At 67.0% G+C, this 57,528-nt stretch carries 50 protein-coding genes, 1 tRNA gene, 1 other RNA gene, 2 pseudogenes and 1 riboswitch (1 of these 55 only partly in view); of the genes and pseudogenes, 26 read left to right on the plus strand and 28 right to left on the minus strand.

The annotated features are described in order from the left end of the window. Positions 1-72: 72 nt before the first annotated feature. From cysM to gyrA, 16 genes are all read right to left on the minus strand, one after another. Positions 73-975: a cysteine synthase CysM gene (gene cysM / locus VK92_RS34235; protein WP_042973431.1), complete on the minus strand. Its 903-nt coding sequence runs from the start codon at positions 973-975 to the stop codon at positions 73-75. 214 nt (positions 976-1,189) lie between these two features. Continuing rightward, a complete protein-coding gene (locus tag VK92_RS34240; protein ID WP_021157453.1) occupies positions 1,190-1,537 on the minus strand; it encodes a ComEA family DNA-binding protein in 348 nt (115 codons plus the stop codon). 73 nt (positions 1,538-1,610) lie between these two features. Then, the gene (rfaD, locus tag VK92_RS34245) at positions 1,611-2,603 is read right to left on the minus strand and encodes an ADP-glyceromanno-heptose 6-epimerase (RefSeq protein WP_048024367.1); all 993 of its coding nucleotides are present in this window, start codon (positions 2,601-2,603) and stop codon (positions 1,611-1,613) included. Between the two features lie 63 nt (positions 2,604-2,666). Next, positions 2,667-3,617, minus strand: coding sequence for a D-glycero-beta-D-manno-heptose-7-phosphate kinase (gene rfaE1, locus VK92_RS34250; RefSeq protein WP_053076283.1), 951 nt, complete (start codon positions 3,615-3,617; stop codon positions 2,667-2,669). 7 nt (positions 3,618-3,624) lie between these two features. Then, on the minus strand, positions 3,625-5,025 hold the full coding sequence (locus VK92_RS34255; RefSeq protein ID WP_021157456.1) for a UDP-glucose dehydrogenase family protein: 1,401 nt from the start codon (positions 5,023-5,025) through the stop codon (positions 3,625-3,627). Between the two features lie 90 nt (positions 5,026-5,115). Next, the gene (gene lapB / locus VK92_RS34260) at positions 5,116-6,288 is read right to left on the minus strand and encodes a lipopolysaccharide assembly protein LapB (RefSeq protein WP_048024365.1); all 1,173 of its coding nucleotides are present in this window, start codon (positions 6,286-6,288) and stop codon (positions 5,116-5,118) included. 53 nt (positions 6,289-6,341) lie between these two features. Beyond that, positions 6,342-6,635: a lipopolysaccharide assembly protein LapA domain-containing protein gene (locus VK92_RS34265; RefSeq protein ID WP_021157458.1), complete on the minus strand. Its 294-nt coding sequence runs from the start codon at positions 6,633-6,635 to the stop codon at positions 6,342-6,344. Positions 6,636-6,845: 210 nt separating this feature from the next. Next, a complete protein-coding gene (locus VK92_RS34270) occupies positions 6,846-7,169 on the minus strand; it encodes an integration host factor subunit beta (RefSeq protein WP_006486894.1) in 324 nt (107 codons plus the stop codon). 22 nt (positions 7,170-7,191) lie between these two features. Then, the gene (rpsA, locus tag VK92_RS34275; protein ID WP_027788061.1) at positions 7,192-8,904 is read right to left on the minus strand and encodes a 30S ribosomal protein S1; all 1,713 of its coding nucleotides are present in this window, start codon (positions 8,902-8,904) and stop codon (positions 7,192-7,194) included. Between the two features lie 142 nt (positions 8,905-9,046). After that, a complete protein-coding gene (gene cmk, locus VK92_RS34280; protein WP_006476573.1) occupies positions 9,047-9,733 on the minus strand; it encodes a (d)CMP kinase in 687 nt (228 codons plus the stop codon). 14 nt (positions 9,734-9,747) lie between these two features. After that, entirely contained in the window at positions 9,748-11,052 is a 1,305-nt protein-coding gene (gene aroA, locus VK92_RS34285; RefSeq protein WP_048024362.1) for a 3-phosphoshikimate 1-carboxyvinyltransferase, read from the minus strand. A gap of 13 nt (positions 11,053-11,065) precedes the next feature. Beyond that, entirely contained in the window at positions 11,066-11,992 is a 927-nt protein-coding gene (locus tag VK92_RS34290) for a prephenate dehydrogenase/arogenate dehydrogenase family protein (protein WP_048024360.1), read from the minus strand. Between the two features lie 186 nt (positions 11,993-12,178). Beyond that, positions 12,179-13,261 carry a prephenate dehydratase gene (gene pheA, locus VK92_RS34295; RefSeq protein ID WP_048024358.1) on the minus strand — a complete coding sequence of 361 codons (1,083 nt, stop codon included), beginning with the start codon at positions 13,259-13,261 and terminating at the stop codon, positions 12,179-12,181. Between the two features lie 33 nt (positions 13,262-13,294). Further along, complete coding sequence (gene serC, locus VK92_RS34300) at positions 13,295-14,377, minus strand: 3-phosphoserine/phosphohydroxythreonine transaminase (protein WP_021157462.1); 1,083 nt, start codon at positions 14,375-14,377, stop codon at positions 13,295-13,297. A 155-nt stretch (positions 14,378-14,532) separates the two neighbouring features. After that, positions 14,533-15,132 (minus strand): DUF2059 domain-containing protein, encoded by a 600-nt coding sequence (locus tag VK92_RS34305; protein WP_021157463.1) that lies wholly within the window; start codon positions 15,130-15,132, stop codon positions 14,533-14,535. 83 nt (positions 15,133-15,215) lie between these two features. Next, positions 15,216-17,819, minus strand: coding sequence for a DNA gyrase subunit A (gyrA, locus tag VK92_RS34310; protein ID WP_042973437.1), 2,604 nt, complete (start codon positions 17,817-17,819; stop codon positions 15,216-15,218). Positions 17,820-18,346: 527 nt separating this feature from the next. Between gyrA and ompA the strand changes: the two genes are divergently transcribed. The 4 genes from ompA to ssrA all read left to right on the plus strand — a co-directional run bounded on the left by ompA (position 18,347) and on the right by ssrA (position 20,985). Continuing rightward, positions 18,347-19,015, plus strand: coding sequence for an outer membrane protein OmpA (gene ompA, locus VK92_RS34315; RefSeq protein WP_021157465.1), 669 nt, complete (start codon positions 18,347-18,349; stop codon positions 19,013-19,015). A 154-nt stretch (positions 19,016-19,169) separates the two neighbouring features. After that, on the plus strand, positions 19,170-19,868 hold the full coding sequence (gene ubiG, locus VK92_RS34320; protein WP_048024355.1) for a bifunctional 2-polyprenyl-6-hydroxyphenol methylase/3-demethylubiquinol 3-O-methyltransferase UbiG: 699 nt from the start codon (positions 19,170-19,172) through the stop codon (positions 19,866-19,868). A gap of 13 nt (positions 19,869-19,881) precedes the next feature. Then, on the plus strand, positions 19,882-20,598 hold the full coding sequence (gph, locus tag VK92_RS34325) for a phosphoglycolate phosphatase (RefSeq protein WP_048024353.1): 717 nt from the start codon (positions 19,882-19,884) through the stop codon (positions 20,596-20,598). 17 nt (positions 20,599-20,615) lie between these two features. After that, positions 20,616-20,985: a transfer-messenger RNA gene (gene ssrA, locus VK92_RS39250) on the plus strand. A 269-nt stretch (positions 20,986-21,254) separates the two neighbouring features. On the opposite strand, the gene VK92_RS34330 is transcribed toward ssrA, so the two are convergent. The 3 genes from VK92_RS34330 to VK92_RS34340 form a co-directional block, all read right to left on the minus strand. Beyond that, complete coding sequence (locus VK92_RS34330) at positions 21,255-21,608, minus strand: DUF4148 domain-containing protein (protein WP_011351324.1); 354 nt, start codon at positions 21,606-21,608, stop codon at positions 21,255-21,257. 378 nt (positions 21,609-21,986) lie between these two features. Next, positions 21,987-22,256 (minus strand): hypothetical protein, encoded by a 270-nt coding sequence (locus VK92_RS34335; protein ID WP_042973441.1) that lies wholly within the window; start codon positions 22,254-22,256, stop codon positions 21,987-21,989. A gap of 101 nt (positions 22,257-22,357) precedes the next feature. Further along, the gene (locus VK92_RS34340; RefSeq protein WP_021157471.1) at positions 22,358-23,464 is read right to left on the minus strand and encodes a substrate-binding domain-containing protein; all 1,107 of its coding nucleotides are present in this window, start codon (positions 23,462-23,464) and stop codon (positions 22,358-22,360) included. A gap of 131 nt (positions 23,465-23,595) precedes the next feature. On the opposite strand from VK92_RS34340, the gene VK92_RS34345 reads away from it, so the two are divergent. The 4 genes from VK92_RS34345 to VK92_RS34360 are packed head-to-tail and all read left to right on the plus strand — an operon-like array spanning position 23,596 to position 28,898. Next, positions 23,596-24,096 carry an NAD(P)H-dependent oxidoreductase subunit E gene (locus tag VK92_RS34345; RefSeq protein WP_048024349.1) on the plus strand — a complete coding sequence of 167 codons (501 nt, stop codon included), beginning with the start codon at positions 23,596-23,598 and terminating at the stop codon, positions 24,094-24,096. Further along, a complete protein-coding gene (locus tag VK92_RS34350) occupies positions 24,093-25,670 on the plus strand; it encodes a formate dehydrogenase beta subunit (RefSeq protein WP_048024347.1) in 1,578 nt (525 codons plus the stop codon). The genes VK92_RS34345 and VK92_RS34350 overlap by 4 nt, the downstream gene beginning before the upstream one ends. A 17-nt stretch (positions 25,671-25,687) precedes the next feature. Beyond that, entirely contained in the window at positions 25,688-28,639 is a 2,952-nt protein-coding gene (gene fdhF / locus VK92_RS34355) for a formate dehydrogenase subunit alpha (RefSeq protein WP_048024345.1), read from the plus strand. A 7-nt stretch (positions 28,640-28,646) separates the two neighbouring features. Further along, complete coding sequence (locus VK92_RS34360) at positions 28,647-28,898, plus strand: formate dehydrogenase subunit delta (protein ID WP_021157475.1); 252 nt, start codon at positions 28,647-28,649, stop codon at positions 28,896-28,898. An 8-nt stretch (positions 28,899-28,906) separates the two neighbouring features. Here the strand turns inward: VK92_RS34360 and VK92_RS34365 are convergent, their stop codons facing one another. Further along, positions 28,907-30,550, minus strand: coding sequence for an FAD-dependent monooxygenase (locus VK92_RS34365; RefSeq protein WP_048024343.1), 1,644 nt, complete (start codon positions 30,548-30,550; stop codon positions 28,907-28,909). Positions 30,551-30,680: 130 nt separating this feature from the next. On the opposite strand from VK92_RS34365, the gene VK92_RS34370 reads away from it, so the two are divergent. After that, the gene (locus VK92_RS34370) at positions 30,681-32,519 is read left to right on the plus strand and encodes a tetratricopeptide repeat protein (RefSeq protein WP_419761815.1); all 1,839 of its coding nucleotides are present in this window, start codon (positions 30,681-30,683) and stop codon (positions 32,517-32,519) included. Between the two features lie 90 nt (positions 32,520-32,609). Here the strand turns inward: VK92_RS34370 and VK92_RS34375 are convergent, their stop codons facing one another. Further along, on the minus strand, positions 32,610-33,905 hold the full coding sequence (locus tag VK92_RS34375; RefSeq protein WP_042973445.1) for an MFS transporter: 1,296 nt from the start codon (positions 33,903-33,905) through the stop codon (positions 32,610-32,612). Between VK92_RS34375 and VK92_RS42205 the strand changes: the two genes are divergently transcribed. After that, complete coding sequence (locus tag VK92_RS42205; RefSeq protein WP_059619188.1) at positions 33,904-34,158, plus strand: hypothetical protein; 255 nt, start codon at positions 33,904-33,906, stop codon at positions 34,156-34,158. The two genes, VK92_RS34375 and VK92_RS42205, sit on opposite strands and share 2 nt — an antisense overlap. A 105-nt stretch (positions 34,159-34,263) precedes the next feature. Beyond that, positions 34,264-35,202, plus strand: a complete 939-nt coding sequence (locus tag VK92_RS34380; protein ID WP_048024340.1) for a hypothetical protein — start codon at positions 34,264-34,266, stop codon at positions 35,200-35,202. Between the two features lie 78 nt (positions 35,203-35,280). On the opposite strand, the gene VK92_RS34385 is transcribed toward VK92_RS34380, so the two are convergent. Together VK92_RS34385 and VK92_RS34390 are read right to left on the minus strand one after the other, a co-directional pair. Then, positions 35,281-35,973, minus strand: coding sequence for a DUF2968 domain-containing protein (locus VK92_RS34385; protein ID WP_021157481.1), 693 nt, complete (start codon positions 35,971-35,973; stop codon positions 35,281-35,283). A 115-nt stretch (positions 35,974-36,088) separates the two neighbouring features. After that, on the minus strand, positions 36,089-37,276 hold the full coding sequence (locus tag VK92_RS34390; RefSeq protein ID WP_048024338.1) for a type 1 glutamine amidotransferase: 1,188 nt from the start codon (positions 37,274-37,276) through the stop codon (positions 36,089-36,091). A 280-nt stretch (positions 37,277-37,556) separates the two neighbouring features. On the opposite strand from VK92_RS34390, the gene VK92_RS34395 reads away from it, so the two are divergent. From VK92_RS34395 to VK92_RS34425, 8 genes are all read left to right on the plus strand, one after another. Further along, the gene (locus VK92_RS34395) at positions 37,557-38,237 is read left to right on the plus strand and encodes a GntR family transcriptional regulator (protein WP_048024337.1); all 681 of its coding nucleotides are present in this window, start codon (positions 37,557-37,559) and stop codon (positions 38,235-38,237) included. Between the two features lie 6 nt (positions 38,238-38,243). Next, complete coding sequence (locus tag VK92_RS34400; RefSeq protein ID WP_048024335.1) at positions 38,244-39,620, plus strand: amidase; 1,377 nt, start codon at positions 38,244-38,246, stop codon at positions 39,618-39,620. Between the two features lie 140 nt (positions 39,621-39,760). Then, positions 39,761-40,273, plus strand: coding sequence for a disulfide bond formation protein B (locus tag VK92_RS34405; RefSeq protein WP_048024333.1), 513 nt, complete (start codon positions 39,761-39,763; stop codon positions 40,271-40,273). A gap of 627 nt (positions 40,274-40,900) precedes the next feature. Continuing rightward, on the plus strand, positions 40,901-41,905 hold the full coding sequence (xdhC, locus tag VK92_RS34410; RefSeq protein ID WP_048024332.1) for a xanthine dehydrogenase accessory protein XdhC: 1,005 nt from the start codon (positions 40,901-40,903) through the stop codon (positions 41,903-41,905). A gap of 18 nt (positions 41,906-41,923) precedes the next feature. Further along, entirely contained in the window at positions 41,924-42,949 is a 1,026-nt protein-coding gene (locus tag VK92_RS34415; RefSeq protein WP_021163946.1) for an adenosine deaminase, read from the plus strand. A 27-nt stretch (positions 42,950-42,976) separates the two neighbouring features. Further along, on the plus strand, positions 42,977-43,324 hold the full coding sequence (locus VK92_RS41110; protein WP_082160867.1) for a hypothetical protein: 348 nt from the start codon (positions 42,977-42,979) through the stop codon (positions 43,322-43,324). Further along, positions 43,321-44,637: a guanine deaminase gene (gene guaD / locus VK92_RS34420; protein ID WP_048024330.1), complete on the plus strand. Its 1,317-nt coding sequence runs from the start codon at positions 43,321-43,323 to the stop codon at positions 44,635-44,637. The genes VK92_RS41110 and guaD overlap by 4 nt, the downstream gene beginning before the upstream one ends. 142 nt (positions 44,638-44,779) lie before the next feature. Further along, positions 44,780-44,917, plus strand: a riboswitch (yybP-ykoY riboswitch). A gap of 78 nt (positions 44,918-44,995) precedes the next feature. Next, positions 44,996-45,568 (plus strand): TMEM165/GDT1 family protein, encoded by a 573-nt coding sequence (locus tag VK92_RS34425; RefSeq protein WP_048024328.1) that lies wholly within the window; start codon positions 44,996-44,998, stop codon positions 45,566-45,568. Positions 45,569-45,622: 54 nt separating this feature from the next. Here VK92_RS34425 and VK92_RS34430 read toward each other — a convergent pair whose 3' ends face one another. After that, entirely contained in the window at positions 45,623-46,324 is a 702-nt protein-coding gene (locus VK92_RS34430; protein WP_048024326.1) for a DUF4136 domain-containing protein, read from the minus strand. A 187-nt stretch (positions 46,325-46,511) separates the two neighbouring features. Between VK92_RS34430 and pepN the strand changes: the two genes are divergently transcribed. The 7 genes from pepN (at position 46,512) to VK92_RS34465 (ending at position 54,363) form a co-directional block, all read left to right on the plus strand. Further along, positions 46,512-49,205: an aminopeptidase N gene (gene pepN / locus VK92_RS34435; RefSeq protein WP_048024325.1), complete on the plus strand. Its 2,694-nt coding sequence runs from the start codon at positions 46,512-46,514 to the stop codon at positions 49,203-49,205. Between the two features lie 279 nt (positions 49,206-49,484). After that, positions 49,485-50,498, plus strand: coding sequence for a class 1 fructose-bisphosphatase (locus VK92_RS34440; RefSeq protein WP_006485729.1), 1,014 nt, complete (start codon positions 49,485-49,487; stop codon positions 50,496-50,498). A gap of 205 nt (positions 50,499-50,703) precedes the next feature. Further along, positions 50,704-50,779: transfer RNA gene (locus VK92_RS34445), tRNA-Thr, on the plus strand. 170 nt (positions 50,780-50,949) lie between these two features. Further along, positions 50,950-51,759, plus strand: coding sequence for a helix-turn-helix transcriptional regulator (locus VK92_RS34450; protein ID WP_048024319.1), 810 nt, complete (start codon positions 50,950-50,952; stop codon positions 51,757-51,759). A gap of 144 nt (positions 51,760-51,903) precedes the next feature. Then, complete coding sequence (locus VK92_RS34455; RefSeq protein ID WP_048024317.1) at positions 51,904-53,637, plus strand: FAD-dependent oxidoreductase; 1,734 nt, start codon at positions 51,904-51,906, stop codon at positions 53,635-53,637. Further along, positions 53,634-53,846, plus strand: a complete 213-nt coding sequence (locus tag VK92_RS34460; protein WP_048024316.1) for a hypothetical protein — start codon at positions 53,634-53,636, stop codon at positions 53,844-53,846. The genes VK92_RS34455 and VK92_RS34460 overlap by 4 nt, the downstream gene beginning before the upstream one ends. Before the next feature lie 262 nt (positions 53,847-54,108). Next, positions 54,109-54,363, plus strand: a complete 255-nt coding sequence (locus tag VK92_RS34465) for a GlsB/YeaQ/YmgE family stress response membrane protein (protein WP_027788093.1) — start codon at positions 54,109-54,111, stop codon at positions 54,361-54,363. Here the strand turns inward: VK92_RS34465 and VK92_RS42210 are convergent. The 4 genes and pseudogenes from VK92_RS42210 to VK92_RS34480 all read right to left on the minus strand — a co-directional run. Next, a pseudogene (locus VK92_RS42210) lies at positions 54,347-54,661 on the minus strand (hypothetical protein); the annotation flags it as partial. The gene VK92_RS34465 and the pseudogene VK92_RS42210 sit on opposite strands and share 17 nt — an antisense overlap. Next, positions 54,659-55,003 (minus strand): annotated as a pseudogene (locus tag VK92_RS42215) (exo-alpha-sialidase); the annotation flags it as partial. The pseudogenes VK92_RS42210 and VK92_RS42215, both read right to left, overlap by 3 nt. Next, entirely contained in the window at positions 54,991-57,354 is a 2,364-nt protein-coding gene (locus VK92_RS34475; protein ID WP_048024312.1) for a TonB-dependent receptor, read from the minus strand. The pseudogene VK92_RS42215 and the gene VK92_RS34475, both read right to left, overlap by 13 nt. Positions 57,355-57,480: 126 nt before the next feature. Next, positions 57,481-57,528, minus strand: the 3' end of a protein-coding gene (locus VK92_RS34480; protein ID WP_048024310.1) for a DUF2946 domain-containing protein. Its footprint extends 342 nt past the window's final position; the window shows 48 of its 390 coding nt (coding positions 343-390); its start codon lies off the right edge, out of view; it ends in the stop codon at positions 57,481-57,483.

The raw sequence follows: 57,528 nt of genomic DNA on the forward strand, positions 1-57,528 counted from the left end.
CCAACTTTTGGGGTGCAGTTCACACAAGCGGCGCTTTCGTTTCGTACACGCGCGACGCGCATCTGCCCGCGTTCAGGCAGGAAACACGCCCGTGGACAGGTAGCGGTCGCCGCGATCGCAGACGATGAACACGATCGTCGCATTCTCGACCTGACGCGCGATGCGCATCGCGACTTCGCATGCGCCGCCCGACGAAATGCCCGCGAAGATGCCTTCGACGGCCGCGAGGCGGCGCGCCATCGTTTCCGACGCAGCCTGGCTCACGCTCTCGACGCGGTCGACACGGCTGCGATCGAAGATCGTCGGCATATAGGCTTCCGGCCACTTGCGGATGCCCGGAATGCGCGAACCGTCTTCCGGCTGCGCACCGACGATCTCGATCGCCGGATTCTGCTCCTTCAGGTAGCGCGACGTGCCCATGATCGTGCCCGTCGTGCCCATTGCCGACACGAAGTGCGTGACGCGCCCTTCGGTATCGCGCCAGATTTCCGGGCCCGTCGCTTCGTAGTGCGCAACCGGATTGTCGGGGTTCGCGAACTGGTCGAGGATCACGCCCTTGCCTTCGCGCTGCATCTCGTCCGCGAGATCACGTGCCAGTTCCATCCCGCCCTTCACCGGCGTCAGGATGATTTCGGCACCGTAGGCGGCCATGCTCTGTCGGCGCTCGACCGACAGGTCCTCCGGCATGATCAGCACCATCTTGTAGCCGCGGATCGCCGCTGCCATCGCGAGTGCGATACCGGTGTTGCCGCTCGTCGCCTCGATCAGCGTGTCGCCCGGCTTGATGCGCCCGCGCGCCTCGGCCTTGCTGATCATCGACAGCGCCGGACGATCCTTCACGGAACCGGCCGGATTGTTGCCTTCGAGCTTCGCGAGCACCACGTTGTTGCGCGCGCGAATCTCGTCGTCCGGCAAGCGGACCAGTTGGACGAGCGGCGTATTGCCGATCGTGTCTTCGATAGTTTTGTAAGCCATGGATATACCGTGAGTACGAGGCCGATCAATCGATCGATTGTAAACCAGCACCGCTGCTCGCGCCGGCAACCCCATTGCGGCGATGGAATACGCATGCCGTGCAACGCGTGGACGCCGCATGCGCCGTGCCCACGCAAAAAACCCGCGGCATGCCGCGGGAAGCCGTCGCGACGACGGCGACTGAAGGAGCTTGTTGTCGGCTGCGCGCGACGCGTTACTTCTGCGTGGTGGTGCGGGCAGGTGCGGCGGCAGGCTTGCCGGCGGCCGGCTTGCCCGGGGCCGGCTGCGCGGCACCCGTACCGGCCGCACCGATCGTCAGGCCTTCCTGCTGAAGCCGCTCGACGGTATGGCCGCCCATGCCTTTCACGCGTGCGGCGAGATCCTCCGCATTCCTGAACGGGCCGCGTGCGCCGCGTTCGTCGAGAATCGCCTTTGCCCGCGCCGGGCCGATACCCTTGATGCCGACGAGCGCATCCTCGTTGGCGGTGTTGACGTCGACGGCCGCCCAGGCCGAGGCGATCGTGCCGAGCATTGCCGCTGCGGCCAACCATTTCCTGATCATGTGCTGGATCTCCGATGAATACGGCCGGCGGCTGCCGACCGTGAGACCCAGTCTATCGATGCAACGCTTCCGTTTAAACCTGGCCGGATAGCCAACGCACGTAGCGGTCGACGCCTTCCTGCACGGTCAGGAACGGTGCGTCGTAACCGGCCGCACGCAGTTTCGTCTGGTCGGCCTGCGTGAAGCACTGGTACTTGCCGCGCAGCGCATCGGGGAACGGCACGTATTCGATCAGCCCTTGCTCGACCTGCTGCGCGAGCGTCAGCGGCGGCAGGTTGTCGAGCGCGCGCAACGTATTCACGACCGTCGACGCGATATCGTTGAACGGCTGCGCACGGCCCGTGCCGAGGTTGAAGATGCCCGACTTCTCCGGATGATCGAAGAAGAACAGATTGACCTTCGTCACGTCCTCGATCGACACGAAGTCACGCGTCTGCTCGCCCGGTGCGTAGCCGTTGTACTCGCCGAACAGCTTCACCTTGCCTTCCGCGCGGAACTGGTTGAAGTTGTGGAACGCGACCGATGCCATGCGGCCCTTGTGCGTCTCGCGCGGGCCGTACACGTTGAAGTAGCGGAAGCCCGCGATCTGGCTCTGCGCGGTCGGCAGCACACGACGGATCACCTGGTCGAACAGGAACTTCGAATAGCCGTAGACATTCAGCGGCGCCTCGACGTCGCGCTCCTCGACGAATCGCGTCGAGCCGCCGTAGGTCGCCGCCGACGACGCGTACAGGAACTGCGTGCCCTGTGCGAGGCAGGTGTCGAGCAACGCGCGGCTGTAGCGGAAGTTGTTGTCCATCATGTAGCGGCCGTCGGTTTCCATCGTGTCCGAGCACGCACCTTCGTGGAACACCGCGCGTACCTTGCCGAAATCGCCGCGCGCGAAACGTTCGACGAATTCCGACTTGTCCAGATAGTCGTCGATCTCGCAATCGACGAGATTCCGGAACTTGTCCGCGCGCGTCAGGTTGTCGACCGCGATGATGCGCGTCTCGCCGCGCTCGTTGAGCGCCTTGACGATGTTCGCGCCGATAAAACCGGCTGCGCCGGTGACGATGAGGGTCATGATCGTCCTGCCTGAAAAGTGCGAGCCATGCGTGCGGCGCGCTCATCGCGCCGCCGCATGCGCTCAATGAAACAGTTCGTCGTAGTCCACCGTGGCCGTGCCGAGCTTGCCGACCACGATGCCTGCCGCGCGATTCGCGAGCACGACGGCGTCGACGAGCGGCACGCCTGCGCCGAGCATCGTCGCGACCGTCGCGATCACGGTATCGCCCGCGCCCGACACGTCGAACACCTCGCGCGCGAGCGCCGGCGCGTGCAGTTCGCCGGTGGCGGAAAACAGCGTCATGCCTTCTTCCGAACGCGTGAGCAGCAGCGCGTCGATGTCGAGTTCCGCGCGCAGCTTCGCGACACGTGCGCGCAGATCGTCTTCCGATTTCCACTGCCCGACCACTTCGCGCAATTCCGCGCGATTCGGCGTAATCAGCGACGCACTGCGATAACGCGCCCAGTCGTCGCCCTTCGGGTCGACGAGGACGGACTTGCCGGCCGCACGCGCCTTCTCGATCATCGTCGTGACGTGCGTCAGGCCGCCTTTCGCGTAATCCGACATCAGCACGACGTCGTGCTGCGGCAGCAGCGCATCGAAGCGCGCGAGCCCCGCGAGCAGCACCTCGTGCGTCGGCATGGCCTCGAAGTCGACGCGCAGCAGTTGCTGCTGGCGCGCGAGCACACGCAGCTTGATCGTGGTCGGCAGCGCCGGGTCGCGTTCGAGATGCGGCGTCACGCCGCTGCTGCCGAGCAGTTCGACGATGCGCTCGCCGGGTTCGTCGCATCCGACGACGCACAGCAACCCAGCCTGGCCGCCGAGCGTCACGGCGTTGCGCGCGACGTTGGCCGCACCGCCGAGCCGCTCTTCCTGACGCTGCACGTGCACGACCGGCACGGGCGCCTCGGGCGAAATGCGATCGACGTTGCCGAACCAGTAACGGTCGAGCATCACGTCGCCGACGACAAGCACGCGCGAGCGCGCGAGTTGCGCACGCGGCACCGGAACGACCTCGCGGAGAGTATTCATCGTGTGATCAGCCACGGGAGGACGACTGGGGATCGACATACGGCCGGCCGATCGCGTAGTAGTCGATGCCCAGTTCGGCCATCGCATCCGGCTCGTACAGGTTGCGCCCGTCGAAGATCACCGGCGCCTTCAGTTCAGCCTTCAGGCGTGTGAAATCGGGGCTCCGGAATTCCTTCCACTCGGTCACGATCACGAGCGCGTCCGCGCCCGTCACGGCGATGTCCTGCGTGTCGACGAGATGGAGCCGCGCCAGCGCGCCAGGATCGGTATCGAAGTCGAGCGCAAACACGCGCCGCGCCTCGTCGATCGCGACCGGATCGTACGCACGAACGGTCGCGCCGCGTTCGAGCAGCGCGGCAATCAGGCGGCGGCTCGGCGCCTCGCGCATGTCATCGGTGTTCGGCTTGAACGCCAGGCCCCAGACCGCGAACTCGCGGCCGGTCAGGTCGGCACCGAAGCGCTGCTCGATCTTGCCGATCAGCACGTCCTTCTGCGCATGGTTGGCCGCCTCGACGGCTTCCAGGATGCGCAACGGCTGGCCGTTCTCGCCGGCCGTGCGAATCAGCGCCTGGACGTCCTTCGGAAAGCACGAGCCGCCGTAGCCGACGCCGGCGTACAGGAAGTGATAGCCGATGCGCGGATCGGAGCCGATCCCGCGGCGCACGGCCTCGATGTCGGCGCCGACCTTGTCGGCGAGATTCGACATCTCGTTCATGAACGAGATACGCGTTGCAAGCATCGCATTCGCCGCATATTTCGCGAATTCCGCCGAACGCACGTCCATGTAGATCGTGCGCTCATGGTTGCGGTTGAACGGCGCGTAAAGCTTCTTCATCTTCTCGCGCGCGATCGTGCCCGTCTCGTCGTCGTCGACGCCGATGATGATCCGGTCCGGACGCATGAAGTCCTCGACCGCGGCACCTTCCTTCAGGAACTCCGGGTTCGACACGACCGAGAAGCGATGCGCGACGCTGCCCGCCAGCCCGCGGGCGGCAAGCGCTTCGTCGACCACGCCGCGCACGCGCTGTGCGGTACCGACCGGCACGGTCGACTTGTCGACGATCACCTTGAAGCCCGTCATGTGGCGGCCGATGTTGCGCGCGGCTTCGAGCACGTACTGCAGATCGGCCGAACCGTCCTCGTCGGGCGGCGTGCCGACGGCGATGAACTGGATCTCGCCGTGCGCGACGCTTGCCTCGATGTCGGTCGAAAAGCGCAGGCGCCCCGCCGCGCGGTTGCGCGCGATGATGTCCAGCAGCCCAGGTTCGTGAATCGGCATCCCGCCGTTGTTCAGGATGTCGATCTTGCGCGGATCGACGTCGAGGCAGAAGACGTCGTGGCCGATCTCCGCCAGGCAGGCGCCCGTGACGAGACCGACATAGCCGGTGCCGATGATGGTGATTTTCATAGATGTTCCGGTACTTCCCGGTAATTGACTAACTTGGCCGCCGGGACGAACCCGGCGGCAACCGCAGTGCGTTGGCTCCGCGTGCCGGGATCAGCCCGGCATCGCAGGATCGACGCGACGCGGCGCATAGGTTTCCCAGCCGCTGCAGCCCGGACACTGCCAGTAGAAATTGCGCGCCCGGAAACCGCAATTCTGGCACGTATACCGTGGCAAATTCTTGGTGCGCTGCTTGATCAGCGCACGCATCATTTCAAGTTCCTTACGGCGCGGTTCGTCGGCCGCCGCGATCTGCGCATCGAGCAGGTGCAGCATCCCCGACAGGTTCGGCGACTTCTCCATCTGCGTGCGCGCGAGCGTGTGCGCCGCGTCCTGGCCGCGCAAGCCCGCGATGTGCTGGTATGCGGTGTCGAGCAGGTCGTTCGACGGATAGCGGTCGACATAGCCCATCAGCAGCTCGGCGCCTTCGGCGTTCTTGCCGAGCGCGACGTACGCCTTCATCAGCTTGTCGGCGACGAGCGGCAGATACGCCGGATTCTGCGCTTCGACACGCTTCCAGTGCTCGATCGCGGCCGCATGGTTGCCCTCGGCCGCCGCGGCGTCGCCGGAGAGGATCGTCGCGCGAACGTTCTGCGGGTTCACGGTCAACGCGAGGCGCAACTGTTCGGCAGCCGCTGCCGCGTTCTTGCGCTGCAGCGCGTCCTGCGCAAGTTCGCAGTGAAACTGCGCAATTTCGACGCCAAGCGGTTTGTCGCTCATCGACTCGATGCGCTTCGCCGTATCGATCGACTTGTTCCAGTCCTTCTCGATCTCGTAGATCGTCAGCAGCGCCCGCTGCGCGCCGAGTGCGTAATCGCCGTCGGCGAGTTTGTGGAACGCCTCCTCGGCGCGATCGAGCAGGCCGGCCTTCAGGAAGTCCTGGCCGAGTTCGTACAGTGCGTGGTCGCGTTCGTTGACCGGCAGGTCCGTGCGGCTCAGCAGGTTCTGGTGCACGCGGATCGCGCGGTCGGTTTCGCCGCGGCGGCGAAACAGGTTGCCGAGTGCGAAGTGCAGCTCGACCGTCTCGGGATCCAGCTTGGCGACCTCGATGAACGCGTCGATCGCCTTGTCGGGTTGTTCGTTCAACAGAAAATTCAGGCCGCGGAAATACGAGCGCGGCAGGTTGGCACTCTCCGACAGGAGATTCTTAAGGTCATAGCGTGACGCCGCCCAACCGAGCGCGAACGCGACCGGAATCGCGAGCAACCACCAGAAATCCAGATCCATGCGAAATATCGAAGCAGAGACGAAAACCGCGCGATGATCGCGCGGCGTCCGTGTTAAATGACGGGCGGCATCGGCGGCTGGTCGATGACGGCCGGCGTTTCGCGCGCCGCGCGCAGATCGCGCTTCAGGCGCCCGTTCTCGAGACGCAGGCGGAAGATCGAAGGCAGCGCGGACAGCAAGCCAGCCAGCAGCCCCACGGCGAAGAACGCGAGGCCGATCAGGATCAGCGGCGCCTGCCATGAATAGCCGGCCACGAAATTCAGCGTCGCAGTTTGCGTATTGGCCAGCGCAAGCACCAGCAGCAGTACGAACACCAATACCCGGATCAGCCAGACGATAAACTTCATGAAGCCCTCTCTTTGTTGAGGTTTGCCGCGGCGCGCGACTCCCCTTCGTCGCGCCGAATCGACCCGTATTGTAAAGGAAGCGTTTCCGCGGCTGCGCACATCCTGCTCGCACCCGTTGCGTCGCATTCGCCGGAAATGAAAAAAGCGCCCGCAAGGGGCGCTTTTCTTTTCAGCCTTCGCCGGATGGGTTCCGGGCAATCCGGGTGACGCTCAACGCTCGTCGTCCGGATCGTCAGCCTTCAGCGGCTCACCGGCGCGGCCGTCGACGCGTTCCCGCAATTCCTTGCCAGGCTTGAAGTGCGGCACGAACTTCTCGGGCACCTGCACTTTCTCCCCTGACTTCGGGTTGCGTCCGACGCGCGCCGGGCGACGGTTGAGGCCAAAGCTGCCGAAACCCCGAATTTCGATACGATGCCCTTTCGCCAGAGCGTCAGACATCGCATCGAGCATCGTTTTCACCGCGAAATCCGCATCCTTGAGGACAAGTTGCGGAAATCGCGATGCCAGCTGCGCGACCAACTCGGATTTGGTCATACTTCAGCAGACCTCGTGAGGCTTACTGGTTCTGGCCGTCGAGCTTCGCCTTCAGCAGCGCGCCGAGGTTGGTCGTACCGGTCGCAGCAGCGCTGGTGTCCGACTGCAGGCCGCGGATCGCTTCCTGTTGTTCAGCCGAATCCTTCGCCTTGATCGACAGGTTGATGCCGCGCGACTTGCGATCGATGTTGATCACCATCGCGTTGACCTTGTCGCCTTCCTTCAGCACGTTGCGTGCGTCTTCGACGCGATCCTGCGAAATTTCCGACGCACGCAGGTAGCCTTCGATGTCGCCCGTCAGCGTGACGACCGCACCCTTCGCATCGACCGTCTTCACGACGCCGTCGACGATCGAGCCCTTGTCGTTCATTGCAACGTAGTTGCTGAACGGGTCGCCTTCGAGCTGCTTGATGCCGAGCGAAATACGCTCCTTCTCGACGTCGATACCGAGCACGATCGCTTCGACTTCGTCGCCCTTCTTGTACTTGCGAACGGCTTCTTCGCCGGCTTCGCTCCACGACAGGTCCGACAGGTGGACCAGGCCGTCGATGCCGCCCGGCAGACCGATGAACACGCCGAAGTCGGTGATCGACTTGATTGCGCCCGTGATCTTGTCGCCCTTCTTGAAGTTGCGGCTGAAGTCATCCCACGGATTCGGCTTGCACTGCTTCATGCCGAGGCTGATACGACGGCGGTCTTCGTCGATCTCGAGGACCATGACTTCGACTTCGTCGCCCAGCTGGACAACCTTCGACGGAGCAACGTTCTTGTTGGTCCAGTCCATTTCCGACACGTGGACGAGGCCTTCGATGCCCGATTCCACTTCGACGAATGCGCCGTAGTCGGTAATGTTCGTGACCTTGCCGAACAGGCGCGTGCCCGACGGGTAACGGCGCGAGATGCCTTCCCACGGATCGTCGCCCAGTTGCTTGATGCCCAGCGAGACGCGGTTCTTCTCTTGGTCGAACTTGAGGATCTTCGCGGTGACTTCCTGGCCAACCGACAGGACTTCGCTCGGGTGACGCACACGACGCCATGCGATGTCGGTGATGTGCAGCAGGCCGTCGATGCCGCCGAGGTCGACGAACGCGCCGTAGTCGGTGATGTTCTTGACCACGCCGTTGACGATCGCGCCTTCCTTCAGCGTCTCGAGCAGCTTCGCGCGCTCTTCGCCTTGGGTTGCTTCGATCACTGCACGACGCGACAGCACGACGTTGTTACGCTTGCGATCGAGCTTGATCACGCGGAACTCGAGCGTCTTGCCTTCGTACGGGGTCGTGTCCTTGACCGGACGCGTGTCGACCAGCGAACCCGGCAGGAACGCACGGATGCCGTTGACCATCACGGTCATGCCGCCCTTCACCTTGCCGGTGATCGTGCCGGTGACGAGTTCGTTGTTGTCGAGAGCCTTTTCCAGCGACAGCCACGATGCAAGGCGCTTCGCCTTGTCGCGCGACAGGATCGTGTCGCCGTAGCCGTTTTCGAGTGCGTCGATCGCGACGGACACGAAATCGCCCGACTGCACCTCAACCTCGCCCTGATCGTTCAGGAATTCCTCGATCGGAATGTAAGCCTCGGACTTCAGGCCTGCATTGACGACCACGAAGTTGTGGTCGACGCGCACGACTTCGGCGGAAATCACTTCGCCGGCGCGCATGTCTTGGCGGGTCAGCGACTCTTCGAACAGAGCCGCGAAAGATTCAGTATTCGGGGTGGAGGTTTGCAGGTCGGACATAAAAATCTGATTGTGCATGGATCGCTGTGCCACGCCGGCCGGAATGGCAGGCTGAAAGGGCCAGATCGATGACCACACGGGGTTAAGGGTTCGAAACACGCTCCGCGCTTGCGACGCGGAACACCTACCGCTACCCGCCTTCTCAGGCGGGCTGGCCGAGCGCCCGGTACCACTGCAGCACCTGGTCGACAGCTTCATCGACCGAAAGCGCCGACGTATCGAGCAGCTTGGCATCTGCCGCAGGCTTCAGCGGCGCGGCCGCGCGATTGCTGTCGCGCGCATCACGTTCACGAAGATCCCGGAGCAAGTCATCTATATTAGCAGAAAAACCTTTTTGCATCAATTGCTTATGCCGCCTGGTCGCGCGCGCCTCGGCGCTGGCCGTCAGGAACACCTTCAACACGGCGTCCGGGAAGATCACGGTGCCCATGTCGCGCCCGTCTGCAACGAGGCCCGGCGTCTTGCGGAACGCGCGCTGACGCGCAACGAGCGCGGTGCGCACCGGCCCATGCACGGCAATCGCCGATGCGCGGTTGCCGACCGCTTCGGCACGGATGTCGTTCGACACATCGACGCCGTCGAGCTGCGCGCAGCCCTCCCGGAACGTGATGTGGAGATCGTCGATCAGCTTCACCAGCGCGTCGATGTCCTCTGCCGCGATGCCGTAGCGCACGCTCGCGAGCGCGGCGAGGCGGTACAGCGCGCCGCTGTCGAGCAGGTGGAAGCCAAGATGCGCGGCGACGAGCGCGGCGACGGTGCCCTTGCCGGATGCAGTGGGACCGTCGATCGTGATGACGGGAGTCGGGTGAAAGGGTCGGGTCGATTTCATCGGAAACAGTCGGGTCAGGCTTTGGCGAGCGCGGCGAAGCGGTCGAAATAGTCGGGGAACGTCTTGCCGACGCACTTCGGATCGTTGATCCGCACGGGCACACCGCCCAGGCTGACGAGCGAGAAACACATCGCCATCCGGTGATCGTCGTACGTGTCGATCGCCGCGTTCGGCGTGAGCTTTTCCGGCGGCGTGACGACGAGATAGTCAGGACCTTCCTCGACGATCGCGCCGACCTTGCGCAGTTCGGTCGCCATCGCCGCGATGCGGTCGGTTTCCTTCACGCGCCAGCTTGCGATGTTGCGCAACGTGCTCGGGCCGTCGGCGAACAGCGCCGCGACCGCGATCGTCATCGCCGCATCGGGAATCAGGTTGAAGTCCATGTCGATCGGCTCGAGCTTGCCGTGGTCGTGGCCGATGCCGCGCACTTCGATCCAGTCATCGCCCATCGTCACGTTCGCGCCCATCTGCATCAGCGCGTTCGCGAAACCGACGTCGCCCTGGATGCTCGCGCGCCCCACGCCCTCGACACGCAGCGGCCCGCCGCCGAGCGCGCCGGCCGCGAGGAAATACGACGCCGACGATGCGTCGCCCTCGACCATGATCTGCCCCGGCGATTTGTAGCGAACCCCGGCCGGCACGACGAAGCGCTGCCAGCCGTCGCGCTCGACGGTTACGCCGAAGCGCTCCATCAGCCGGATCGTGATGTCGATGTACGGCTTCGAGATCAGCTCGCCGTCGATCTCGACGACGATCCGGCCGTCCTTCGCCTTCACGAGCGGCAGCGTCATCAGCAGCGCCGTGAGGAACTGGCTCGACACGTCGCCGCGCACGCGGATCGGCGCATCGACCGAGATCGTCGCAGGCTTGATTCGCAGCGGCGGGAAACCTTCGTTCAGCTCGTAGTCGATCTGCGCGCCGATCTGGCGCAGGCCGTCGACGAGATCGCCGATCGGTCGCTCGTGCATGCGCGGCACGCCGTGCACGCGATAGTCGCCGCCGTTCACCGCGAGCGCGGCGGTCAGCGGCCGCACGGCCGTGCCCGCGTTGCCGAGGAACAGGTCGGCCGTCTTCGCGGTGAATGCGCCGCGCGTGCCCGTGACGACACAGGTGTCGCCGTCGCGCGCGAGCTTCACGCCGAGCTTGCCGAGTGCGTCGAGCATCACGCGCGTGTCGTCGGAGTCGAGCAGGTTGGTGATCGTCGTTTCGCCTTCGGCCAGCGCCGCGAGCAGCAGCACGCGGTTCGAAATGCTCTTCGAGCCGGGCAGGCGCACGGTGCCCGATGCGCTGGAGTACGGGCCGAGATCGAGATAGTCCATGGGAATCGTCCTGTTATTTCTTGACCGGTTCGGCAGCGGGCGCGCCGCCGCGCTCCTGCCATGCCTTGCGCGCGGCGCGCGAACGCGTGAACACGGCTTCGAGCGCCGCGCCGTCGCCGGCGTCGATCGCCGCGCGCAGCCGCGTGAGCACGCGCGTATAGCCGTCGAGCTCGTCGAGCAGCGCCGCGCGATTCGCGACGCACACGTCGCGCCACATCTCCGGACTCGACGCCGCGATGCGCGTGAAATCGCGGAAACCGCCCGCCGCGTACGAGAATTTGAGTTCCGCGTCGGCCTCGCCGAGGATCTGCTCGACGAGCGCGAACGACAGCACGTGCGGCAAATGGCTGATCGACGCAAACACGCGATCGTGCTGCTCCGTGCTCATCGTGCGCACGTCGGCGCCGGTTGCGCGCCACATCGCGTCGATCCGCGCGACGGATTCGGGCGCATTCTCCGGCAGCGGGCACAGCACCACGTTGCGGCCGACGTACAGATCCGGCAACGCGGCCTCGACGCCGCTCGACTCGCGACCGGCAATCGGATGCCCGGGCACGAACTGCGCGATGCGTGCACCGAGCGCGTCGCGCGCGGCCGCGACGACATCGGACTTGGTGCTGCCGGCATCGGTGACGATCGTCGCCTCTTCAAGCCACGGCGCGATGCGCTTGAGCAACGGGCCCGTTTGCGCAACGGGTGCCGCCAGCAGCACGAGATCGGCGCCGGCCAGCGCGTCGCGCAATTGCGCGTCATCGTCGAGCGCCGCCGCGCGATCGATCACGCCGAGCGCGAGCGCGCGCTCGACCGACGCACGCGAACGGCCCACGCCGACGACCTCGCCCGCACCGCCCGGCGCGCGTTCGCGCAGCGCGCGGGCCAGCGATCCGCCGATCAGGCCGACGCCGAAAATGACCAGTTTGTTGAATGCAGAGCCTGACACGACAAGAGCCAAGTTACGCGCGCGGAACGACGCCCCGCATGCGGAATTCCAGATTCCGGGCAACGGGCCCGCACCCGGCGCAACCTGCGCCGGACGCGGGCCGAACCCGCCTTCGGCAGCGCCGACCGGCCTGCCCTGCCCGCCTCGCCGCAACGCCTGCCCGGGCAGGCGACGGGCCGCCGCGTTTCAGCGTGCGCGCGGATACGAACCGAGTATCTTCAGGAACGCAGCCTTCTGGCCGAGTTCCGCGAGCGCGGCCGCTACCGCCGCATCGTCCCGGTGCCCTTCGATATCGATGTAGAAGTAGTACTCCCACGTGCCGACGCGCGCCGGGCGCGACTCGAAGCGCGTCATCGACACGCCGTGCCGCGCGAGCGGCTCGAGCAGCTTGAACACGGCGCCCGGTTCGTTCTTCACCGACACGATCAGCGACGTCTGGTCGTGACCGCTTTGCCCGGCCGGCTGCTTGCCGACGATGACGAAGCGCGTGCGGTTGTGCGGATCGTCCTGGATCAGCGAGAACGCGATCTGCAATCCGTAGTGCGCGGCCGCACGGTCGCCCGCGATCGCCGCGACGGTCGGATCGGCCGCCGCGAGACGCGCGGCCTCCGCATTGCTCGCCACGGCCTGCCGCTCGAGCTGCGGCGCATTCGCCGCGAGCCACTGCTGGCATTGCGCAAGCGCCTGCGCATGCGCGCAGACGCGCTTCACGCCGTCGAGCGTGCCGCCCTGCGTCAGCAGGTTGTGATGGATCGGCAGCGCGAGCTCACCGCTGATCAGCAGTTGCGTCTGCAGCAGCAGGTCGAGCGTGCGCGACACGGCGCCTTCGGTCGAATTCTCGACCGGCGCGATGCCGTATGCGGCAGCGCCGGCCTCGACCGAGCGGAATACTTCGTCGATCGACGGGCACGGCAGCCCTTCGATCGACTGGCCGAAATACTCGAGCATCGCCTGCTCGCTGTACGTGCCGACCGGCCCGAGGAACGCGACGTGGATCGTCTGCTCGAGCGCGCGGCTCGCGGCCATGATCTCGCGCCAGATGGCGCTGATGTGCTCGCTCGCGAGCGGCCCCGCGCTCATGTCCTGCAGCCGCGCGATCACCTGCAGTTCGCGCTCCGGCCGGAACACCGGCGCGTTGAAATGCTTCTTGACCTCGCCCACCTCCAGCGCCACCGCGGCGCGCTGGTTCAGGAGCGCGATCAGCTGCGCATCGATCGCGTCGATGCGATCGCGCAGCGGTTTCAGGCGGGAATTCAGTTCGTCGTCCATGCGTTTTGCCGTGCTGTTTGAACAGCGCCGCCGTCAGGCGCCGCGCTGCTCGAAGTCCTTCATGTACTCGACGAGCGCTTTCACGCCCTCGAGCGGCACCGCGTTGTAGATCGACGCCCGCATGCCACCGACGGACTTGTGGCCCTTCAGCTGCAGCAGCCCGCGCGCCTTTGCGCCGGCAAGGAAGTCTTCGTTGCGCGTTTCGTCGGCCAGGAAAAACGGCACGTTCATTCGCGAACGTGCTGCCGGCTCGACCTTGTTCAGATAGAAACTGCTCGCATCGATCGTGTCGTAGAGCAGCTTCGCCTTTTCGATATTGCGGGCCTCGATCGCTTCGAGACCGCCCTGCCGCTTCAGCCACTGGAATACCAGACCCGCGATGTAGATCGCGTAGGTGGGCGGCGTGTTGTACAGCGAGTTGTTCGCGGCAATGGTCTTCCATTCGAACGCGGACGGGCAGATCGACAGCGAGCGGTCGAGCAGGTCCTCGCGCACGATCACGAGCGTCACACCGGCCATCCCGATGTTCTTCTGCGCACCGCCGAACAGTACACCGTACTTCGCGACGTCCATCGGACGCGACAGGATGTGCGACGAGACATCCGCGACCAGCGGCACGTCGCCGAGATCGGGAATCTCGAACGTCTCGACGCCGTCGATCGTTTCGTTGGTGCACAGATGCACGTAGGCCGGATCGTCCGACAGCTGCCATTCGGCGCGCGCGGGCGCACGCGTGAAGCCGTCTTCCGTCTTGCCGGTTGCGGCGAGATGCGGCGTGCCGTATTTCTTCGCTTCGCTGAACGATTTCTGCGACCACGAGCCCGTCACGACGAAGTCGGCCGTCTTGCGCGAGCCGAGCAGGTTCATCGGCACGATCGCGTTTTCGGCGATACCGCCGCCCTGCAGGAACAGGATCCGGTGGCTTGCCGGCACGCCGAGCAGGTCGCGCAGGTCGGTCAGCGCGGCCTCGTGGATCGACATGAACTCCTTGCCGCGATGGCTCATCTCCATCACGCTCATACCGCTGCCGTGCCAGTCGAGCATTTCGTCGGCGGCTTGCCGCAGCACTTCCTCGGGCATCGCCGCAGGGCCGGCGGAGAAATTAAAGACGCGCATCGTGAAAACCTCGGAGGGACGCGACCGGCTCGCCGCCGGCAGAACGCGCCAGAAAAGAAATGGCCGCTTGCGCTCGCGCGCAAACGGCCATTATCGCACTGTCGTCAGGCTCCCGCCAAACCCGGCCGAACGGCCGGTAGCGTGCCCGGACGGCTTTACTTGCCCGGCTTGACTGCTGCGACTTCCTTGTCAGCCTGCGTACGCGTTGCCTGGATCGCTTGCGGCATGTACTTCTGCATCAGGCCGTTGACCACGTCGCGACCGACCTGATCCTGAACCTGGATGAACTTGCGGCCCGTCGGGCTCTTGTAGAACGTCGTCAGATCCTTGATCTCCGACGTGCTGTAGTACTTCGCGTAGGCGTCGTACTGAGCCGACATCGCGTCGTTCTGGAACTGTTGCGTACCGAACACCTTGCCTGCGCCGTCGACCAGCTTCGGCACCGCGTTCTTTTGCAGCGTCGGAACGGCAGCCTGCTTCTGCTTGTCGTTCAGCGTCTTGTTTTCCGACAGCGCGTCCGACAGGATTGCCGGCACGAGTTGCTTGGCCTGCATTTCGGCGCTGTTGCCGATTGCCGACACGAGCTTCGGCGCGTCGATCGCGTCGAGCAGATCCTTGATCGCAGCCTTCTTGTCGGCGTCGATCGGCGCAGCTGCCGCGGCAGGCGCCGGTGCGGAATTCGACAGCGCTTGCGCCATCGCGAACGTCGGCACCAGTGCAGCCAGCAGGACCAGTTGCTTGAATTGCTTTTGCATCATCACTCCCTTTTGGAAATATGAATGGTTGCTCGCCGGCCGCGGCGCTTCACGCCCGCGGCGGCCAGAGTCTCATCCGTTCTTCAGGCTTCGCCGTCCGACGCCTCGTCGGCCTCGCCATCGCCCTCCTCGGCCTCCGCGATCTGCTGCAGGCCGGAGAGCTTGGTACCCTCATCGAGACTGATGAGTGTAACACCTTGCGTGGCACGCCCCATCTCGCGAATCTCCGAGACACGGGTGCGAATCAACACGCCGGCCGTCGTGATCAGCATGATCTGATCCTCGGCGTCGACGAGCGTCGCGGCCACGACCTTGCCGTTACGCTCCGACGTCTGGATCGCGATCATACCCTTCGTGCCGCGGCCGTGACGCGTGTACTCGGTGATCGGCGTGCGCTTGCCGTAGCCGTTCTCGGTCGCGGTGAGCACGGTCTGCTCCTCGCTGCCCGCGACCAGCATCGCGATGACCTGCTGCCCGTCCTCGAGCTGCATGCCGCGCACACCCCGCGCCTCGCGCCCCATCGGACGCACGTCGTTCTCGTCGAAGCGCACGGCCTTGCCGGAATCGGAGAACAGCATCACGTCGTGCGCACCGTCGGTGATCGACGCGCCGATCAGGAAGTCGCCCTCGTCGAGGCCGACCGCGATGATGCCCTTCTTCATCGGACGGCTGAATGCCTCGAGCGGCGTCTTCTTCACGGTGCCGAGCGACGTCGCCATGAAGATGAACTTGTCGGCCGAGAACTCCTTGACCGGCAGCACGACGTTGATCTTCTCGCCTTCCTGCAGCGGGAACATGTTGACGATCGGGCGGCCACGCGAGTTGCGCGAGCCCTGCGGCACTTCGTAGACCTTGACCCAGTACACGCGGCCGCGGTTCGAGAAGCACAGGATGTAGTCGTGCGTGTTCGCGATGAACAGCGTCTCGATCCAGTCGTCTTCCTTCATCTGCGTCGCCTGCTTGCCGCGGCCGCCGCGCTTCTGCGCGCGGTACTCGGACAGCGGCTGCGACTTCACGTAGCCCGCGTGCGACATCGTGACGACCATGTCCTGCGGCGTGATCAGATCCTCGGTGTTCAGCTCGGTCGCGTTCAGCTCGATCTTCGAGCGGCGCGCATCGCCGAATTCGGCCTTCACCGAGGTCAGCTCCTCGCCGATCATCGTCGTGATCCGCTCGGGGCGCGCGAGGATGTCCAGCAGGTCGGCGATCTGCGCCATCACTTCGCGGTACTCGCCGATGATCTTGTCCTGCTCGAGGCCGGTCAGGCGCTGCAGGCGCATCTGCAGGATTTCCTGGGCCTGCGTGTCGGACAGGCGGTACAGCCCGTCGCTCTGCATGCCGAACGCCGGGTTCAGGCCTTCCGGGCGGTACGCGGAGCGGCCGCCGGCCGCCGCGTTCTCGCTCTCGGCGCGCGTGAGCATCTCGCGCACGAGCGACGAATCCCACGGCTTCGCCATCAACTCCGCTTTCGCGATCGGCGGCGTCGGCGCTGCCTTGATGATCGCGATGAACTCGTCGATGTTGGCGAGCGCGACCGCGAGACCTTCGAGCACATGGCCACGTTCACGGGCCTTGCGCAGTTCGTAGATCGTGCGGCGCGTCAGCACTTCGCGTCGGTGCGACAGGAAGCACTGCAGGATTTCCTTCAGGTTCAGCAGCTTCGGCTGGCCGTCGACCAGCGCGACCATGTTCATGCCGAACGTATCCTGGAGCTGCGTCGCCTTGTACAGGTTGTTCAGCACCACTTCCGGCACTTCACCGCGCTTGAGCTCGATCACGACGCGCATGCCGCTCTTGTCGGACTCGTCGCGGATGTCGGAGATGCCTTCGAGCTTCTTCTCGTTGACGAGCTCGGCGATTCGCTCGAGCAGCGAGCGTTTGTTCACCTGGTACGGCAGCTCGTCGACGATGATCGCCATCCGCTGGCCGCGGTCGATCTCCTCGAAGTGCGTGGCCGCGCGCATCACGACGCGACCGCGCCCGGTGCGGTAGCCGTCGCGCACGCCGGCGACGCCGTAGATGATGCCGGCCGTCGGGAAATCGGGCGCCGGGATGATCTCGATCAGCTCGTCGATCGTCGCTTCCGGGTTACCCAGCAGGTGCTGGCACGCGTCGACGACTTCGTTCAGGTTGTGCGGCGGGATGTTGGTCGCCATGCCGACCGCGATGCCCGACGAGCCGTTGATCAGCAGGTTCGGGATGCGCGACGGCAGGACCGACGGCTGCATTTCGTTGCCGTCGTAGTTCGGCTCGAAATCGACCGTTTCCTTGTCGATGTCGGCGAGCAGCTCGTGACCGATCTTCGCCATGCGAATTTCGGTGTAACGCATCGCCGCGGCATTGTCGCCGTCGATCGAGCCGAAGTTGCCCTGCCCGTCGATCAGCATGTAACGCAGCGAGAAGTCCTGCGCCATCCGCACGATCGTGTCGTACACCGCGGTGTCGCCGTGAGGATGGTACTTACCGATCACGTCACCGACGATACGCGCCGACTTCTTGTACGCGCGGTTCCAGTCGTTGTTCAGTTCGTGCATCGCGAACAACACGCGCCGGTGCACGGGCTTCAGGCCATCGCGGACATCCGGGAGGGCACGTCCGACGATCACGCTCATCGCGTAATCGAGATACGAACGGCGCATTTCCTCCTCTAGGGAGGTGGGCAGGGTCTCTTTGGCGAATTGATCCATGTATCCGTATCGTTTCGGAGCGAAGACGGCGAACGCCTTTCGCGTGGGCGCTGCATGCGCAACGCAACGCGAGATTCTAACATGCGCCCATCAGCCGCCAATTCGCCGCCCCCTCTATATATAAATAGCGAAAATCGCGGCCACGTCGATTCGACCGAAATCGCGCGCGACTCGACGCCGCAGGCGATCCCTTCACACTTGTTTCACGCGCACGAGTAAACAACCACGCACATTCGCGCAATTTCGCCGACACACTCTTGACAATCTCTGAAAGTTGCGGCAGGCCGGTGTTGCGCATGCACCACAAAGTTGAAGCGATCTTAGGGTGGGGAGGATTTTTTTTCGTAGGAAGGGAACGATATGGCAAAATGCCAACGCACTGAAAGTTAGACGCTGCTCGAAGTCTACACAGAGCGGTGCCGCGTTTTTTGTGCCGCACCAATGTTATACTTCGAGCAATGTATGACTTGTCACCGTCAACAGGCTCGCAGTAAACCTGCGGTAATCTCAATTTCGAGAGGAGAAATATGAATAAACTTTCAAAGCTCGCGTTCATTGCAGCTACCGCAGTTATGGCTGCATCCGCTTCGGCACAGTCGGTGCCGGCGTCGCGTCAAGCCGTCAATGACAACTGGGTGAACGGCACGGGCGAATGGGTGTGGATGAACGGCACGAACGAGCTCTGCTGGCGCGATGCGTTCTGGACGCCGGCCACCGCCAACGCGAAGTGCGATGGCGCACTGGTCGCCCAGGCACCGCAGCCGCCGGTCGCTCCGGTCGCTCCGGCTATCTCGAGCCAGAAGATCACGTATCAAGCTGACGCACTGTTCGACTTCGACAAGGCAACGCTCAAGCCGCTGGGCAAGCAAAAGCTGGACGAACTGGCTTCGAAGATCGAAGGCATGAACACGGAAGTGGTCGTCGCAACGGGCTACACGGACCGCATCGGTTCGGACAAGTACAACGACCGTCTGTCGCTGCGCCGTGCGCAAGCCGTGAAGTCGTACCTGGTCAGCAAGGGTGTGCCGGCCAACAAGATCTACACGGAAGGCAAGGGCAAGCGCAACCCGGTCACGACGGGCTGCAACCAGAAGAACCGCAAGCAACTCATCGCCTGCCTCGCACCGGATCGCCGCGTGGAAGTCGAAGTGGTTGGTACGCAAGAAGTCCAGAAGACGACCGTTCCGGCAAACTAAGCCGCGGTTTTCGACTGCTTCAAAGCCCCGCCCCGGCGGGGCTTTTTCTTTGACGCCCGTCCGGGCGCCTGCCGCTTCGCCGCTCGTCCGCTTCTTATATACTCGGGGCTGACGAATCGCAGTACCGCCCTCCTCTCGTAGCCCGTTTGCCGACATGACCAACGCCGATCCGCACGAACTCCAGAAATTCAGCGACCTCGCCCATCGGTGGTGGGATCCGAACGCCGAATTCAAGCCGCTGCACGACCTGAACCCGGTCCGCCTCGGCTGGATCGATGCGCATGCGCACCTCGCCGGCAAGCGTGCACTCGACGTCGGCTGCGGCGGCGGCATCCTGTCCGAGTCGATGGCCGGACTCGGCGCACAGGTGAAAGGTATCGACCTGTCGACCGAAGCGCTCGGCGTCGCCGACCTGCACAGCCTCGAAAGCGGCATCTCGGTCGACTACGAAGCCATCGCCGCGGAAGCGCTCGCCGCGCGTGAACCGGGCACCTACGATGTCGTCACGTGCATGGAGATGCTCGAGCACGTGCCGTCTCCCGGCGATGTCGTCGCCGCGTGCGCGACGCTCGTGAAGCCGGGTGGCTGGGTATTCTTCTCGACGCTGAACCGCAACCTGAAGGCCTACCTGTTCGCCGTGATCGGCGCGGAGTACATCGCGCAAATGCTGCCGAAGGGCACGCACGACTACGCGCGCTTCATCCGCCCGTCGGAACTGGCCGGCTTCGTGCGTGCGACGGATCTGCACATCGTGGAGATCAAGGGCATCACGTATCACCCGATCGGCAAGCGCTTCGCGCTGTCGAACGACACCGACATCAACTACCTCGTCGCGTGCCGCCGCGGCGCATGACCCTCCACCCTGCATGACGACTCCCCTCTCGACCGCGCGGGCTGCACTCGACGAACCGCGCCTGCTGCACTGCGATGCCGTGCTGTTCGACCTGGACGGCACGCTCGCCGACACGGCCCCCGATCTCGCGGCGGCCGTCAACAAGATGCAACGCGTGCGCGACCTGCCCGAAACACCGCTCGACGTGCTGCGGCCGCTGGCCTCGGCCGGCGCGCGAGGCCTGCTCGGCGGCGCGTTCGGCATCGATCCGCACACGCCCGGATACGAAGCGATGCGCGACGAGTTCCTGGCCAACTACGCGACGGATCTGTGTGTGCATACGACGCTGTTCCCCGGCATCGGCGACGTGCTCGACGAACTCGATGCGCGCGGCGTGCGCTGGGGGATCGTCACGAACAAGGCGATGCGGCTCACGGCGCCGCTCGTCGAGTTGCTCGGTCTCGCGCCACGCGCGGCCTGCGTCGTCGGGGGCGACACAACGCCGCACCCGAAGCCGCATCCGGCCCCGCTGCTGCATGCGGCCGACCAGTTGACGCTCGCGCCCGCACGCATCGTCTACGTCGGCGACGATCTGCGCGACATTCAGGCCGGCAGTGCCGCCGGCATGGCGACGATCGCGGCCGCGTACGGCTACTGCGGCGACGGCGCCGCACCGGCCGACTGGCAAGCGCAGCATCTCGTCGACACGACACAGCAACTGCGCGAACTGCTGCGCGATGTTGGGCTATAATGATCGATCTTATCCGCGGGGGCGACCTGGTTTCGACAGGGGTTGTGAAGCGGCTAGGGCATGTCGAGGACCCGTCACCTCGTTAATCAATGGGAAAATCGTAACTGCAAACGACGATACGTTCGCACTGGCAGCCTAACGGCCGCCGTCCTCTGCCTAGTTCACTGACGGGCTAGTGTCGCAAGACCGGTAGCAATACCGCCAGAGGTCATTTACGTCAGTTAAGCCCTGTCGGCGTCGCGACGCCAGGGTCGAAAACCTAGCGAATCGCCGTAGTGCAGCGTGTTCGTCCGCGTCGCTGCGGTTAAATCAAATGACTGAACTAAACATGTAGAACTAGTCGTGGAGCGCTTCTGGACGCGGGTTCGATTCCCGCCGCCTCCACCAAATTCCGCGCTCGTCGCACGAACCCCGCATGACGCAAGTCTGCGGGGTTTTTTGTTGCCGCCGAAACGCATGCACCCTTCCCCTTCCGAAAAAGCGCCCAGCCACGGGCGGGCCGGGCGGAATGCCACCGGTATTCCGGCGACAGGAGGTGACGGATATCCTGCCGCGCCCGCACGATCATCGATCGCGCCAGGCGGCGGCCGACCCGGGTGCCGCAGTGCCGGACGCGTCGTCGCACAGGCACTCACGCACACCGGGCGATGTGCGACTTAGCTGCCGCGATACAGCGACTTCATTTCTTCAGCGGTGGCCGGGCGCACGCCCATTGCACGCGAACCCGATGCCGACGCACCTTGCGCCTGTGCACCGTAACCGCTGGCGTCGGCGCCTTGCGCTTGCGCCAGCGCGCTGCGCTGTTGCTCTGCAACACGCGCCGTTGCGGCCTGGATCGCTTCCGGATAATGCGGATCTTCGCCGCGAGCCGAGTTGTAACCTGCCTGCTGCAGCTGGACCAGTTCGGCGCGAACCTGCGCGCGGGTGATCGTCGAACCCGACTGGGCAAACGACACGACCGGGGCAACGAGAGCAGCGGCAACGACAACAGCTTGAACGAGCGACTTCATGATGACCTACCTCCAGATTTGTCTGTGTTCGCGGTGAACACCTTGTTCATCGCTGACAACCCGAAGTTTATGTAGGCGGATGCTTAAGAATAAGGCAGCTTTCTGGAAGACATCCTTCCTGATTTACGGGTTAACCCTAGATCGCCTGCCAGGCCGACGATGCGCACATGCAGGCATCGCCCGACACCGAATCGCATGAAGATTCGCCGGAAAGCAAAAGCCCCGCGAAGCGGCAACGCTTCGCGGGGCTCGGACAGAACCGGAATCGCACTGGGATTCCGGCAGTCGCCGGTCAACCGGCCAGGCCAGTACGCGGACGAAACGCCCGTCAAGCGAACCGGCGCCGCATGACCCTTGCGGACGCGCCCGTCCGCCCGGTTACTGGCTATCCATCGGACACTTCAGGTTGCAGCCGTTCGGATCGCCCAGGTCGCCCTTGCGGCGCAAGGCCGACTTCTTGCCGCTCTGGTATTTCTGCGACGGCGTCGACGCTGCGAACGGCATCTGCGGATGCTCGTTCAGGCGAAACTGTTCGCTCAGGATACCGCCAGGCACACCAGGGGAATTCTGCGCCAGCGCAAACGGCGAAACAGCGACCAGCAGCCCCGCGGTCAACGCTGCCGCGGCGAGGGGAACGGAAAATTTCATGGCGGGATGACGCTTGAACGGCGTGCTTGTTGGAACGTTGGTCAAGCGGCAAGCGTAGCGCAAATCCCCCGCTGCTGCAGCGCGGTTCGATCGCCTGCGCGTTACCGCGAATTGCCGCCCGGCACACTCGCGCCGTCGCCGCCGGCCAGCCCCGTCGCGATGCTCGTCAACGTTCCGCACGCAGCCGGGTCGTAGCCGTCGAGATGCGCGACGCGCTCGACGAAGCGCGCGTCGCGCAGCAGCGCCAGTACGCCGGCAAGCGGCCGCGCGTCGAGCCGCGCGCGTTCGCACGCGAAATAATAGTCTTCGTCGACGACCGGGATGAAATCGAGCCCGAAATGATGGGCCGCAGGCTCGACGCCGAAGCCGAGATCGGCCATCCCGCTCGCGACGAACGCCGCGATCGCCGAATGCGTGAGCTCGGCCGATGCGTAGCCGTCGATGCGCTCCGGATCAATGCCGATCGCGCGCAGCGCGAGGTCCAGCAGCATGCGCGTGCCCGACCCCGGCTGGCGGTTGACGAAGCGGATGTCATTGCGCGCGAGATCCGCGAGGCCGCGAACCTGCTTCGGGTTGCCACGCGGGACGAACAGCCCCTGCTGGCGCCGAGTCAGGTGGATCAGCACATGACGCGTATCGTCGAGCCACGGTCGGTAGATTTGCGCGCACTGCGCACGAAACGCACCGCGCGGCAGATGGAAGCCCGCCAGGTCGCACTCGCCGCGGGCAAGCGCCTGCACGGCCTCGACGCTCTCGCGATACTTGATGTCGACAGCCGCCTGCGCGTCGACGAGCGCGGATACGAGCGTCGCGACCGCGTAGCCATGCGACGCGTGAATGCGCACGGCGCCGTCGCGCTGCGCGAGCCGCCGGTTCAGGTCGCTCGCCACTTCGGCCGCCAGCGTCCGCAGGTTACCGTCGAGCCGGCTGCGCGCGAGGCGCTGCGCATCGACGACCGCCTGCCCGAGTGCCGACAGCGTCGAGCCCTTGCCGCGCGCGGTTTCGATCAGTTCCCCGCCGATGCACGCCTCCAGCGCGCGCAGCATGCCCCACGCGTGCCGGTATGACAGCCCTTTCGCGTGCGCGGCCTGCGCGATGCTGCCCGTGTCGGCCACGAGTTCCAGCAACGGCGCGACATCCGACAGGCTGGCCGCACGGCCTTCCGTGTCGCGTACGGTCAGATACGCGTCGCATTCGATCCGAATCAATTATGCACTCCGATTTCCTATTGCGACCGCCAAATCTTCCGCTTATCGTTGGTTAAAATCAATCAGAACGAAGTCGCAGTGCGCACTATATGAATCCCGAGCGCATATGAGACTTTGGAGGAGCACAACCGATGTCCCCGAATTCCCAAGCGCCCGACGCGCTCGTCGAGCGTCATGCGCGCGCCGGCCGGTCGCTCGTGGCGATCCTGCACGCGATCCAGGACGACGCAGGCTACGTGCCGCCGGGCTGCGTCGCGCCGCTCGCCAGGGCGCTCAACCTGTCGCGCGCGGAAGTGCACGGCGTACTGACTTACTACCACCACTTCCGCACCGCACCGCCCGCCCGCGTGACGATCCAGATGTGCCGTGCCGAAGCGTGCCGCAGCATGGGCTGCGAAGCGCTGGCCGCGCATGCGGAAGCCCGCACGGGTTGCCGGTTCGACACGGCGCACGGCGATGTCGCGAACGCGCATGCGACCGGTGACGTCGCGCTCGAATCGGTGTACTGCCTCGGACTGTGTGCGCAATCGCCGTCGCTGACGGTCAACGGCGTGCTGCACGCGAAGGTCACGCCGGAGAAATTCGACGCGCTGCTTGCCGAGGCGGTCGCCCATACCCCGGAGGCCGCATGACGACCCGCATCTACGTTCCGCGCGACTCGTCCGCACTGGCACTCGGCGCCGACGCGCTCGCTGCCGCCATCACGGCGGAAGCACAACGGCGCGGCGTCGCCGTCGAGCTGGTCCGCAACGGTTCGCGCGGGCTGCTGTGGCTCGAGCCGCTCGTCGAGGTCGGCACGGCCGCCGGCCGCGTCGGGTATGCGAACCTGTCGGCCGCCGACGTGCCGGCCCTGTTCGACGCAAACTGGCTTGACGGCGGCACGCATCCGAGCGGTGTCGGCCTCGTCGACGCGCTGCCCTATCTCGCGCGCCAGCAACGCCTCACGTTCGCACGCATCGGCCTGACCGATCCGCTGTCGATGGACGACTACCTGCAATACGAAGGCCTCGCCGGCCTGAAGAATGCGCTCGCGCTCGACGGCGACGCCGCGTGCGAAACGCTGATCGAATCGGGGCTGCGCGGCCGCGGCGGTGCCGCGTTCCCGGCCGGCATCAAATGGCGCACGGTCCGGCAAGCCAGCGCCACGCAGAAATACATCGTCTGCAATGCAGACGAAGGGGATTCGGGCACCTTCTCCGACCGCCTGATCATGGAGTGCGACCCGTACTGCCTGATCGAGGGGATGATCATCGCGGGCGTCGCGACCGGCGCGACGGTCGGTTACATCTACGTGCGCAGCGAATACCCGCATGCAATCGCCACGCTCGAAGCCGCGATCGTCCGTGCACGCGAAGCCGGCTGGCTCGGCGAGCACGTGCTCGGCTCCGCGCATGCGTTCGAGCTGCACGTCGCGAAAGGCGCGGGCTCGTACGTGTGCGGCGAGGAAACGGCGCTGCTCGAATCGCTCGAAGGCAAGCGCGGCGTCGTGCGGGCGAAACCGCCGCTGCCCGCGCTCGCGGGCCTGTACGGCCAGCCGACCGTCATCAACAACGTGATCACGCTCGCGACGGCGCCCGTGATCTTCGCGCGCGGCGCCGCGTTCTATCGCGACTACGGGATGGGCCGCTCACGCGGCACGCTGCCGTTCCAGCTCGCGGGCAACATCCGTCACGGCGGCCTCGTCGAGCTCGCGTTCGGCGTCACGCTGCGCGAGCTGCTGTTCGACTTCGGCGGCGGCACGGCAAGCGGCCGGCCCGCGCGCGCCGCCCAGGTCGGCGGCCCGCTCGGCACCTACCTGCCCGACCATCAGTGGGACGTGCCGCTCGACTACGAAGCGTACACGGCGATCGGCGCGGTCGTCGGGCACGGCGGCATCGTGCTCCACGACGATACGTCGAACCTCGCCGAGCTGGCCGAATACGCGATGAAGTTCTGCGCGATCGAGTCGTGCGGCAAGTGCACGCCGTGCCGGATCGGTTCGACACGTGGCGTCGAGACGATCGCGCGCATCCGCCACGGCGACACGTCGGAGCGGCAGGTCACGCTGCTGCGCGACCTGTGCGACACGATGCTGGCCGGTTCGCTGTGCGCAATGGGCGGCATGACACCCTATCCGGTGCTGTCCGCGCTCGACCATTTCCCCGAAGATTTCGGGCTCGCCGCCGGCAAGGATGCCGCGTCGGGTCCGGTCAAGGCTGCGGCCTGACCCAGAAGGAGCCCTGCATGTCCCTCGACACGAACAACGTCCGCCAAGGCGGCTGCGGCTCGGGCCAATGCGCGTGCAAGAGCGCCGCGCAAGCGCGTGCCCGCGACCCGTTCGACGATACCGACTACGGCACGCCGCAACGGCATGCCGATACCGACGTCACGCTCGAAATCGACGGCCAGCCGGTCACCGTGCCGGCCGGCACGTCGGTGATGCGCGCGGCGATCGAAGCCGGCGTCAACGTCCCGAAGCTCTGCGCGACCGATTCGCTCGAACCGTTCGGCTCGTGCCGGCTGTGCCTCGTCGAGATCGAAGGCCGGCGCGGTTATCCCGCCTCGTGCACGACGCCTGCCGAAGCGGGCATGAAGGTGCGCACGCAGTCGGACCGCCTGCAGTCGCTGCGTCGCAACGTGATGGAGCTGTACATCTCCGACCATCCGCTCGACTGCCTCACCTGCCCCGCCAACGGCGACTGCGAGTTGCAGGACATGGCGGGCGTCGTCGGGCTGCGCGAGGTGCGCTACGGCTTCGACGGCGCGAATCACCTGAAGGACGCGAAGGACGAATCGAACCCGTACTTCACGTACGACCCGTCGAAGTGCATCGTCTGCAACCGCTGCGTGCGCGCCTGCGAGGAAACGCAAGGCACGTTCGCGCTGACGATCGCCGCACGCGGCTTCGAATCGCGCGTCGCCGCGGGCGAAAGCGAATCGTTCATGGCGTCGGAATGCGTATCGTGCGGCGCATGCGTCGCCGCCTGCCCGACCGCCACGCTGCAGGAAAAATCGGTCGTGCAACTCGGCCAGGCCGAACACTCGGTGGTCACGACCTGTGCGTACTGCGGCGTCGGCTGCTCGTTCAAGGCCGAAATGAAGGGCACGCAGGTCGTGCGCATGACGCCGCACAAGAACGGCCTCGCGAACGAAGGCCATGCGTGCGTGAAGGGACGCTTCGCGTGGGGCTACGCGACGCACACGGACCGCATCACGAAGCCGATGATCCGCGAGAAGATCACCGACCCGTGGCGCGAAGTCAGCTGGGACGAAGCGCTCACCTACGCGGCAACGCAATTCCGCAAGCTGCAGCAGAAGTACGGCCGCGACTCGATCGGCGGGATCACGTCGTCGCGCTGCACGAACGAGGAAACCTACCTCGTGCAGAAACTGGTGCGCGCCGCATTCGGCAACAATAACGTCGACACCTGCGCACGCGTGTGCCACTCGCCGACGGGCTACGGCCTCAAGACGACGCTCGGCGAATCGGCCGGCACGCAGACGTTCGCGTCGGTCGGCCAGGCCGACGTGATCGTCGTGATGGGCGCGAACCCGACCGACGGGCACCCGGTGTTCGGCTCGCGGCTGAAGCGGCGCGTGCGCGAAGGTGCGAAGCTGATCGTGATCGACCCGCGCCGCATCGACGTCGTCGACGGCCCGCACGTGAAGGCCACCCACCATCTGCAGCTGCGCCCCGGCACCAACGTCGCGATCGTCAACGCACTCGCGCACGTGATCGTCACCGAGGGGCTCGTCGCCGACGCGTTCGTCGCCGAGCGCTGCGAGACACGCGCATTCGAGCAGTGGCGCGAATTCGTATCGCGTGCCGACAATTCGCCCGAGGCGACCGCCGACGTGACGGGCGTGCCGGCGGAACAGGTCCGTGAAGCCGCGCGCCTCTATGCGACGGGCGGCAATGCCGCGATCTACTACGGGCTGGGCGTGACCGAGCACGCGCAGGGCTCGACGACGGTGATGGGCATCGCGAACCTCGCGATGGCGACCGGCAACGTCGGCCGCGAAGGCGTCGGCGTCAATCCGCTGCGCGGCCAGAACAACGTGCAGGGCTCGTGCGACATGGGCTCGTTCCCGCACGAGCTGCCCGGCTACCGGCACATCAGCGACACGATCGTGCGCACGCAGTTCGAACAGGCGTGGTCGGCCACGCTGCAACCCGAACCGGGGCTGCGCATCCCGAACATGTTCGACGCGGCGCTCGACGGCAGCTTCAAGGGGCTCTACTGCCAGGGCGAGGACATCGTCCAGTCGGACCCGAATACGCAGCACGTCGCGGCCGCACTGTCGGCCATGGAATGCATCGTCGTGCAGGACATCTTCCTGAACGAGACCGCGAAATACGCGCACGTGCTGCTGCCCGGCTCGTCGTTCCTCGAGAAGGACGGCACGTTCACGAACGCGGAACGCCGCATCTCGCGCGTGCGCAAGGTGATGCCGCCGCTTGCGGGCTACGCGGACTGGGAAGTCACGCTGATGCTGTCGCGCGCGCTCGGCTACGAGATGGACTATGCGCATCCGTCGGAAATCATGGACGAGATCGCGCGACTCACGCCGACGTTCTCGGGCGTGTCGTACGCGAAGCTCGACGCGCTCGGCAGCATCCAGTGGCCGTGCAACGAGCACGCACCGGAAGGCACGCCGACGATGCACATCGACGCATTCGTGCGCGGCAAGGGCAAGTTCGTGATCACGCAGTTCATCGCGTCGCCGGAGAAGGTCACGCAACGTTATCCGCTGATCCTGACGACGGGTCGCATCCTGTCGCAATACAACGTCGGCGCGCAGACGCGCCGCACCGAGAACGTCCGCTGGCACGAGGAGGATCGCCTCGAGATCCATCCGCACGACGCGCAGGATCGCGGGATCCGCAGCGGCGACTGGGTCGGCATCGAGTCGCGTGCGGGGCAGACGGTGCTGCGCGCGCTCGTGACCGAACGCATGCAGCCGGGTGTCGTCTATACGACGTTCCACTTCCCCGAATCGGGTGCGAACGTGATCACGACGGACAGCTCGGACTGGGCGACGAACTGCCCCGAGTACAAGGTGACGGCCGTCCAGGTCTTGCCCGTCGCGCAGCCGTCCGACTGGCAGCAGGCCTACGCGCGCTTCAACGCGGAGCAGCTCGATCTGCTCGAGCGCCGTGCGGCCGCGACCGCCGGCGTGACCACGGGCAAGTGAGGAAGCGATGGACAACGGACACCTGATCGACATGGCCAACCAGATCGGCGCATTCTTCGAATCGATGCCGGATCGCGACGAAGCGCTGGCCGGCATCGCCGACCATATCCGGCGCTTCTGGGAGCCGCGGATGCGCCGCGCGCTGCTCGCGGCGCTCGACGATCCGTCAAGCGAGGCCGCGCAACGCGCGGCGCCGATCGTGCGCGACGCGATCGCCGTACACCGCGCGTCCCTCGTGCCTGCCGCGGCAAAGGCCTGACCGCCCCGCTACGCGGGCCGCGACATGCCCGCGAACCAGCTTTCGCAGTGGCGCAGCAACGCATTCGCGTCGGTCGCCGTGCGCCCGCGCGCCGCCACGTAACCGTCGGGCCGGAGCAGGTAAAACGACGGCCGCGAGCGGCCGTATTCCTGCGCAAGCCCGGCATCCCCGCCTTCGGCATCGGTGACGCGCCAGACGCGCAACGCGTCCGGCATGATCCGTTCGAGCCCCTGCGCGAGCACCTGCGCATCGGCCTGTATCGGAGGCAACGCGCCGGCGTCGGCATCCGGCGGCTCTTCCAGCAGCAGCAACGTGAAACTCGCGGGATCGTGCAGGTCGTATAGCCGCGCCGTGCCGGGCGCCTGACCGAGCGGCCCGTCGACCACGCGCACGAACGCATCGGGTGCCCGCTCACCTGCGCGCGGCCCGCCGTCTAGCACGCGCTCCAGCGTGAGCGGGCTCTTCCGGTACTGCACGCCGAGCTCGCTGACCGTACGCCGCACGACGTCGCGCATCGGCCCGAACGACGCCAGCAGCGGCACGACATGATCGCGCAGCAGCTTCATCGCGCCGCGCTCGGCTTCGACGACCTGCGTGACGAAACCGGTCTGCCGCAACACGTCGCGCTCGATCGGATGACGTTCCGCGTGATACGTGTCGAGAAGCCGCTCGGGTGTGCCCGCGCCGAGCACGCGCGCGAGCTTCCAGCCAAGATTGAACGCTTCCTGGATGCCGGTGTTCATGCCCTGCGCGCCGGCCGGACTGTGGACGTGCGCGGCGTCGCCCGCGAAGAACACGCGGCCGTGACGCAGCCGGTCGACCATCCTGCTGTGCAGGTGAAAATAGGACGACCACGCGAGATCGCTCGGCGAGATCGACACACCGGCACGGGCACGCACGATCGCGTCGCATTCCGCGAGCGACGGGACCGGCGCATCGGACGACGCGTCGCTGCCGGGCGGCCGGTCGGCCACGAGCCGGTAACGGCCGCCGCCCATGGGAAACAGGCCGGCCATGCCTTCGGGCGTCGCGAACAGGTGGATCTCTTCGTCCGGCCAGTCGGGTATCGCCGCGAAATCGGCGAGCAGGAACGTCTGCTCGAACGCCTGCCCGGTGAAGCCCAGGCCGAGCAGATGCCTGACCGTGCTGTGCGCGCCGTCGGCGGCGATCAGGTACGACGGCGCGAACGATTCGTCGCGACCGTCGGCGCGGCGGATCGACACGTCGAGCGACGCGCCGCCCGCATCGCATGCGGTCAGCGTCGCGCCGCGCTCGACCGTCACGCCGAGCCGGGCCAGATGCTCGGCGAGCAGGCGCTCGGTGACCGTCTGGTCGAGAAACAGCAGGTACGGATAGCGCGTGTGCAGTGGATCGAAATCGAGCCGCGCGATCACGCGGCCGTCGGCATGCAGCGCGGCCGCATGCGCACGATGGCCGAGCGCGAGAAACGGTTCGACCGCGCGATGCTGCTCCAGCAGTTCGAGCGTGCGCGCCTGGATGCCGATCGCGCGCGAATGCGGCGCGGGCGCGGCTAGCCGATCGATGATGCGCACCGGCACGCGGGCCCGCGCGAGGCTCATCGCCGCGGCAAGGCCGGTCGGCCCCGCGCCGACGATCAGCACGGGCCGGATATCGGGCAGTGTGTCAGCCATGAGAACCTCGATGACACGCGATCCTGCAAGTCTACGCCGCTCCACGTGACGGGGCCATATGCCGATCGGCCGACGCGCGGCACCGCCGCGCGGTGTGGGAAAATACGCCCTTTCCGTCAGTTTTCGCGTCATGGATACCGCATTCGACCGGGCGTATGCCGCACACCGCGCGGGCCGCCTCGCCGAGGCCGAGCACGGCTATCGCAACGCGCTCGCCTCCAATCCCGCCAACGCCGACGCGCTGCATCTGTTCGGCGTGCTGCGGCACCAGCAGGGCCAGCACGCCGAAGCGGCCGACCTCGTCGGCCGCGCCGTCGCGCTGCGTCCGGACGATGCCGCGCTGCAGCTCAATCTCGGCAACGCGCTGAAGGCGCTCGGCCGGCTCGACGAAGCGGTCGACCGCTTTCGCAACGCGCTGACGCTCGCGCCCGAATTTCCGCTCGCGCACTACAACCTCGGCAACGCGTATGCGGCGCTGCAGCGCCACGACGATGCGATCGATGCATTCGGCCGCGCGCTGCGGCTCACGCCCGACGATGCATCGATCCACAACAATCTCGGCAACGCGCTGAACGCTCTGGGCCGCCACGACGAAGCGCTCGCCGCGTTCCATCGCGCGCTCGAGTTGCGGCCGGGGCATGCGGGAGCGCACAACAACCTCGCGATGGCGCTGAACGCGATGGGCCGCGCCGACGACGCGATCGCGCACTTCCAGGCCGCGATCGCCGCGCAGCCGCGCTTCGTCGCCGCGCACTTCAATCTCGGCAACACGTTGGACGCGGTCGGCCGGCATGCCGAGGCCGCCGCCGCGTTCGAAGCCGCGCTCGCGCTGCATCCGCCGTTTCCGCTCGCGCTGTTCGGGCTCGCGAACGCACTCAGCGCGCAGGCGCGCCACCGCGACGCACTGCCCTTCTACGAGCGAGCGGTCGGTCTCGATCCGTCGTTCAGCCTGGCCTGGCTGAACCTCGGCAACGCGCATCACGCGCTCGGTGCGCACGAGATGGCGCTGCGCGCGTTCGACCAGGCGCTGCGCGTCGCCCCCGATCTCACGCTGGCAAAGCTGCACCGCGCGGTCACGCTGCTGACGCTCGGCGACTTCACGCGCGGCCTGCCCGCCTATGAAGCGCGCCACGACACGCCGGGCGCGACGCCGCTCGGCATGCTGCCGCGCTGGCAAGGCGAACCGATTGCGTCGCGCACGCTGCTGATCCGCGCGGAACAGGGCTTCGGCGACACGCTGCAGTTCGTCCGCTTCGTGCCGCTCGCCCGCGCGCGCTGCGCGCGCGTCGTGCTCGAAGTCCAGCCGGAACTCGTTACGCTGCTGGCGCCGGCGGCAGCGCGCTGGCGCGTGACCCTCGTCGCACAGGGCACCGCGAAACCGCCTGCCGCGGATGTCGCGTGCACGCTGATGAGCTTGCCGTTCCTGCTCGGGCTTCAGGCGGAGGACATCGTCGCGGGCTCGCGCTACCTCGACGCCCCCGACGGCGCCGGCCGGCGCTTTCGCGGCTCGCTCGGCGGGCAGTCGAAGCGCAAGTTCGGCCTTGCATGGTCGGGGCGCCGGCAGGCGCAGGAAAACCGCTCGATGCCGTTCGACGCGCTCGCACCGCTGCTCGCGCTGCCCGATGTCGACTGGATCGTGCTGCAACCCGCGCTCGACGAAGACGAACGCGCGCGCGTCGACGCGCATCCGCGCGTGCATCGGCTCGACGGCCGGTTGAACGACTTTGCCGACACGGCCGCGCTGATCGGGCGGCTCGACGGCGTCGTCACGATCGATACCGCGGTCGCGCACCTCGCCGGCGCGCTCGGCAAGCCGCTTTGGGTCATGCTGCCGTTCGCGCCCGACTGGCGCTGGTTCACCGGCGACGACTGCCCGTGGTATCCGCAGGCCAGGCTCGCCCGCCAGCCCGCACCGGGGCAATGGCTCGACGTGGCGGCAGCAGTCGCCGGCATGCTGCGCGAAGCCTGAGCGCGGACGAAAAAAAGGAGCGCCGTTCACCCGGGCTCCCTTTTTTAATGCAACGCGTGCGGCCGGCGCCGCGCGGCATGCGCTTGCCCGTCAGGCCGCCTTGTACTGGTTGCGAGCCTCGGGCGTGCGATACAGCACGAGTGTCGCGATCAGCCCGCAAATCGCGGCAACGCTCAGCCACAGCCCCGGCGCGGCCTTGTTGCCGGTCTGATGAATCAGCAGCGTCGAGATCGCGGGCGTGAAGCCGCCGATCGTCGTCGCCAGGCTGTATGCCAGCGAGAAACCGGCCGTGCGTACGTCGGCCGGCATCACTTCGGTCAGCGCGACGACCATTGCGCCGTTATACGACGCATACAGGAATGACAGCCACAGCTCGACCGCGAGCAGCCGCAGGAACGACGGATCGCCGACGAGCCACAGCACGGCCGGGTAAGCCGACAGCAGCGTCAGCACGGTGAACGCAATCAGCACCGGGCGGCGACCGATACGGTCGGACAACGCACCGGACAGCGGCAGCCACACGAGATTGGAAATCCCCACGCAGACGGTCACGACGAGCGCGTCGAGCGACGACAGGTGCAGCACTTCCTTGCCGAACGTCGGCGTATAGGCGGTGATCATGTAGAACGACACCGTCGTCATGATCACCATCCCCATGCCCGCCACCACGACGCCCCAGTTGTCGAGCATCGAACGCATGATCTCGCCCATCGTCGGACGATGACGCTTCGCGAGGAACTCGTCGGTCTCCTTCAGCGAACGCCGGATCAGGAACAGGAACGGCACGATCAGGCAGCCGATCAGGAACGGAATGCGCCACCCCCACGCGGTCATCTCCTCGGCCGGCAGCGCGCGGTTGAGCAGCACGCCGACGAGCGCGGCGAACACCACGGCCACCTGCTGGCTGCCCGACTGCCACGACGTATAGAACCCCTTGTGGCCCTTCGTCGCGATCTCCGACAGATAGACCGACACGCCGCCGAGTTCGACGCCCGCCGAAAAGCCCTGCAGCAGCCGGCCGAGCAGCACGAGCACCGGCGCGAGCACGCCGATCGTCGCGTAGCCGGGTATCGCGGCCACCGTGAGCGTGCCGAGCGCCATCAGCCCGAGTGTCAGGATCAGCCCCTTGCGCCGGCCGTGGTGGTCGATGTACGCACCGAGCACGATCGCGCCGACCGGCCGCATCAGGAAGCCCGCGCCGAACACCGACAGCGACAGCATCAGCGACGCGAATGCGTTGCCGCTCGGGAAGTAGGTTTTCGCGATGGCCGACGCGTAATAGCCGTAGACCATGAAGTCGTACATTTCCAGGAAGTTGCCGCTGACGACCCGGAACACGGTGCGGAATTTCGATTCCTGCGTGATGGCGTGTGACGCTGTGGACATGTTTTTCTCGCTCAGCTCGGATGGCGCGAATCCGCGCCGCATGGATCCGACGACGCACGCGGCGCCGGGCCGGCGCGCACGGGCATCGCTGCCCGCCGGCGGCGCGCCGCGCGACGACGCGCGCACCGGCATGGTTCGCGCATCATGCCACGCCAACCCGACATTTGCCTTGTGCCGCCGCGACCGTCGCCATTGCCGTCGCGGCACGCTTCTCGTACGAATCGTCCCGAATCGGAAGCAAAAATCGGATTGATCTGATCGACCTGCTCTCGCCGCCTGACCACAATGTCACGATTAGCGACGACATTTCCGCGCCGCGGCCGGCACGGTTGCCCGTGTCGCACGGCGTACTGCCCTCATGACCCCATCGCCCCTCGTCCCCGTCGAAGGCGCACTCGCCCGCCCTCGCGTCACGCCGCTCGATATCGTTCCGTCGTTCGGCCGCGAATGGACCTTTCGCGGCGCCCCCGGTGCGCGGCCCGGCAGGCACTGTCTCGCCACGCTGACGACATCCTGCATCGACGTCGACCGGCCGCACAGCGCGTGCCGCTGGCAGCCACGGCCCGTGGCGATACCGACGCCGGTTTCGGCTGGCACGCCGGTCGTGCCGGCTGCCGTTGCCGGCACGCGCATCCGCCGCTCTCACGACCGGCGTGCGAGGTACGCGATCTGCTGGAGCATCGGCGCGCTCGGCATCATCGGCTGGCTGATCGCCGCATATGAACCGCCTGCGGGATTCGGGCCCACATACGCGATTCACGCGGCCGGTAGCGTGCCGGATCACGCTACGTCGTCGTCCGGCACCGTGCGGGTTGCGACGGTGCAGCCGGATACGTCGACGAGCGCGCCACCCCAGCGCACGATGGCCGCACCTGTCGCGACAACGGCCGAAGCGCCGCAGGTCATGCCCCCCGTCACGCTTCGTCCGGCATCGCTTCGTCCCGACGCAACGACCAACGTGCCGCCCACGGCATCGCCACCCCGTTCGAACGACAAACGCGGCGCAACGACGGCGGCACCGGCCCGGCCCTCGCCCCCGTCTCGGCTGGCCTCGCGCCCACCGGTCCGGAGCAGCACGGTCGCTCCAAGCGCGCATGATCAGTTTGCTCCCGCGTCGCCCGCAATCGCCGCACCACGCGACACGTTCGACGATCCGCTCACGCTGATCGCGACGGCAAGCACGCTGCGCGCTACCCAGCCCGCCCACGCAACGCGCACGCCCGCCGCCGGTTTCGACTGGACGGCACAACTGTCCCACCGCCGCCTGACCGATACGCCGGACGCGTTCGCGCGCTGACGGCCGCGCCATGAAAAAAACCGGCGAAGCAAGCTTCGCCGGGTTTTGCCCGTCTCTCTCCGTCCGTCTGACGAATCGTTACTTGTGTGCCGGCAGCCCCGTCTCGGTCTGCTTCTCGAGTTGCCGCACCTGCTCCTGCAGATCACGCAACTGCATCTGCGCGGCCCGCTTCTCGACCTGCAGCGCCTGTGCCTGCTCCTGCGCCGAACGCTGCCGTTGCGCGACTTCGGCCTGCTGGCTACGCGCAACGCTCAGGTCGGCCTGCAACTGCTGCGCGCGGTTTGCCTGCAGCGCGATCACGCGCTCGAGAAACGCTTTCTGCGCCTCCAGCTCGGTACGACGGATCTCGATATCGGCGAGTTGTACGGTCTGCTGAACGAAGTTCGCGTACACCATCTCCGCGCGGCTCTTCTCCTGCGACCGGATCACCCGCCACAGGTGCTTGTCCTGGAACAGCGCGACGTAGTACGTCATCTCGCGCGGATCGAACATCAGGCTCGCACCGTAGCTGCCGTTGTACGTCGTGCGCATTTCGACGATCCGGCCATCGTGCAGCATCTGCGTCAGCTCGGCGACGTTGCCTTGCGCGGATGCATCCGTCGCCACCGCGGTGGACGCCGCCGCGTCGCCGCGCAGGCTCGTGACCGCCGGGCGCGTACCGGCGGCCGGCGCGGTCGCGTCGGCGGACCAGGCCGTGCCCGCTTGCGTGCAGGCAGCCAGCGCAACGATCCACGTTGCGCATCGTGCAGGGGAAAAATTTCGGAAGACCAACGTCGAACTCCGGCGAACGAATCGGAACTCGCGATTATCGTTCAAAACGAAACGGCCGCATCTCGAATTTATCGGGATGCGGCCGGCCTTCGTACGACGCGAAAAAAGTAGCTGGCTACAGGCGGGTTTCGCGCGCCGCGCGCAGGAATGCATCGAGCAGCGGCGTGCAGTCGAGCAGCTCCGAACCGCCGGCGCGATGGAACTCGGGGTGCCACTGCACGCCGACGACGAACGGCGAACGCCGATGACGGATGCCTTCGATGATCCCGTCGCCCGCCGACACGGCCTCGATGTTCAGATCGCGGCCGAGATCGCGGATCGCCTGATGGTGAATCGAGTTGACGATCGCCTCGCTGCGCCCGGGAAACATGCTCGCGAGCGTCGACGAATCGGGAAAGCGGATCGCGTGTCGATGCTGGTCGTAATGCTCGCTCACATGCGCATTCGCGGTCGGCACGTCGGTGGCGATGTCCTGGTACAGCGAGCCGCCGAACGCGACGTTGATCAGCTGGCAGCCGCGGCACACGCCGAGGACGGGTTTGCCGGATTCGACGAACTCGTGCAGCAGCTCGAGTTCGTACATGTCGCGCACGCGATCGCCCGGCCATTCGGGGCGGGCGTCGGACGCGGCGTAGGTTTGCGGCGATACGTCGGCGCCGCCTTGCAGCAGCAGCCCGTCGAGATGCTTCGCGTAGTCGCGCAGGCGGATGTTGCTCGGGTGAATCATGCCCTGGTGTCCGACGGTCGGAATCATGAACACGAGCACGTCGCGCGACATCACCCAGTGCGCGATCGATTCCTCGAGATACTGCAGCGTCTTGCCCCGCAGCCCCTTCGCACCCGGTTCCGGATGGAAGATCCGCGCCGACACGCCGATGCGCAGCGTGCGCTGCGTGATGCGCTGGCCGGCGCGATCGAACAACCGGCGCGCGCGCGCGGCCACGATCCGGCCGAACACCGACCACGGCGTGTCGCTCTGTTTCAGGTAGGCCGGCGGCGCATTCTGCGCGCTCGCCGGCGGCGGGCGCGGAGTGTCGAAGTCGGGCTGCGCGCCGAACCCCGGCGGCGGCGCGCCATGCTTCGGCGGCGCGGCAGCAGCGCCATCGACGGGGGCGCCCGTTGCACCGGGCGCGCCCGGCTCGGACGCCGCCGTGACCGGCGACGCGCCGTCCGCGGCGACGTTCTGCGCGGCGGCCTGGGCTGCCGGCGCATCGGGCGCTTTCGCCGGATCGGTACGGGGGGAATCGGAAGAAACGGAGGAGGTGCCGGGCAGACCGGCCGGGGAAGGCGTGTTTTCGCTCATGACGATGGTCTGGTACGTCGCTCACGCGTATGGATAAACGAGGATTCATTATGCTTCAGCGCACGATCGCGCGGCAAACCTGCAACATCCTGTCGATATTGTTGCAAGTCGGCGGCAAACTGCGCCGGCAAGCGCCCCGTCCCTCGCACCGGCAAGCCGGTGCACCGCCGCCGGTACTGGACACCAGTGATATATCACAATAATATCCAGGCATCGTCCACGCTTCCCCGATCGCCCGCGCCATGATCGCGCCCCGGCCGGCCGCCGCGCCGCACCCCGCATGAATGCCCTGACCGACGTCACCCGAGACCGCCCCGCCGCACCGGTGGCCAGCCTCGCCGACCGCGCGTACGCACTGATCCAGCGCGACATCATCACGATGCGCCTGAAGCCCGGCGCCGCACTCAACGAAGCCGACCTCGTCGCCCGCACCGGGATCGGCCGCACGCCGGTGCACCAGGCCGTGCATCGGCTCGTGCTCGAAGGGCTGCTGTCCGTGATGCCGCGCAAGGGATTGATGGTGCAGCCGCTGTCGCTCGACGACATCGTCGCGGTGATCGACGTGCGGCGCATCAACGAAGCGCACTGTGCGGAACTCGCCGCGCGCCATGCGACGCCCGACGATCTGGCGCGCCTGGCCGCGCTGCTCGACGAAGGACAGGCGTGCGTCGACACGCACGACGTCGAGGGCATGATGGAACTCGACCGCGCGTTCCACCAGGCGATCGCCGCGGCCGCGCGCAATGCGGTTCTCGCCGACATCCTGCGCGCGCTGCACGAACGGTCGCTGCGCTTCTGGTTCGTCACGCTGTCCGAACCCCACCATCTCGCCGACGTCCAGCACGAACATCGCGAACTGTTCGACCGGCTGTCCGCGCGCGATGCCGCCGGCGCACGTGCGGCCGTCGAAAACCATATCGACTCGTTCCGCTCCACGCTTCTTCAACATCTTCGCCCCTGAGCCGCCATGACCACTTTCACGCCCTTTCCCCCGCTCGCCCAGCTCGCCGCCGACCTCGCCGCCGGCCGGACCACGAGCCGCGCGCTCGTCGACACCGCGCTCGACCGGATCGCCGATCCGTCGGGCCAGGGTGCGGTCGTCTTCACCGAAGTCGATGCCGACAACGCGCGTGCGGCCGCCGACGCGCACGACCGGCTGCGCGCCGCGGGCACCGTGCTGTCGCCGCTCGCGGGCATTCCCGTGTCGGTCAAGGACCTGTTCGACGTCGCGGGCCAGGTCACGCGCGCGGGTTCGCGCGTGCTCGACGGCGCGCCGGCCGCGCGCACCGATGCGGTCGCCGTCGCTCGGCTCAAGCGGGCGGGCGCGGTGCTGGTCGGCCGCACCAACATGAGCGAGTTCGCGTTCTCGGGGCTCGGGCTGAATCCGCACTTCGGCCACCCGCGCTCGCCGTACCACCGCGACGTACCGGGCGACGCACGGATTTCCGGCGGCTCGTCGTCCGGCGCGGCCGCGTCCGTCGCCGACGGGATGGCCGCCGTCGCGCTCGGCACCGACACGGGCGGCTCGATCCGCATTCCGGCCGCACTGTGCGGGCTGACGGGATTCAAGCCGACCGCGAGCCGGATCCCGACACAAGGCGGCGTACCGCTGTCGACGACACTCGACTCGTTCGGCCCGATCGGCCTGACGGTCGCCTGCTGCGCGCTCGTCGACCGGATGCTCGCGGGCCTCGAACCGCACGTGCCGGCCGCCCGGCCGCTCGAGGGCGTACGGCTCGGCGTGCTGACGAACTATGTGACGGACGGTGTCGATGCCGACGTCGCGGCCGCGCTCGACGCCGCGCTCAAGCACCTCGAAGCCGCCGGCGCGATCGTCACGGAAGTGCGCTTCCCGGCACTCGACCGGCTGCCGGACGTCAACCGCTTCGGCTTCTCGCCGATCGAGGCGTACGCATGGCATCGCCCGCTGCTCGCGCGGCACCGCGACCAGTACGATCCGCGCGTGCTCACACGCATCCTGAAGGGCGAACCCGCGAGCGCGGCCGACTATCTCGACCTGCTCGCCGCGCGCACGGCGATGCTCGACGAAGCCGCGCAAACGGTCTGGGCGCGCTTCGATGCACTCGTCGCGCCGACGGTGCCGGTCGTGCCGCCGCGCATCGCCGACCTCGAAACGGACGACGCCGCGTTCACGCGCACCAACGCGCTGATCCTGCGCAACCCGAGCGCGTTCAACTTCCTCGACGCGTGCGCGCTGTCGCTGCCGTGCCATCCGCGCGACGCGGCGCCGGTCGGCCTGATGCTCGCGGCCGCACCGCATCGCGACGACGCGCTGCTCGCGATCGGCCAGGCCGTCGAGGCCGTGCTCAATACGATCCGCTGAAGGCAGCCAGCCGAGCGCCGGCGGACAGGACCCGCGGTGCGGCAGGTTGCCGCACGCGCGCTGTCAGTTTCGTGCCAGACCGTTCGCGCTAAAATCGCGCGATTGTTTTCCGGACCGACCCCACGAGGAACCCCGCCGACATGAACGACTACACGCTCGCAATCCGCCGCGAACGCCGCCTGCTGATGCTGCTCGGCTGGGTGTGCATCGCCCTGCTGGCCGGTGCGCTCTACCTGCAGTACGTGAAGAACGAAGACCCCTGCCCGCTGTGCATCATCCAGCGCTACTTCTTCTGCGCGATCGGGATCTTCGCGTTCCTGGCCGCCGGGATCCGCAACTGGCGCGGCATCTGGGTGCTCGAGCTGCTGATCGCGGTCGCCGCGGCCGGCGGCGTCGGCACGGCCGCCCGGCATCTGTCGATCCAGATGAATCCGGGCTTCAGCTGCGGCTTCGACACGCTGCAGCCGATCGTCGACAGCCTGCCGCCCGCGCAGTGGTTCCCCGGCATGTTCAAGGTCGCCGGGCTGTGCGAGACCGTCTACCCGCCGATCCTCGGCATCCTGCTGCCCGGCTGGGCGCTGATCGGCTTCGCTGTGATCCTGGTTGCCGTCGTCGCGAGCCTCTGGCGCCATCGCCGCAAGCTCGCGGCCTGACCGGCCGGTTTCGCACCGGCCCGCTCACCCGGGCCGCACGCCGCCGGCCGGCAAGCCCGGCACCGGAGCACCCGCCGAACCGGCCCGGCCGGTCGCCCCTGACCGGCCGTACCTGGGCGGCCCCGCGTAAACACCTACTTCGCCGCCGCCCGGATAGCCGGGCGAACGCGCATCGCGCGACTTCCGCGCCCAGCCCCGCCACGCCTGCGTTTTGGCCCGATGCGCACGCATCGGCGCCCCGATCCCGAGCGGCGGGCCTATGATCGACATGATCGCCTCCTGATAGCCCGGATCAGCGCCCCGCGATGTTCCCGTCGCCGTGCGGTGCTATCTTCGGGACTGGATGGCGATCTACGTGCGCGAGGCCAGGCGGTCTCACCACCCCTGCGTAACGCGCGCCCGATCCGCAATGTCGACTGGATTCATCATGACAACGCAAACCATCCGCATCCGTCATCCTCATGGCGTCCGCGCATCCGGCGGTGCCGTCCGCACGCACCGCCCCCGCGCCGCCGCACCGCATTCGCCGTGCGGCCGGCACGCGCCGCTCCCGTCCGTCATCGTTGCCGCCACGCTCGCCAGCCCGCGCCGCGTGTCGTGCCGCGTCGTTTCGCACGGGGTGTGCTGATGGAAGCCTGGCTCGGCGATCTGCAGCAACTGCTCGCGCACGGCGAAGCGGCCGTGCTCGTGACGGTCGCGCACACCGACGGTTCCGCGCCGCGCGAAGCCGGCACCAAGATGCTCGTCACGCGCGACACGGCCCGCCATACGATCGGCGGCGGTCATCTGGAATGGAAGGCGATCGAGATCGCGCGGCATCTGCTGAAGGACGGCGCGCATGTGCCGCACGCGCGCCGGCTCGAACGGCTCGCGCTCGGCCCGAGCCTCGGCCAGTGCTGCGGCGGCGCCGTGGTGCTCGCGTTCGAGCGGCTCGACGTCGGCGATCTCGGCTGGATCATGTCGCTCGCGAAGCGTGTCGCGGCCGGCGCCGCGACCGTGCGTAGCGTATCATTCGGCCCCTCGCCGGGCGCGCCGCTGTTGAGCGAGCCCGAATCGGAAGCCGCGCGTGCCGACTGCCTGCTGTGGGAAACCGGCGGCGTGTCGCTGATGACCGAAACGATCGCGCCGTATGCGTTCCCCGTCGTGCTGTTCGGCGCCGGGCACATCGGCACCGCGCTCGTGAAGGTACTGGCGACGCTGCCGTGCCACGTGCGCTGGATCGACGGGCCCGACGCGGTGTTCCCGCCGGCCGACGCGCTCGCCGGCATCGGCAACCTCGCGATCGAGGCGGCCGCTGCCCCGGCCGACGCCGTCGACACGGCGCCGCCGCAGTCCTACTTCGTCGTGATGACGCACGACCACGCACTCGATTTCGTGCTGGCCGAGCGCATCCTGCGACGCGGCGACTATGCATACTTCGGGATGACCGGCTCGCACGCCAAGCGCGTGCAGTTCGATCATCGCCTCGCGGCGATCGGCATCGACCCGGCCCAGGTCGCGCGGATGCGCTGCCCGATCGGTGTCGAAGGCATCATCGACAAGGCACCCGAAGTGATCGCGATCTCGGTGGCCGCGCAATTGCTGCAGGCCGTCGAAGCGAACGCGGCCGCGCAGGCTTCCCCTACCTACTGACCGACCAAGAACGACGCCATGACCCCGACATTCAAGGACAAGATTGCCCGCGCGCCGAAAGCGGAGCTGCACATCCACATCGAAGGCTCGCTCGAGCCCGAACTGATCTTCGCGCTCGCGCAGCGCAACGGCGTGAAGCTCGCATACGACTCGATCGACGCGTTGCGCGCCGCCTACGCGTTCACCGACCTGCAGTCGTTCCTCGACATCTATTACGCCGGCGCGAGCGTGCTGCTGACCGAGCAGGATTTCTACGACATGACGGCCGCGTACTGCGAACGCGCGCTCGCCGACAACGTCGTCCACACCGAACTGTTCTTCGATCCGCAAACGCACACCGAACGCGGCGTGCCGATCGAGACGGTAGTCGCGGGCATCGAGCGCGCACTCGCCGATTACGAGCAGCGCGGGCTGTCGAGCAAGCTGATTCTGTGCTTCCTGCGCCACCTGTCCGAAGAGGACGCGCTCGCGACGTTCGAATCCGCGCTGCCGCTGTTCGAGCGCTATCGTCATCGCCTGATCGGCGTGGGCCTCGACTCGTCCGAACTCGGCCATCCGCCGACGAAGTTCGCGCGCGTGTTCGACAAGGCACGCGCGCTCGGGCTGAAGCTCGTCGCCCATGCCGGCGAGGAAGGGCCGCCCGCATACATCTACGAGGCACTCGACGTGCTGAAGGTCGACCGGATCGACCACGGCGTGCGCAGCATCGAGGACGCGGCCCTGGTCGAGCGTCTCGCCAGGACGCGCACGGCACTGACCGTCTGCCCGCTGTCGAACCTCAAGCTGTGCGTGTTCGACGACATGGCGAAACACACGCTGAAGGCGCTGCTCGATCGCGGCGTCGCGGTGACGATCAACTCCGACGATCCGGCCTATTTCGGCGGCTACGTCAATGAAAACTACTTCGCGACGGCCGAAGGGCTGCAACTCACGGATGCCGAGGTCCATGCGGTGATCCGCAACGGCTTCGAGGCATCGTTCATCGAACCGGCGCAGCGCGACGCACTGTACGCGCGCCTCGACGCGTACTGGCAGGCCGCCTGACGGCCCGCATCGAGGAACGCCAGACAGATGAAGCACGGCAACGGCATCCGCTTCGCAACCACCGGCCCGGCGTCACGCCGGAACGGTCGCGTGCGTGCCCGGGCAGCGCGCGCGCCATTCGTCGTCGCCCGCCCGTGCTTGCCGTGGCGGTTTGCCGCTGCGTTCGCCGCCGCACCGGTCGCGAACGCAGCGGCTGCGAGGCCCGCCGGCAACCACTCGCCGGCGGCTTCGGCCGCCACGTTCGCCCGCGCAACCGCCTCCGGTCATGCCGCATACAGCGTGCCGCTACCGCTCGCGAAGCGCCGTCCCGCCGCCCTCCGGCGTCGATCGCTTTCTTCTGTTCGCCTTACCTTGATGCAGGACCATTCGTCATGACGCAAACCGCTTTCCGTTCCCAGCTGCTGACTTTCAACGGCGACCCGGCGCAATCGAGCCAGGCCGCGAACTACGAGACCGACGGCCTCCTGATCGTCGACGACGGCAAAGTCGTCGCGGCCGGCCCGTACGCGCAGCTCGCCGCGACGCTCGCGCGCGACGCGATCGTCCATGACCTGCGCGACAAGCTGATCGTGCCCGGCTTCATCGACACGCACATCCACTATCCGCAGACGGACATGATCGCGTCGCCGGCACCGGGCCTGCTGCCGTGGCTGGACAAGTACACGTTCCCGACCGAGCGCCAGTTCGGCGATCCCGGGCATGCGCGCGAGGTGGCCGACTTCTTCGTCGACGAACTGCTCGCCTGCGGCACGACGAGCGCGCTCGTCTACTGCACGGTGCACAAGCAGTCGGCCGACGCGCTGTTCGCGGCGAGCGACGCACGCGACCTGCGGATGATCGCGGGCAAGGTGCTGATGGATCGCAACTGCCCCGAATTCCTGCGCGATACCGCGCAATCCGGTTACGACGACAGTGCCGAGCTGATCGGCCGCTGGCACGGCAAGGGCCGCCAGATGTACGCGCTCACGCCGCGTTTCGCGCCGACGTCGACCGAAGCGCAGCTCGAGGCGTGCGGCGAACTCGCGCGCCGCCATCCGGACGTGTTCGTACAGAGCCACGTCGCGGAGAACGTCGACGAGGTGAAATGGGTGGCCGAGCTGTTCCCCGGCCATCGCAGCTATCTCGACATCTACGACCGCTACGGGCTGCTGCGCCCGCGCGCGGTGTACGGCCACTGCATCCACCTCGACGACGAGGACCGCCGCCGGATGGCCGAGACGCGCACCGTCGTCGCGCACTGCCCGACGTCGAACTTCTTCCTCGGCAGCGGGCTGTTCGATTTCGACAAGGCCGGTGAATACGACGTGCCCGTCACGCTCGCGACCGACGTCGGCGGCGGCACCTCGTTCTCGATGCTGCAGACGATGAACGAAGCGCACAAGGTCGCGCGGCTGTCGGGCCACCACCTGACCGCGACCCGGATGTTCTGGCTCGCGACGGCCGGCGCCGCGCAGGCGCTCGACCTCGCCGACACGGTCGGCACGCTCAAGCCGAGCACCGAGGCCGACTTCGTCGTGCTCGATCCGCAGGCCACGCCGCTGCTCGCGCGCCGCACGAAACGCGCGGATTCGCTCGAGGAACTGCTGTTCGCGTTCGCGCTGCTCGGCGACGACCGCGCGGTGTACCGCACCTATGCGGCCGGCGAACTCGTCCACGAGCGCGGGGCAGCGCGCCGCCCCGCCGCGTAACGGCGTTCCGGGAAGTGTCCCGGCAGGCGCGGGCGTTCGCCGCCGCGTCTGCCTGCCCGTCTGCCGTACAGCCGGCGCTTGCCGAGCGCCAGGCACCGCGCCGCTCGACCGCTTTCCCGCACGCGACACGCCGTGCTAGAATTCGCCGCTCATTGGGGAGTAGCCGCTCCGCTCGATGTCCCGCGCCCCCGGCGCGCATCGTGACGGAGGCGTCCGTCAACAGACTTGGCCTTGCGGCCATGGCGGGCGCAGCCACCTAGGCCTGGCGAGACCGATGGTTCACAGTGCGCCGCATCAGGGCCCGGCGCGCCGTGGATCGTCGCTCGCACGCACAACACCGGCCCGTGGAACCCCATACGTGTCCCAAGCCTTCCTGATCTCCACCGGCGCCGTCGCCCTCGCTGAAATCGGCGACAAGACCCAATTGCTTTCCCTCGTCCTGGCCGCACGCTATCGCAAGCCGGTGCCGATCATTCTCGGCGTGCTCGTCGCGACGCTCGTGAACCACGGTTTCGCCGGCGCGCTCGGCGAATGGCTTGGCGCATTGGTCACGCCGTCGATCATGCGCTGGGCGCTCGCGTTCTCGTTCATCGCGATGGGGTTGTGGATCCTCGTGCCGGACAAGCTCGACGCCGACGAGGCCAATGCCACCCGTTCGCGGCTCGGCGTGTTCGGCGCGACCCTCGTCGCGTTCTTCCTCGCGGAAATGGGCGACAAGACGCAGATCGCGACCGTCGCGCTGGCCGCGCGCTTCCAAGACTACATCGGTGTCGTGGCCGGCACGACGTTCGGGATGATGCTCGCGAACGTGCCCGCGATCCTGCTCGGCGACCGTTTCGCGCACCGCCTCCCGACCAAGCTGGTGCACGGCATCGCGGCCGTGCTGTTCGTCGTGCTCGGTGCGCTGGCGCTGCTGGGCGTCGGGGTCTGACGGGGAAGAAAATGGCTGGCGCGGCCGGACGGCCGCGCCGAGGCGCATGCCGCGTTACTTGGCGGCGGCTGCGCCCGAAGCGGGCGCCGCCGGCACCGCGCGCTCGTTGGCGGCCGGTGCCGCCGGGCCGCCGCGCTTGTCGACCGGCAGCCGGACCGAGCGGACCGCGCCGTTCGACAGCGGGAAATCGGCGAGCGCGCTGCGTGCGAGGAACGGCATCGCATACAGCAGCGTGCCGTTGTCGCCGGTCGTGCGCGCGGACACGTTGTAGACCTCCTTGCCCGTCGCGCGCTCGGTGATGCGGATGCCGAGCGTGTAGTCGAACACCTGGTACGTCTGCGCGACATAACCGGCCGGCATCGGCCCCCAGGGCCCCCACGGGCCCCACGGCCCGCGCCGCCAGTACGGCCCCGGCCCGACGAACCACGGATCGTAATAGACGGGCTGCGGCACGGTCACGAGATCGCTGCCGACCGCATAGGTCAGCCCGACGAGATACCGTGCCTGCGCCTGCGGCACCTGCCGGAACGCATAGGTGGACAGCTCGTTCGCGACGATCGGCTCGTAAGTCGACTGCTCGATGCTGTTCTTCTGCGCGTCAGTACGGGTGAACGCATAGGTGCGTGTCGCGTCGCTGCCGCTCCAGTCGGAGAAGGCCGTGACCTGGGTCGTCACGTAGCTGGTGCAGCCGGTCAGCAGCGCCACGCACAGCACCGCCGCCCAGCCCGCACCGCGTTGAATCCATTCGCGTTTCATGTTGATCCTCGTCGATCCGTCACCCGTTCGTCGCACCGCGCGAACCGTAACGGGATGCCGATAATACGCGGACTCCCGGAACCGGTAAAAAGTTCGCCCGGCACGCAGCCGCAAGCCTTTGTACAATGGCCCGGTTCGCCCGGCCCGCGTGACGGGCCCGCCCCCCACTCCACCGATCTCGACGACCATGTCCGACAACGCCTCCTCCACCGTGATCCGCCGCGCCGACTACACGCCGCCGGCCTTCCTCATCGATTCCGTCGCGCTCGAATTCGATCTCGCGCCGGCCCGCACGATCGTCAGGAATACGATGCGCGTGCGCCGCAATCCGGACGCCGCGCCCGCGCCGCACCTGGAGCTGATGGGCGAAGCGCTCGAATTCGTCGGCGCATGGCTGGACGGCGCGCCGCATGGCGCCGTGCGCGCGCACGAGCACGGGCTGACGGTCGAGAACGTGCCCGATGCGTTCGAGCTGACGCTCGAAAGCGCATGCGCACCCGACCAGAACACGACGCTGTCGGGTCTCTACGTGTCGAGCGGCAACTTCTTCACGCAGTGCGAAGCCGAAGGCTTTCGCCGCATCACCTACTTCCTCGACCGCCCGGACGTCATGGCGTCGTACACGGTGACGCTGCGCGCCGACAAGGCCGCCTACCCGGTGCTGCTGTCGAACGGCAACCTCGTCGATTCCGGCGACCTGCCCGACGGCCGCCACTTCGCGAAGTGGGAAGACCCGTTCCGCAAGCCGAGCTACCTGTTCGCACTGGTCGCCGGCAAGCTCGTCGCGATCGAGGAGAAGATCACGACCGGCTCGGGCAAGGAAAAGCTGCTGCAGGTGTGGGTCGAGCCGGCCGATCTCGACAAGACGCGTCACGCGATGGATTCGCTGATCCATTCGATCCGCTGGGACGAGAAGCGCTTCGGCCTCGAGCTCGATCTCGACCGCTTCATGATCGTCGCGGTCGGCGACTTCAACATGGGCGCGATGGAAAACAAGGGGCTCAACATCTTCAACACGAAGTACGTGCTGGCGAACCCCGAGACCGCGACCGACACCGACTTCGCGAACATCGAGTCGGTGGTCGGCCACGAGTACTTCCACAACTGGACCGGCAACCGCGTGACCTGCCGCGACTGGTTCCAGCTGAGCCTGAAGGAAGGGCTGACGGTGTTCCGCGACCAGGAATTCTCGGCCGACATGGCCGCGGGCGACGCCGTCGAATCGGCTGCCCGCGCGGTCAAGCGCATCGAGGACGTGCGGGTGCTGCGCCAGCTGCAGTTCGCCGAGGATGCCGGCCCGATGGCGCACCCGGTGCGCCCGGAGAGCTACGTCGAGATCAACAACTTCTACACGATGACCGTCTATGAGAAAGGCTCGGAAGTCGTGCGGATGTACCAGACGCTGTTCGGCCGCGACGGCTTCCGCAAGGGGATGGACCTGTATTTCAAGCGCCACGACGGGCACGCCGTGACCTGCGACGACTTCCGCCACGCGATGGCCGACGCGAACGGGCGTGACCTCGCGCAGTTCGAGCGCTGGTACAGCCAGGCCGGCACGCCGCGCGTGTCGGTGCGCACCGCGTACGACGCGGCCGCGCGTCGTTATACCGTCACGCTCGCGCAGGGCTACGGCGACGCGTCGCCGGCCGCGCGCGAAACGCAGCAAGGGCCGCTGCTGATCCCGTTCGCGATCGGCCTGATCGGCCGCGACGGCCGCGACCTGCCGCTGCGCCTCGACGGCGAAGCCGCCGCGGCGGGCACGACGCGCGTGCTCGACTTCACCGACACCGAACAGACCTTCACGTTCGTCGACGTGCCGGAACAACCGCTGCCGTCGCTGCTGCGCAACTTCTCGTCGCCGGTGATCGTCGAGTACGACTACAGCGACGACGACCTCGCGTTCCTGCTCGCGCACGACAGCGATCCGTTCAACCGCTGGGAAGCCGGCCAGCGCCTCGCGACGCGCGCGCTGCTGACGCTCGCCGCGCGTGCCGCCGCGAACGAGCCGCTCACGCTCGGCGAGAACTTCGTGGCCGCCTTCCGCCGCGTGCTGACCGACGCGACGCTGTCGCCTGCGTTCCGCGAACTCGCGCTGACGCTGCCGTCGGAAACCTACCTCGCCGATCAGATGGCGGAAGCCGATCCGGCCGCCGTGCATCGCGCGCGCCAGTTCGTGCGCCGCCAGCTCGCCACCGCACTGCGCGCCGACTGGCTCGCCGCGTACGAGCAGCACCAGACGCCCGGCGCCTACGAACCGACGCCCGAGGCTTCCGGCCGCCGCGCGCTGAAGAATCTCTCGCTCGCGTATCTCGCCGAACTCGAGGATCCGGCCGATGCCGTGCGCCTCGCGACCGCGCAATACGACGCGGCGAACAACATGACCGATCGCGCAGCCGCACTCGGCGCGCTGCTGTCCGCCGCGGCCGCCGGCGCGAACGAACCGGCCGAGCACGCGCTCGACGATTTCTACCGCCGCTTCGAGAAGGAAGCGCTCGTGATCGACAAATGGTTCGCGATGCAGGCCGCGCAACGCGGTACGCCCGCGCAGCCGACGCTCGCGAAGGTTCGCAAGCTGCTCGCGCACCCCGCGTTCAACCTGAAGAATCCGAATCGCGCCCGCTCGCTGATCTTCAGCTTCTGCGCGGCCAACCCCGCGCAATTCCACGCGGCGGACGGCTCGGGTTACGCATTCTGGGCCGAACAGGTGCTCGCGCTCGACGCGATCAACCCGCAGGTCGCGGCGCGCCTCGCCCGCTCGCTCGAACTGTGGCGCCGCTTCACGCCCGCGTTGCGCGACCGGATGCGTGAAGCGCTCGAGCAGGTCGCCGCCGGCGCGAAGTCGCGCGACGTGCGCGAGATCGTCGAGAAGGCGCTCGCGTAACGCAATCCTCCGCATCGCTCACGCGCGAAACGGCCGGTGCCGCCAGTGGCGGCACCGGCTTTTTTATTGCGCGAATACTGCCGGCCCCGGACGCCGTCGCGGGGTCTGACCGCGCTGCTTGCCGCCGCTGCACGGCGCGTCCCGCGCGTCTTCGCCGCCGGAAACCGGCCCGGCTCGGCCGCCCGGCCATGTAACCGGACGAAAAAAGCCGGCGGCACGGGAGGCGCGACGGGTAAAATTGCGGCCATTCAAGGATTCTTTGGCCTTCTGGAGTCTGTCATGTCCATTGCCCGCCGCACCACGCTGTCGAAGTTCCTGATCGAACAGCAACGTGAGACCAACAACCTCCCCGCCGACCTGCGCCTGCTGATCGAAGTCGTCGCACGCGCGTGCAAGGCGATCAGCTACAACGTGTCGAAGGGCGCGCTCGGCGAGGCGCTCGGCACCGCCGGCAGCGAGAACGTCCAGGGCGAAGTGCAGAAGAAGCTCGACATCCTGTCGAACGAGATCCTGCTCGACGCGAACGAATGGGGCGGCAACCTCGCCGCGATGGCATCGGAAGAAATGGAAACCTTCTTCCCGATCCCGGCGAACTACCCGCGCGGCGAATACCTGCTCGTGTTCGACCCGCTCGACGGTTCGTCGAACATCGACGTGAACGTGTCGATCGGCACGATCTTCTCGGTGCTGCGCTGCCCGGACGGCAAGCAGGCAACCGAGGAATCGTTCCTGCAGCCGGGCACGCAGCAGGTCGCGGCCGGCTACGCCGTGTACGGCCCGCAGACGGTGTTCGTGCTGACGACCGGCAACGGCGTGAACTGCTTCACGCTCGACCGCGAAGTCGGCTCGTGGGTGCTCACGCAGAGCAACATGCAGATCCCGGCCGACACGCGCGAATACGCGATCAACGCATCGAACGCACGCCACTGGTACGACCCGGTCAAGCGCTACGTCGACGAACTGAACGCCGGCAAGGACGGCCCGCGCGGCGACAACTTCAACATGCGCTGGATCGCCTCGATGGTCGCCGACGTGCACCGGATCCTGAACCGCGGCGGCATCTTCATGTACCCGGCCGACAAGCGCACGCCCGATCGTCCGGGCAAGCTGCGCCTGATGTACGAAGCGAACCCGATGTCCTTCATCGTCGAACAAGCGGGCGGCGCCGCGACGACGGGCACGCAGCGCATCATGGAAGTCCAGCCGACCGGCCTGCACCAGCGCGTGCCCGTGTTCCTTGGCTCGAAGAACGAAGTCGAGCGCGTGACCGGCTATCACGACGAAGCAAAATAATTGCACTGCAGCACTAGACGGAGGTGCGATGCGCAAGTACAATCGCGCCTCTTGATGTGGCCCTGACCGGTCACATCACAGTGAAGTGAAAGCGGGAAGTCCGCCGGATCGATGGTTTCGCGAAGCAGCGGCAGCAAGCTGAAAAAATTTCGCAAAACCTATTGCCAAGATCCCGGAAATCACCATATAATTTCATTTCTCTGCTGCCGGTGTAGCTCAGTTGGTAGAGCAGCGCATTCGTAATGCGAAGGTCGTAGGTTCGACTCCTATCTCCGGCACCAAGACATAAAGGTCTGACAAGCATCGCTTGTCAGACCTTTTCTCTTTTCCGGCGCCGAAATCGTGCGCCCGCCGTCTCGCCTCACCCAGTCCGCTTGCGGGCATCCCCGGACTCCCGTATCACGCGCCGACGACTACAATCGCCGGACACTCCACCCTCGCCCCCTTCTTCATGCGCACCTGGCGTATCGAGCGAGCGAATCTCGCCGCGCAGCTGGACGTGTCCCGCGCGACGCGCCTCGTCGCCGCGATCGGCGGCAACGAGCCGAACGCATTCGCGGCCGAAATCCTGAAGCTGTTCGACGACGCGCTGTCCATCACGCAGTGCACGATCTTCGCGTACGAGTTCGGCAATCGCCCGCGCACGATGTCGGTCGCCGATCATCGCGGAGGCCGCTACCTGCGCGACCTCGCCGACACGTACGCACGACATTTCTACGCACTCGACGGCAACCAGCAGATCGTGTCGACCGCCCATCTCGGCACACGCCGCCACGATCTGCTGCTGCACCAGCAGGCCGGCGACGAGATCGATCACGAAGCGTATCGTGCCGCGTGCTACCGCGGCCCCGACGTATCCGACCGGCTGGCGCTGCTGATGCAGCCCGGCGATGCAACGTGGCTGTCGATCAACCTGTACCGTGCGCATCGCAGCGGCACATTCCAGCCGCGCGAGATCGCCGCAATCGAAGCGCTCGCGCCGCTGATCGCGCAGGCCGCAAGGCATCACTACGCGCTCGCCGGTGCGGCGCAGATCGGTATCCCGCAACGGATGCTCGCGCGACTGCGCCATGCATGCCCCGATTTGTCCAAGCGCGAGCTCGACGTGCTGCGCGGCGTACTCGACGGCCAGACCGCGCACGAGATCGGCGAGACGATTGGCGTGAAGGCATCGAGCGTCGTCACCTACCAGAAGCGCGCATACCGGCGCCTCGGCATCTCGACCCAGCGCGAGCTGTTTGCGCTGTGCATGCAGCCGTGAAACGTCGCGGCCTGCGTTGAGCCCCTCGCTGTACCCGAATTGGGGACAACCGACGCACGACCGGCTTCCATACTGTCCCGACCTGTTGCGCGCATCTTTGCGTCGATGCGCGCACGTCGAACCGGACTCCCCTGGAAGCCAACGATGGATATCGACTTCAAGCCCTACCCGTTCGTCGCCGAGCGCCATCCCGCGCATCTGCCGGCCTGCGACGACGGTATCGATACGCACCGGCATCGCGTTGCGATCGTCGGCGGCGGCCCCGTCGGCCTGGCCGTCGCGCTCGGCCTCGCGAACCACGGCATCCGCAGCGTGCTGATCGAGGCCGACGACGCAGTCTGCCACGGCAGCCGCGCCATCTGCATCTCGCGGCGCAGCCTCGAGATCATCGAGCGGCTCGGCGCGCTCGACGACTTCCTGCGCAAGGGGCTGCCGTGGACCGGCGGGCGCAGCTTCTACCGTCGCGACGAAGTGCTGCATTTCACGATGCCGCAGGACGAAAACCAGAAGCTGCCGCCGATGGTGAATCTCGCGCAGTATCACATCGAGCAGTTCCTGCTCGATGCCGCGCTGCGCCGCCGCGAACTCATCGAGATCCGCTGGCAGACGAGAGTCACCGGCGTGACCCCGCAACCGGACGGCGTGCGCCTCGACGTCGACACGCCGCTCGGCGGCTACGCACTCGACGCCGACCGGGTCGTCGCGTGCGACGGCGGGCGCAGCACGATGCGCGACGCGCTCGGCCTGTCGCTCCAGGGCACGAGCTACGAGGGCCGCTACGTGATCGTCGACATCGCGCTCGACAGCGACCGGCCGACCGAACGACTGGCGTACTTCGACCCGTCGTCGAATCCGGGCTCGACGGTGCTCGTTCACAAGCAGCCCGACAACGTGTGGCGGATCGACTATCAGTTGCGCGACGATGAGGATGCCGAAGCCGCCGTGAAACCGGAGAACGTGATCCCGCGCGTGCAGAACCTGCTCGACATGATGGGCGAGCGCGGCGACTGGTCGCCGATCTGGATCACGATCTACAAGGCGAACGCACTGACACTCGAACGCTATCGGCACGGGCGCGTGCTGTTCTGCGGCGACGCCGCGCACCTCGTGCCGATCTTCGGCGTGCGCGGCGCGAACTCGGGCATCGACGATGCCGACAACCTGGCATGGAAACTCGCGTACGTGACGCGCGGGCTCGCATCGGACACGTTGCTCGACAGCTACTCGGACGAACGCGTGTTCGCGACGCACGAGAACCTCCGCTACGGCACCAAGAGCACCGAGTTCATGGCGCCGCCGTCATTCGCGTTCGAACTGATGCGCAAGGCCGTGCTGTCGCTCGCGGTCCGCCATCCCGCACTGCGTTCGCTGATCAATCCGCGCCAGACGACGGCCATCGCGTATGCGACGTCGCCGCTCAACGCGGCCGAACGCGACACGTTTTCGGCCGGCCCCGCGCCCGGCACGGTGCTCGCCGAATGCCCGCTGATGCTGTACACGGCACACGGCAGCGACGTGCGCCGCGGCCATCTGACCGACCTCGTCGCTCCGCGCTTCAGCGCGTTCTGCTTCACCGCGGACGGCGTGCCCGATGCGACGCTGGCCGATCTCGAACGCCGCCTGCAGGCTGCGCGGATGCCGTTCGCGCTCGTCACGCTCGCGCGGCATGCGGCACCACGGCAACCGGCCTGCGGCGGCCATGACGTCGACGGCCGGCTGTTCGACATGTACGGCGCGCGCGACGGCACCGTCTATCTCGTGCGTCCGGACGGTCACGTACTCGGCCGCTGGCACGACGCGCGCGCCGGCGACGTGGCCGCCGCACTCGAACGCGCACTCCATCCTTGCGCATCGACCGATCCTCAGGAGACCACATGATGACGGATACCGAACGCGACATCCTCTACACCGACCTGTGCCGCACGATGACGCGGATCGGTGAAGCCGATGCGTCGCTCTTTCTCGCCCGCTTCGCACTGCTGTCGATCGAGGCGATCGGCGACACCGCGACCGTCGCACGGCTGATTGCCGACGCAAGCGACGGCTTGCCCGCCGCGAACATGCAGGCTCCGACGCCCGGACGGTGACGCTCACGGCCGACCGGCTTCACCGGCGGCCATTCCTTACAGATTCATTTCGCCGCGCATCGCCCGTGCGCCAGCCTCGCCGTATGCAGACGAATTCCCTGGAAAATCCCGTTAAGGGTGCATAACATTACTTAACGATTCCGACCCGTCTATCGCGTTACATTGCGTGGGCGGCGCGGCGGGTCGCAATGCCGCCTTCATTCAGCTTGCGGCGACACAGCCGACGTCCGGTCATTCGACACAACACAAGGAGAGGATCACCATGACTCATGGCTTGATTATGTGGCTCATCATCGGCGCGATCGCCGGCTGGCTTGCCGGCTTGCTCGTCAAGGGCGGCGGCTTCGGGCTGATCGTCGACATCATCGTCGGGATCGTCGGCGCAGTGATCGGCGGCTGGCTCGCCGGGCTGCTCGGCATCAGCATCGGCAGCGGTTTCATCGGATCGGTGATCGTCGCGGTCGTCGGTGCGGTAATCCTGCTGTTCGTGATCCGGCTATTCAAGCGAGCGGCCTGACGCTTCTCTCCACGCGCCTTCGGGCGCGTTTTCGCATCAGGCCGGCGCGCTGCAACCCGCCGTCGAGCACGTCGGCCGTCAGCAAACCGCTGCGCGCTTCGCGTGCGCCATCGCGCACGATCCAAACGGTGCGCGGCACGTCCCCTCTCCATCCCGCATCGAGCGCCGGGCGCAGCCGCTCGGGCATCGGCTCGGTGTTCGCGTACTACGCGACCTGCGGTGGCGGATTCATCTGCGCGAGTGCCCGGGAGATCGTCGGGCCGTTGTCGTCGTACACATCCATCGCGAGCTGCACGTCCCGACTCGTCGCGATCTTCGGGCGATTCTCGGCGCTCGTGTAGATCGGCTCCGGCATCGCGTCGACGGTGACGGGTGCGGACAGCGTGCGACCTGCGTCGTCGGAATGCGCGACGACGACATGCGCGCCTTCGACCCACGCGCCCCACGGCCGGCGATGCGTGTCGAATGCCACCCCCGTCGCGAGCGGCTGCTTGTGCTGCGCGGGCGCGGCCTGCATGCTCATGTGCACGGCACGCGAATCGGCGGCCTTCGGCACGTCGTGGGTGTCGTGCGCACCGGCAGTCGACAGCAACGCGCACCACAACGCGCCGTCTGCCGCGAGCGACTTCACAGCGACCATTTCAGTTCTCCATAGAAAGTACGGCCCGGATATGGATGGAACACGTAGTAGCGGCGGTCCGTCAGGTTGTCGATGCCGACCGACGCGGTCCAGTGACGGTCGAAGCGGTAGCGCGCCTTCAGGTCGACGATCGTGAACGAGCTCGTGCCGCCGTAGACGTCCGGGTTCACGTCGCTGTTGTCGAGCGTGTTGAACTGGCGGCCCGAATAGCGCACACCGACGCTCGCGAGCCAGTGTTCGTCGAAGCGATACGACGCGAGCAGGTTTGCACGCATGCGCGGAATACGCGGAAAGCGCGAGCCGACGTACGCGGGATTCGCGGCATCGGCGAGGATCTGCGCGTTGCTCGCCGACACGTTCGCGTCGAGACCGAGGCCGCGCAGCCCGACGTTCTCGCCGCTGAACGCCAGTTCGACACCGCGCACGCGCACGCGATCGACGTTCGAGATGTTGGTCACAGTCGTCGCACCCGACACCGTCGTCTGGCTGTAGATCGAATCGCGCAGATCGCTCTGGAACACGCTGGCACGCACGACGCCGACACCCACGTCGCGTTCGGCCGTGAAGTCCCAGTCGATCGCCTTTTCCGGCCGCAGGTTCGGGTTGTTGTTGACGATTGCGTTGTTCGAGATCGTGCCCTGGAACAGTTCGCCGACCGTCGGGTAACGCGTGCCCGTCGCGAACGACAGCCGGAAGCGCCAGACGTCGGTCGCATCCCATTGCAACGCGACTTTCGGCGACAGTGCATTCGCGCTGCGATCCGCGTAACCGAGCGTGCCGCTCGCGTTACCGAGCGCACCGCCATACGCATCCCAGCGTTCGTAGCGCAGCCCCAGCGTCGCGAGCCAGCCCGGCGCGAAGCGCCACGCATCCTGCCCGAACAGCGCCTGCGTGCGCGTGTCGCCCCGATAGGTGCTCGCGAGCGACGTGGTCGGCCCGGCCAGCCAGTCGGCCGTGTTGTACGTGACGTTGCGCAGGAAGTAGTTGTCGTAGTGATAGCCGAACGTGAACGTGTGGCCCTTCACTTCCGGCGCCTCGGCCTTCAGGTCGAACGTGCGCCAGCCGGTGCCGTCTCCCTGGAACAGCGTGCCTGCCCCGCCCTGCACGGTCGACGCCGAGCGCTGCACGTCGCGCGACACGTCGTACGCGGACACGACGCCCGACAGGCGCCAGCCTGAATCGAGCCGGCCGTTCAGCCCGAGCGCGTACAGCCAGTTCTCCTGGTCGCCGCGCTGCGGCGCGAACGCATTCGGCGCAACGGTCATGTTCCGGCCACCGATCGACACGTTGCCGCCGTAGACCGGATTGCCGGCCGCATCGCGCAGGAAGGTTTCGCCGTGCTGCCGGTAATGGTTCTCCCAATGCCCGAGCGTGAGCGTCGCGTCGACGTGGTCGGTGAACGCGTAGCCCATCCGGATCGTCTCGTTGAGCTGTTCGGTCCGCTCGATCGTCTGCGCGCCGACGATCGTCCGCGGCTTGCCGTTGGGCCCGATGTCGGTCGCGGCGCCGCTCACGGGCACGGCGGCGCCAAGCTTCGGGTTGTACGCCGAATTGGGGCTTGCATATTGCATCGGCTGACCGTTGTTCTCGAGCCGGTCGAGCGACAGCGCGAACCAGAACCGCCCGACGCGGTTCGCGATCCGCGCGGTCTGGTGATTGCCGCCGAAGCTGTCCGCGAATCCGTAGCCGTCGTGGTAGCGCTGCGTAAAGAACTGCGTCGACAGCGACGCCTCGAGCTTTTCCGGCCGGCGCGTCGTGAGCAACACGGTCGAGCCGATCGAGTTGCCCGGGTACAGCGCGGAAAACGGGCCATAGAGCACGTCGACGCGCGCGATATCGTCAGGCGGAATCAGCGACCAGCGCGGCGGGTACGCGTAGCTCGAGCCGAGCAGGTTCGACAGCAGCACGCCGTCGGCGTAGACGAGCCCGCGCGCGCTCTGCAGTTCGTTGAAGTCGCGACCGGCGAACACGCTGTTGCGGTCGCCGATATAGCGCTTGCGGACCATCAGGTTCGGCGCGTACTTGAGCGCGTCCTCGGTGGTGACGTTGGTATGCGATTCGATCTGCTCGCGCGTGATCGATGTGACGACGGCCGGCGTATCCGGATCGACCGGTTGCCGCTGCGCGGTCACGCTGACCGCGGTCAGCGTACTGCCGGCCGGCACCGGCGAAACGGTTGCGGTGGCGGATGCCGGCGCGACGGTCTCGGCGGGACGCTCGACACCACGACGGGCAGTGTCGACACGCGTATCGTCAGTTGAAGCTGCATGGGCGACAGGCCACGCGAAAGCGGCCGCGCATGCGAGCGCGAGCCGCCCGCGCGATGGCCGCGCGGCGAAGGAGGTGGACATGAAGGGATTCCTGAAAACGTGATCGGACGCCGCCGGACACGAGCACGCGCACCGCGCACGGACGGCGCGGCACGCGGCCCGGCCGCGAGCGGCACGCGCGCCACCGGGGCGCGCGGACGACATCAATCAGATCGGAGCGTTTTCAGGCGGCGCGCGAGGCTGCGCGAGACGGAT

This window comes from Burkholderia sp. LK4, from assembly GCF_001043615.1.
Taxonomy (GTDB): Bacteria; Pseudomonadota; Gammaproteobacteria; order Burkholderiales; family Burkholderiaceae; genus Burkholderia; species Burkholderia cepacia.

Excerpts from the sequence above, each read along its gene's own strand:
- pheA (WP_048024358.1), bottom strand. The coding sequence starts at position 13,261 with ATGGACGACGAACTGAATTCCCGCCTGAAACCGCTGCGCGATCGCATC.
- VK92_RS34400 (WP_048024335.1), top strand. The coding sequence starts at position 38,244 with ATGACCACTTTCACGCCCTTTCCCCCGCTCGCCCAGCTCGCCGCCGAC.
- VK92_RS34440 (WP_006485729.1), top strand. The coding sequence starts at position 49,485 with ATGTCCATTGCCCGCCGCACCACGCTGTCGAAGTTCCTGATCGAACAG.
- rfaE1 (WP_053076283.1), bottom strand. The coding sequence starts at position 3,617 with ATGAATACTCTCCGCGAGGTCGTTCCGGTGCCGCGTGCGCAACTCGCG.
- VK92_RS34255 (WP_021157456.1), bottom strand. The coding sequence starts at position 5,025 with ATGAAAATCACCATCATCGGCACCGGCTATGTCGGTCTCGTCACGGGC.
- gyrA (WP_042973437.1), bottom strand. The coding sequence starts at position 17,819 with ATGGATCAATTCGCCAAAGAGACCCTGCCCACCTCCCTAGAGGAGGAA.
- VK92_RS34405 (WP_048024333.1), top strand. The coding sequence starts at position 39,761 with ATGAACGACTACACGCTCGCAATCCGCCGCGAACGCCGCCTGCTGATG.
- VK92_RS41110 (WP_082160867.1), top strand. The coding sequence starts at position 42,977 with ATGAAGCACGGCAACGGCATCCGCTTCGCAACCACCGGCCCGGCGTCA.
- VK92_RS34415 (WP_021163946.1), top strand. The coding sequence starts at position 41,924 with ATGACCCCGACATTCAAGGACAAGATTGCCCGCGCGCCGAAAGCGGAG.
- VK92_RS34460 (WP_048024316.1), top strand. The coding sequence starts at position 53,634 with ATGATGACGGATACCGAACGCGACATCCTCTACACCGACCTGTGCCGC.
- VK92_RS34390 (WP_048024338.1), bottom strand. The coding sequence starts at position 37,276 with ATGAGCGAAAACACGCCTTCCCCGGCCGGTCTGCCCGGCACCTCCTCC.
- VK92_RS34370 (WP_419761815.1), top strand. The coding sequence starts at position 30,681 with ATGGATACCGCATTCGACCGGGCGTATGCCGCACACCGCGCGGGCCGC.
- VK92_RS34455 (WP_048024317.1), top strand. The coding sequence starts at position 51,904 with ATGGATATCGACTTCAAGCCCTACCCGTTCGTCGCCGAGCGCCATCCC.
- cysM (WP_042973431.1), bottom strand. The coding sequence starts at position 975 with ATGGCTTACAAAACTATCGAAGACACGATCGGCAATACGCCGCTCGTC.
- ompA (WP_021157465.1), top strand. The coding sequence starts at position 18,347 with ATGAATAAACTTTCAAAGCTCGCGTTCATTGCAGCTACCGCAGTTATG.
- pepN (WP_048024325.1), top strand. The coding sequence starts at position 46,512 with ATGTCCGACAACGCCTCCTCCACCGTGATCCGCCGCGCCGACTACACG.
- guaD (WP_048024330.1), top strand. The coding sequence starts at position 43,321 with ATGACGCAAACCGCTTTCCGTTCCCAGCTGCTGACTTTCAACGGCGAC.
- VK92_RS34270 (WP_006486894.1), bottom strand. The coding sequence starts at position 7,169 with ATGACCAAATCCGAGTTGGTCGCGCAGCTGGCATCGCGATTTCCGCAA.
- VK92_RS34450 (WP_048024319.1), top strand. The coding sequence starts at position 50,950 with ATGCGCACCTGGCGTATCGAGCGAGCGAATCTCGCCGCGCAGCTGGAC.
- VK92_RS34350 (WP_048024347.1), top strand. The coding sequence starts at position 24,093 with ATGACGACCCGCATCTACGTTCCGCGCGACTCGTCCGCACTGGCACTC.
- ubiG (WP_048024355.1), top strand. The coding sequence starts at position 19,170 with ATGACCAACGCCGATCCGCACGAACTCCAGAAATTCAGCGACCTCGCC.
- serC (WP_021157462.1), bottom strand. The coding sequence starts at position 14,377 with ATGCGCGTCTTTAATTTCTCCGCCGGCCCTGCGGCGATGCCCGAGGAA.
- gph (WP_048024353.1), top strand. The coding sequence starts at position 19,882 with ATGACGACTCCCCTCTCGACCGCGCGGGCTGCACTCGACGAACCGCGC.
- aroA (WP_048024362.1), bottom strand. The coding sequence starts at position 11,052 with ATGGACTATCTCGATCTCGGCCCGTACTCCAGCGCATCGGGCACCGTG.
- xdhC (WP_048024332.1), top strand. The coding sequence starts at position 40,901 with ATGGAAGCCTGGCTCGGCGATCTGCAGCAACTGCTCGCGCACGGCGAA.
- VK92_RS34335 (WP_042973441.1), bottom strand. The coding sequence starts at position 22,256 with ATGAAATTTTCCGTTCCCCTCGCCGCGGCAGCGTTGACCGCGGGGCTG.
- VK92_RS34345 (WP_048024349.1), top strand. The coding sequence starts at position 23,596 with ATGTCCCCGAATTCCCAAGCGCCCGACGCGCTCGTCGAGCGTCATGCG.
- VK92_RS42205 (WP_059619188.1), top strand. The coding sequence starts at position 33,904 with ATGTTTTTCTCGCTCAGCTCGGATGGCGCGAATCCGCGCCGCATGGAT.
- VK92_RS34365 (WP_048024343.1), bottom strand. The coding sequence starts at position 30,550 with ATGGCTGACACACTGCCCGATATCCGGCCCGTGCTGATCGTCGGCGCG.
- lapB (WP_048024365.1), bottom strand. The coding sequence starts at position 6,288 with ATGGATCTGGATTTCTGGTGGTTGCTCGCGATTCCGGTCGCGTTCGCG.
- VK92_RS34475 (WP_048024312.1), bottom strand. The coding sequence starts at position 57,354 with ATGTCCACCTCCTTCGCCGCGCGGCCATCGCGCGGGCGGCTCGCGCTC.
- VK92_RS34360 (WP_021157475.1), top strand. The coding sequence starts at position 28,647 with ATGGACAACGGACACCTGATCGACATGGCCAACCAGATCGGCGCATTC.
- cmk (WP_006476573.1), bottom strand. The coding sequence starts at position 9,733 with ATGAAATCGACCCGACCCTTTCACCCGACTCCCGTCATCACGATCGAC.
- VK92_RS34265 (WP_021157458.1), bottom strand. The coding sequence starts at position 6,635 with ATGAAGTTTATCGTCTGGCTGATCCGGGTATTGGTGTTCGTACTGCTG.
- rpsA (WP_027788061.1), bottom strand. The coding sequence starts at position 8,904 with ATGTCCGACCTGCAAACCTCCACCCCGAATACTGAATCTTTCGCGGCT.
- VK92_RS34395 (WP_048024337.1), top strand. The coding sequence starts at position 37,557 with ATGAATGCCCTGACCGACGTCACCCGAGACCGCCCCGCCGCACCGGTG.
- VK92_RS34240 (WP_021157453.1), bottom strand. The coding sequence starts at position 1,537 with ATGATCAGGAAATGGTTGGCCGCAGCGGCAATGCTCGGCACGATCGCC.
- VK92_RS34375 (WP_042973445.1), bottom strand. The coding sequence starts at position 33,905 with ATGTCCACAGCGTCACACGCCATCACGCAGGAATCGAAATTCCGCACC.
- fdhF (WP_048024345.1), top strand. The coding sequence starts at position 25,688 with ATGTCCCTCGACACGAACAACGTCCGCCAAGGCGGCTGCGGCTCGGGC.
- VK92_RS34330 (WP_011351324.1), bottom strand. The coding sequence starts at position 21,608 with ATGAAGTCGCTCGTTCAAGCTGTTGTCGTTGCCGCTGCTCTCGTTGCC.
- VK92_RS34465 (WP_027788093.1), top strand. The coding sequence starts at position 54,109 with ATGACTCATGGCTTGATTATGTGGCTCATCATCGGCGCGATCGCCGGC.
- VK92_RS34305 (WP_021157463.1), bottom strand. The coding sequence starts at position 15,132 with ATGCAAAAGCAATTCAAGCAACTGGTCCTGCTGGCTGCACTGGTGCCG.
- VK92_RS34430 (WP_048024326.1), bottom strand. The coding sequence starts at position 46,324 with ATGAAACGCGAATGGATTCAACGCGGTGCGGGCTGGGCGGCGGTGCTG.
- VK92_RS34380 (WP_048024340.1), top strand. The coding sequence starts at position 34,264 with ATGACCCCATCGCCCCTCGTCCCCGTCGAAGGCGCACTCGCCCGCCCT.
- rfaD (WP_048024367.1), bottom strand. The coding sequence starts at position 2,603 with ATGACCCTCATCGTCACCGGCGCAGCCGGTTTTATCGGCGCGAACATC.